This window comes from Leptospira meyeri, from assembly GCF_004368965.1.
Classification (GTDB): Bacteria; Spirochaetota; Leptospiria; order Leptospirales; family Leptospiraceae; genus Leptospira_A; species Leptospira_A meyeri.
This window is the reverse complement of sequence record NZ_SORO01000001.1, coordinates 288,358-346,028: the sequence shown is the minus strand read 5'-3', so window position 1 is coordinate 346,028 and position 57,671 is coordinate 288,358. Positions and strand designations below refer to the sequence as shown.

Sequence of the window (57,671 nt, the reverse complement as noted above, 5' to 3'; positions counted from 1 at the left end):
CCGAATATCCTCTGTTCCTGGTTTAAAGGATTTATACGTGGGCCTTCTGAAAGGTTATGTATTTGGTCTTTCGATCTCCACCATATCCTGTAGCCAAGGACTTAGAACCGAAGGTGGAGCCATCGGTGTAGGGCAAACCACAAGAAAGGCAGTGGTCACCTCCTTTCTTATGGTCATTTTTTCTGGTTATGTGCTCACCGCTTTATTTTATAAATGAAGGAAATTATGGAACCCTTTGCCATTGAAATGAAAAACGTCCATAAAGCTTTCGGTAAACGAAAGATCTTACAAGGAATGAACTTAACCGTCAAACAAGGCGAAACAATGGTAATCCTTGGACCTTCTGGAACAGGAAAATCAGTCAGTCTCAAACATATCACTGGACTTCTTGATCCAGACGAAGGAGATTGTCAGATTTTTGGTGAGTCCATCGTCAAAGCGAGCGAAAAGAAAAAAGAGGAACTTAGATCCAAACTGGGAGTGTTATTCCAATCAGGAGCACTCATTAATTGGCTCACTGTCTATGAAAATGTAGCCCTTCCCCTCAGGGAACATAAAATTGCATCAGGAGAAGAACTGGATCGTATTGTTATGGAAAAGTTAAAATGGCTCGATTTAGTACCTGCCAAAGATACCTTACCAAGTAATATTTCAGGGGGGATGAAAAAACGTGTGGGCCTTGCACGAGCTCTCACTTCCCAACCTAAAATCGTGTTATACGATGAACCTACATCTGGTCTTGACCCGGTGATGTCCAATGTCATCAATGATTTAGTCATTCGTTTGCAAAAGGAGTTAGGTCTAACGTCCATAGTGGTCACTCACGATATGAACTCAGCCTACCGAATTGCCGACCGCATCAGTTTTCTTTATGAAGGTAAGGTACAGTTTTGTGGAACTTCAGAGGAAATCCAAAAATCAACAAATCCTGTTATCCAACAGTTCATTCATGGTAATACCGTTGGTCCGATGATTCTTGATCATTCCGAATTAAAAAAAGGAAAATCCAATTGACTTTGACCATCACTTTAGGAGAAATTTAGGGAATGCCTACCATAGGTCGTGCTCTCATCGTCGGTCTTCTTTTTATCTTTTCACTTGTGGCTGTGGGTTATTTTACCATTGTCACTGAAGGTGGGCCCTTTCAAAAATCAGGTTACCAACTCCCAGTTTACTTTCCTGATGCGGAGGGAATTAAAATAGGAAACAAAGTCACTATTCACGGGGTTCCTTTTGGTTATGTATCCAAAATCCGATTGGTACAAATTGATGAATATGGAAACCTATTGCCCGAAGGAGAAACCGGGATTGGAACGAAGGTGGAACTCACCCTTCTCTTAAAAGGTAAGGTGCAACTTTTTTCTAATTATGAAATCACGATCAAAAACGAAAGTTTACTTTCGGGTCGGGTGGTCTCTCTTGACCCAGGTTCTAAGTTTCCGGTCGATCCCAAAACCAAAGAATACATGATGGCAGAGCCTGCCCTCACCAAAGTGGAAATCTCTCCTCGGTCGGGGAAAATGATACCCATCCAAGGAAAGGTCACCCAAGATCCCCTCGTTTCTCTTTCGGAACTTATTGCAGAAAACCGATCAGACATTCGAAAAACAGTACAAAACATAGCAGGGATCACAGGAAAGATCAACGAGGGCCAAGGAACTCTCGGAAAACTCATCAATGAAAGCGACGTGCACAAATCAGTCAATACCACCCTTGGAGATGCCCAGGTGGTTTTGAAAGAACTCAGAGAAGGTTTGGAAGACACGAGAGAACAAGCACCAGTGACCAGTTTCATCCGGTCTGCTCTCAGCGCTTTCTAAGCACTAACACGTAAAATACGATCCATTTTGTAGTAAAATTCTTTAGTTTAGCGCACAAAACGGGTGCGTCACATTCCCACCACACTGTTGTAAAAAGGAGACATTTTTTTGACTTCAGGTAGCGGTTTTGGAATTGTCCCTCCCCTCTTTCCTACAAATTTGTAAGTAGGAACTGAATATGGTAACGGTGATACACAGAAAAACGATCCAAAACTCCATCACTCTCAGGGGAATTGGCGTCCATTCCGGGAAAATGGTGACATTAAGGCTCCATCCAGCGGAAGCAAATACAGGACTTATTTTTTACCTCTACAAAGGGACCCAAAAAATTCGAATTCCCGTCTCTCTCGACCATGTTGTCGACACAAGTAACGCCACTACCATAGGAGACGGAAGTTCCAACCGAGTACAAACGATCGAGCACCTTCTTGCTGCAGTCCACACCCTTGGCATAACCGATTGTATCTTTGAAATTGATTCCGTTGAAGTTCCAATTATGGATGGATCTTCCCTGCCGTTTTGGGAAGGAATCCGCTCGGCTGGGATTCGGGTTTTGGAAGAAACCATCGAACCCATTACGATTTCCAACCCAATTTGGGTTGTAGACGGAGACAAATACCTTGTTATGTTGCCCTCCGATGAACTGAAAGTCACTTATAGCATCGATTTTAACCACCCACTTCTGCGAGGACAATCCTACACAACAACCCTTGACGAATCCATATTAGGAACAGACATCCTTCCAGCCAGAACCTTTGGATTTTTGAAAGATGTGGAAGCCTTGCAAGCCCGTGGCCTTGCGATGGGTGGCTCTCTTGACAATGCGGTTGTTCTCACAGATGACGGCTATCTAAACGATACTTTACGTTACGACAACGAATGTGTTCGCCATAAAATTTTGGACCTGATTGGGGATTTGGCAGTGATGGGAAGACCATTCCGTGGCCACCTCATTGCATCCAAAGCGGGACATGCTCTAGACATCTCTCTTGCCAAATGCATTATGAGCCAAGTCACGGGAAACGAACTCACCCAGTTCAAAAGCAAACGAATTCCGCTCTTTTCTAAAAAACAAGCGGTTCGTTAGAATCCCTCTTTTTTTACTTTCCAAACGAAGCCTTACCGAAAGTATTTTTGGCAAAGGGACGGATGGAAGAAAAAACCACATTCAAAGGCATTTCCGCCTATCCAGGCACCGTATATGGAAAGGTTTTCCGTTGGAAACAAACCAAAAGGAAACGGGAAGACCGAACCGATCTTTCTCCCGATGAAATCAAAGAAGAGGTTGAACTCTTAAAAAAAGGACTAACCAAAACAGAGGAAGATCTAGCGGACCTTGTCCAAAAGTCGAAGTCGAACCGAGAACTTTCCGAAATTTTAGAATCCCAAATCGTTTTTCTCAACGACCCACTCTTTCGAGCTCGCGTTTTCGAAAGGATAGCACAAAACAACGAATCGGCGGGTCTTGCTCTTGAAACAGCCGTTAGCTCCTTATATGATGAATTCCAATCGATTCCGGATGAATTTTTCCGGGAACGGGCCGATCATATTCTAGACATTGGAAAAAGAATCGAATCCAACCTCTATCCGGATAAAGCCAGTGACCAAACAAAAATTCCCGATGATGTCATCCTAATTGCTAAAGAAATCACTCCTTCGGAGATGATCCAACTGGGGAAATGTCGGCTTCGGGGAATCGCTACTGACTTCGGAGGAAAAACAGGTCACACGGCCATCATCGCAAGAAATTATGGAATCCCAACAATCGTTGGTTTAAAAAATATCACATCACACGTAGAAGACGATGATTATATTTTATTAGATGCTACCAAAGGAATTCTCAACAGATCTCCTGGCCTCGATGAAATCAAACTTGCTGGAATCAAAAGTGATATCCATAAAGTCCAACCTGTTCGTGAAGTGAGTGACGGCCCAAAGGAAATCAAAACGAGAGATGGAAAAAAGTTTTCCCTTCGTGCCAATATAGATTCCGAAGACGAAGTAGATTTAGCTTTTGAACAAGGAGCAGATGGGATTGGTCTTGTTCGAACGGAAATTTTATTCATTCGATACGTAGAATTCAAACCCACAGAGGATGAACAATTTGCAGTTTATAAACGAATTCTACTGAAAATGGTAGGTCGTCCCGTAACGTTTCGAGTTTGGGACATTGGTGCCGATAAAATGGAAAATGGATACGAAGAAGAAAATCCGTTTCTTGGAAATAGAGGCATTCGTTACCTCCTCCGCCACCCTCATTTTTTTAAAGAACAACTCAAGGCACTTCTTCGCGCCAGTGAATTCGGAACCATGCGAATCATGTTACCGATGATAACCACTCGATCCGAAATTTTACAAACCAAAGTTTTGTTTGCAGAATGTCTGGAAGAACTAAAACAAACAGGACTTGTGATCACAAAAAAAATTCCACTTGGGATTATGGTGGAAACACCTGCTTGTGCTTTAAACTTACCTTTTCTTGGGAATCATGTTGATTTTTATAGCGTGGGAACCAATGATCTTTTACAATATTTACTCGCAGTTGAACGTAACAATCATTTGGTGGGAGACTTATACAATCCTTGGCAGGTAGTCTTTTTGTTGTTATTAAAAAACATAGCAGACGTGGCCAATTCCCAAAAGAAACCCATAAGCATCTGTGGAGAAATTGGAAGTGATCCAATGTTTACTGCAGTCCTCATTGGCCTTGGGTTTCGGGATTTGAGTTCTGCTTTACCACTGATGAGAGAAGTGGGCGAAAAAGTACAAGAGATTTCTACTTGGAAAGCAAAACTTCTTGCGGAACAAGTGATCCAACTTGCAGGGGAAGAAAAATTCGAAGAAATAGAAGCCTTGGTTTTAGAAACCAAGGGTTAGATTTTTTGTTCATCCCTTTCTGAAATTTAAATCCGATTGAAGTCGGAAGAGGTGGATTCGTTTTTTGCACTACCTGCTAACAGGTGCAAGATTGACTTTTTTCTCCAGACATAGATTCCGTATAACAAAATAGCACCCGACCAAGAACATAGGACAAAAAAACCGTAAAAAATGGTCATACTACCCCATTGGTTTTGGTAACCTGATAAAATTCCTGCTGCATAATGCCCAAAGGCATTGGACAAAAACCAAATTCCCATAAGAACGGATGCATATTGAACCGGAGCCATTTGGCTGACAAAGGACAAACCCACAGGGGAAAGACAAAGTTCGCTCAACGTATTCCAAAAATACACAAATACCAAAAAAAGAATCGAAACAGAAATTCCCGTTTCCGCATTTTTTGCCGCCAAAACCATCACAAGAAATCCAATTCCAAGTAAAACCAAACTCAGTACAAATTTCAAAACAGGATTTGGGTTCCTGTTTTTTTTTGCAAGAGAAGTCCACAGGATCGAAACAAGAGGTCCAAAAAGTAGGATAAACAAAGGATTGATGGATTGTAAAACGGAGGCAGGAATCTCTACACCCAAAATAGACCGATCCGTATTACGAAGAGCAAATAAATTAAGAGAGGACCCCATTTGTTCAAAAGCCATCCAAAAGAATATGCTGAAAAAAGAAAGAAGAACTATCAGTAAAATTTTTGGTTTGGTTTGATGATCCGACAAACCCGCATTAGATGGCAATGAAAGATCGTTTCCTTTTTTCCAAATGGTATTCGGCAATCGTTTACTTCCAAAATAAAATACGATCATTCCAATACCCATACCAACACCTGCGGATAAAAAACCCAAATGCCAATCCACTTGTTCCCCTAAACTGCCACAAATGATAGGACCGATAAGACCACCTAAATTAATTCCCATATAAAAAATGGTAAACCCACTGTCTCGTAAACCAGACTTTTCATTGTACAACCTTCCAAAGATGGTAGACATATTGGGTTTAAAAAATCCATTTCCTAAAGCTAACAGAACAAGACCAAAATAAAAAAAAGACAAATCAGAAAAAGCCAAAGAAATATGACCACATAACATTAAAAAACTTCCTAAATAAATAGAAAATTGATAACTGAGGAACCTGTCTGTTAGATATCCACCAAGAACAGGCGTTAGATAAACAAAACTAGTATAAAATGCGTACACAGCCCCGGCGTCTGCATCAGAAAATCCAAGCGACTTTACTAAATACAAAACCAGGAGGGCCCTCATTCCGTAGTAACTGAGCCTTTCCCACATTTCAGTGAGAAAAAGTGGAGTGATTCCCTTGGGGTGTTTGTGTGATTCTATTTGGTCCTGCTTTTCCAAATGGTTTCCTCTTGTCCTAGTGCATGATTCACAAAACGTGCTGCTGCAAATAAATAATCAGAAAGACGATTAAGATAAATTCGTAAATCGGAATGGATTTCTCCTCCAGATTCAATAAAAACAAGTAAGTCTCTTTCTAAACGTCTACAAATCGTACGAGCGATATGGAGAGCACTTGCCATCGAAGATCCTCCTGGAAGAATAAAAAATTTAATCTCTGGAAGAACTTCCATCAAACGATCTATTTCTTTTTCCAAACTTTCAACATCAGATGCGTGAACCACTGTTCCCTCTTTTGAATCCCTTGGCACATATCCTGCAAGTTCCGATCCAATTTCAAAAAGAAAACTTTGAATGCTCTTTAAATACTCAAGAAAGTGCGACTCTAAACGAAGGTCTTTGGCAAAGGATAACGCAAGGCCAAGGGTACTATTCAATTCATCACAACTTCCATAAAGATCCACTCTTGGATCTGTTTTGGAAACTTTGATTCCGGAGGCAAGGTAGGTCTGACCACCATCGCCAAATTTGGTGTAGATTTTCAATTTCTGACTCCTCTTGTCCTTAAATCTTCTTTACAGACCTTAGTTTTTTGGTATAGAATCATCTGGAAAGGCAAAATTCACGGAAGAACCAAGGGCAGGCAACCCCTTCTCTTCCCGATGGAAACGGACTCCTGGGCAGTGGTTTTTACTTTTCTCCGCATGTAGGGAAACAGGCGGGTCATGGACACACAGGAGGGTGTGACAATGATTATCAATCACAACATCAGTGCGCTTGTTGCAAAACGAGCGCTCACGAATACCGGTCGTGACATGGACAAGTCCATGGAGCACCTAGCAACGGGTATGCGAATCAACAGACCAGGGGATGATTCTCTTGGATTCGCTGTGTCCGAAAAATTAAGATCACAAATTCGGGGACTTAGCCAAGCAGAACGAAATACCCAGGATGGTATGTCGTTTCTTCAAGTCACTGAAGGATCTTTAGACCAAGTAAACTCAATCTTACAGAGGTTACGTGAACTTTCCGTTCAGTCGTCAAACGGGATTTATTCGAACGAAGACAGGAAACTTGTCCAGTTAGAAGTATCTCAACTTGTCGAAGAAGTGGAACGAATCGGAACTTCTGCAGAGTTTAACAAAATCAAACCATTGGATGGAAGATTTTCTCGTTCTTCCAAAAATCCAATGACTTTACAAGTGGGTACAAATGGTTCAGAGAAAATTGAACTTTATATCAATACGATGACAAGTTCTTCTCTCAAACTGAAACAAGCTGGAAACAAGTTGACCCTTTCTACCCCAAACAAAGCTTCCGACTCACTCCAAGTTTTGGATGATGCCATCACCAAGGTGAATCGTCTAAGATCAGACCTCGGAGCCTATTACAACCGATTGGATTTAACATTGAAATCACTGAGTAACAACTACGTGAACATTGTTTCCTCTGAATCGCAAGTAAGGGATGCTGATATGGCCACGGAAATGGTTGAGTATTCGAAAAACCAAATCCTTACCAAATCAGGAGTGGCAATGCTTGCCCAAGCAAACCTACGACCGGAATCCGTAGTAAAACTCCTCACGGACAGATACTAATCCGATCGAAAAAGAAACGGAAATCCTCCTTGCAAACAAGGAGGATTTCTTCAAACTTTGTCCTTATACTTAGCGAGTGTAAGCGAGGACAATCACTTTGAAACAAATCATCTCAGGAATTCTTTCCCTATCATTACTTTCCACAATCTCTTGTGGATTATCTGACAATACAAAAAGACTCATCCTTAGTACTTCCATTGGTTGCGGTGTTGGTCTTGCGCTTGGTGCGGTTTATGATGAAGCACAACGTAAAAAAGATACCAAAAACAAAAAGAATGATTTCCAAAGACAAATCAAAGAATCATTGGCAATGGAAAAGAAAAAGCCACAAAACAAAGGTAAAATTGTTGGTTTAGGTGCGGGTTGTTTGGCTGGGCTTGGAACTGGTTTTTATCTCAATACTATGTACGAAAACATGGCAGAAGAGATGAAAAAACAAGGAATCACTCTTACTAAAAGTGAAAGAGGTGGAGAAACAGTTGCTCTTACTGCGACGATGGATGGAGGGATTGCTTTCGAAGATGGAAAAGCTGACCTCAAAGGAAAAGGAAAAGAAAATATTGATAAGTTGGCCGAAGCACTTGCGGCTTATCCAGAAACCAAAATCAATATCTCTGGCCATGCCAACAAAACCGGCTCAGAAGATCTCAACCTCAGTCTTTCGAAGGACCGAGCCGTGACTGCAAAAAATGCACTCACTAGCAACGGGGTGGAAAACAAACGAATTGGAACCATAGAAGGACTTGGTTCTTCGACACCGTTGAAAGGTGTTGATCCTAAAGATGGATCCAACCGACGTGTGGAAGTGGAAATCGTTCCCGCAAGCTAATCAAGTCTGGACATAAAAAAAAGGGACAGAATGTCCCTTTTTTTTTCATAAAAGCCTACATACGCAATGTAGGCTTTTTTTATACCGTTCCGAAATCGTTTACATTCCAAGTCCTGGAAATCCACCCATGGCCTGCATTTGTTTTGCGGCTCCAGCTTGGGCATCCAGCAAGGCCTTCGTATAAGCTTCTTGAATGGACTTTTCTAATAGATTCTTATCTTTTTTATCAAGCAGTTCATCTTCAATCTGAATGGATTTCATTTGGAACTTTCCGTCCAAAGTCACAGAGAGAAGTTTGTTTTTTGAAATTCCTACGAAATTTAGACCGGCAAGTTCCTTTTCCATGGTTTTCACCTGCGATCGCATTTTTTTCATCTGTTTGAGCATATCAAACTTGTTTCCGCCCGCTCCACCGAACATAATCACCTCTTTTCCTTTCAGGATTATTTTTCTTAAAAAGAAGGCAAATATAAAACTTATCCATGTCGATAATGAAACTATGATCCATCCAAATTCCCCATACAAACGAATCTGGGATCTATTTGTATTTGTCTGTATAACCTACTTTGCCATAGAAGTCCCCGTTCGTTTGGTTTTTCATTATAAACTATCCGCCGGTGTGAACTACTTTGAAAGGGCGATCCAAATTGTATTTGGAATTGATGTAATCTTAAATTTTAACACAGCAATTTTAAAAGACAGACTCCTCATTCATAATAGAAAGATAGTAACAAAAACGTATTTACGCTCTTGGTTTCTCATTGATTTTTTATCTGCCTTTCCGTTCGACCTTTTTGGAGGATTTTTTTTCCAGTATTTCGGAGTTACCGATAGTTTAAAAATTCTACGACTCCTCCGATCAGTTCGAGTATTTGAACTTTTTAAGTCACTTCGTCTTTTGGCATTAGGAGCTGATTCCGATGACCGTTTCAAACTGGTCGAAGTCATTAATCCCATGACCTTTCGGTTGATTTTTTTCGTTTATTGGACAAGTCTTTTTGCGCATTGGGTGGCTTGCGGGTGGATCCACCTAGGACCGGATTTTTTACCTGACAAAGACATCACCACTCGATACATCCGTGCTTTGTATTGGTCTGTGACGACACTCACAACCATTGGGTATGGGGACATCACGCCAGTGACAAACAGCCAAACCATTTATACAATGGGGGTGATGATTTTAGGTGTAGGTATTTATGGATATGTCATTGGTAATATTGCTACTTTACTTTCCAATTTAGATATTTCACGGGTCACTTTCCAAGAAAAGTTAAATACAATTGATAGTTTTATTAAATATAAAAAATTACCACCTAATCTTGCGAACCGCATTCGTTCCTACTATGTAAATCTTTGGGAAAACAAACATGGAATCGATGAAACCGAAATCTGGAACCAACTGCCATCGGGAATAAAAATTGATGTTTCCATGTTTTTGCATAATCATTTGATTTCTGTGGTCCCATTTTTCAAAAATGCACCAGAAGAACTAAAAAGAGAAGTAGTATTAGAACTAAAACCATCATTCTATATGAAAGGTGATGTCATCTTTAGAGAAGGTGATGTTCCGCACAATATGTACTTTTTATCAAAAGGGCATGTAGAAGTCATCAAAGAGAATTCTGGCGAATTACTCGCAACACTCAACTCCGGTTCTTTTTTTGGAGAGATGAGTTTGATTGATGATTCGTTACGAACGGCAACGATTCGAGCGGGATCTTATTGTGATGTGTATACTTTGGGAAAAGATCGGTTTAATGAAATTTTAAAACATCACCCAGATTTTGCAAAACACATCCAAGGGATTGCTGAAGAAAGAAAAAGAAACCAATCTTCTAAATCACATCCAAAAGAAACTAAATAACTTTAGTTGTGTCTCTGAAACCGTCCTCGTCTCCAATTAAGGTTTCATAGAAAGAATCGAATTCTCTGGATCAACAAGAGCAATGGATTCGTCAGCTAACACATCAAAGGCATGCCAAGCATTGCTATCTTTTTTTAGCGGTTCTTGTTTTTCTGTTTTCGTTTTGATGGTTTCTGATTTAGGAATTTCGCAAAGCGAAGGAATTTCTTCGATTTGCTTTAGTTTGTCCAGCAAGTCTCTGTGTTTTTTAGAAGGTCCAAACCAGGAAGGAACAAATGCAATTTTTTTCTTTTGGCTAAAGATAGTTTCTGTTTGCGAAATTTCATCAAGAAGCAAATTTACAGCTCGGATGGTCCACTTACTCGGAGTCACCGGAATCAAAATCAGTTCTGAATTATAAATGGCAGTGGTGAGTTCATGTTTGGCAGAACCCGGTGTATCGATGACCACAAATTTATATTTGTTTCGTACTTCTTCTAATGCTCGTTTGAATTGAAGGCAAAGGCTCGTTGCATCAGGATTGTATTTGGTGAGTTTTGCTAAACTAAGTGTGGATGGCAACACATCGAATGTTTTAGTTTCTCGAATACAATCGGTTATCCTCTTCATTCCAAGGAGAACACTCATCACATTGGATTCATCCAATTGGGCAAGGTCCAAGTCAGGCAGACAAAAGTCCGTCAAATCCCCCTGCATGTCCATGTCGATGACCAAAGTTTTGCCCCGTCTGGCAAGGGCACATGCTAAGTGAGCAGCTGTAGTAGACTTTCCACTCCCCCCTTTGATATTGGATATCGAAATGACCTTCATGGGGCATAGAATCCTTCGAATTCTCCCATTGACCATCGATTTTTTTTTGAATTTTCCTTGGAAAGGACTTCGGTTGCCTTAATTTGGGTTCAGTTATGGCATTTACGATTCGGTTCCGCGTTTGGGACAAACAAGAAAAAGAATTCACCCAGAAAGGCTTTAGTTTAACCCTCGACGGAAAACTTCTGAAGTTTGGACAACCAATTTCGAATGAAGATAATTATATTGTAAATAGTTTCACAGGCCTCAAAGATAAATACGACAAAGATCTTTTTGAAGAAGACATCATTGAACACACGGTTGCCAAAGGTGGAAACCTAACCCAACATACTGGGGTGATTCGTTATAACAATGAACATGGGGCCTTTTATTTGGAAAATGGACCTCCCCTTCTACAACTCTTCTCTATCCGCAAGGTGGGAAATCCATACGAAAATCCTGTTCTATATGATTTGTATTTAAAAAGTAAATCTTGAGATTTTTCTTTTTCCTTCTTACATCCCTTATTTCATTTTCAAGTCCTCTTCGAGCTGGTCTCTTAGAGGAATATTGGAAAGCCGTTCAAAACACAAAAGAGAAATTTGAAATTTCGGACCATAGCCCCAAACGTTTTAGTTTTCGATTTGGTACGGACCTTCCAATTGTTTTACACAAAGAATCATTAAATCATGAAATTTTTTGGTTCTGTCAAAAGTATTTAGACAAATACCATACAAATTACCCCTATCCAAGATTCAAACAGGACATCCGTTCCCACCTAACAGATCTTTATGGAGATCCAGCACAAAATTTTTTAAGTGGGAAACTATCTTTTTCCTGCTTTTCTGGCTGGAAGGAAGGAAGTTCCTTATTAAAACTATCTTTCTTTTTGAACGATGAAGAATTTTTTCCTTATCGTTGGGATTATTTCGATTCCAAAGGACAAATGTTTCTCACAGAAGAAGATGAAACCAAAAATGGGAAAAAAGATAGTTTTACCTATTATGCACAAAGTGGTTGTCCAAAAGAAATCACTAAAGATAAAAATGATTTTGGTGGAATGGACGAATGGTGGTACTTTAAAAATTGCCAATTGGTACGGGTTGAATATGATTCCAATGAAAATGGATTTCGCGAACGGATTTGTTATTATGAAGGGAACAAAGAATCCTATTGTGAAGGTGTAGGAGAAAAAGAAGAAAGAGAAGCAATCCAACTGGAAGCCAATCAAAAATACCAAGAAGCTCTAAGAGCATACCGAAAGTCGTTGAGAGAATACAAAAAAGAGGTATCCAACGGAACATCTCGCACTTGTGCCTTATTAAAAAAAATTGCTAACATCGAATACTCAGAAAGAGACTTTCCATCTTTTACTAAAACTCTTGATGAGTTTTTTTCATATCGTGCTTGCGAGTCCGATTCTCTAGACGTTTTAATTTATAAGTCCTATTATTATCTCTATGTCCTTGGTGATTACAAAACAGCAAAAGATAGTTATCTAAAAACATCTGAAATTTATAAAAAAACACATGGAGAAATTAGTCCTGAAATTTTACTTAATCTAGCCTATTCACAATTTATGGATAAAGATCCAAATTCTTGTTTAGTTAGTTTAGAAAAACTCAATAGCCGTCGGCTTACCGCATATCCTCGGTTTTTCCTCTTTTACTATCGTGGATCGTGTGAACTAAGCCTTGGCCGATGGGAAGATGCCTATACAAACTTAAAACGAGCACAAATATTGGGTGGAGAAAAAGAATTTTTGCCTGTTGTGTATTATAAATTGGGAAGAGCTTCCTTTGCTACAAACCGAGACCAAGAGGGAAATCTTTGGACCCACCAAGCATTGCTCTACGATTTTGAATTAATCGAAAAAATGAATATTGATCCTCTCTTTGATCGTTTTTTTGAATCCCCAAATGGGATTTCTCATAAAAGAAAATATTACTTGAATAAACAAAAAAAACAATGATATTCAGCTCCTACGGAGACTGATACGATCAATGAAAAATTTTACGACGCTGAATGATGTTTTTTATTATGCCAATAGAGCTTATGGCTCCAAAGAAATGTTCTTTGGAAAGGATGTGGGAAAAAACTTTATCAGTCGTACATTTTCGGATATCTTTCATAAGGCAGAAAACCTTGCCCTTTCGCTTTTACAGATGGGTATCCAACCGGGTGATCGGATTGGACTTATGGCTGACAACAGAACCGAATGGGCGATTGCAGATATCGCCACTCTGTTAAACGGAGCCATCAATGTTCCAAGAGGCTCAGATTCCACTCCACAAGAAATTGAATACATCCTTAGCCACTCTGAAAGTAAGTATTGTTTTGTTGAACATGAAAAGTTATACGATTCTTTAAAACCAATTCTTTCCAATACAAAAGTAGAAAAGGTAATTATTTTAGACCCTGGATTTCGTTCCAAGGACACACTTGCTGTTTCGATGGAAACGCTCATTAATGAAGGTGAAACTTTGAGGAAAAATTTACCCTCCTTGGAACTTCGTTCGAAACAAGTAAAACCAGACGATCTTTTTACCATCATCTATACCTCTGGAACAACCGGCATGCCCAAAGGGGTTATGCTCACTCACCAAAATATGGTGTACAATGTGGTCAAAGTTCCACCAAGAGTCGGGCTCAAAAGTTCCGATAGAACACTTTCCATTCTCCCCGTTTGGCATATCTTTGAACGAGCCATCGACTATGCAATCATTGCGGAAGGGGCATCCATCGCTTATACAAATATCCGTGACTTACGAGATGATTTTCAAAAGATAAAACCAAGTTTTATGGCTTCTGCTCCAAGGTTATGGGAAAATTTATATCAAGGCATCAAACAAAAGTTAGAAAAAGCACCAGAAAACAAACGTAAACTTTTTGATTTTGCTTATGATATTTGTAAAAAATTCAAAGATGGGCAAGACTACCTAGCTGGGAACAAACTACAAACGAAAGAAGAATCTCCTTTTGAGAGAGCGAAAAACACAGCTGTTTCCCTTGGTTATGTTTTAAATTTATTTTTACTTTCCAAAGTATTGGATGGACTTGTGTTTTCTAAAATACGAGACGTTTTAGGAGGCCACCTAACAGGAACAATTTCCGGTGGTGGAGCACTACCCGCTCATGTTGATGAATTTTTTAATGTCATCGGAATTCCAGTATATGAAGGATACGGAATGACCGAATGTGCTCCGATCATTTCGGTTCGGTCTGTGGGGAATGTTGTCCAAGGTTCTGTTGGAAAATGGCCTGAAGGAACGATTGTTAAAGTAGTGAATGACCAAGGAGAATCTGTCCCCAAAGGAAAAATGGGGATCATTCATATCAAAGGCCCACAAGTAATGAAAGGATATTATAAAAACGAGGAAGCCACATCCAAGGCCATCCAAGACGGGTGGATGAACACAGGAGATCTAGGTTTTATTTCTTTTAATGATACCTTGTCTGTCAGAGGTCGAGTGAAAGACACCATTGTTCTATTAGGTGGAGAAAACGTCGAGCCAGTTCCAATCGAAAATTTATTATTAGAAAATGCCCTCATCAACCAAGTGATTGTGGTTGGCCAGGACCAAAAATCACTTACAGCACTCATTTGGCCCGACAAAGAACGTATGAAAGAAGCTGGTCTAAACCCAAAAGAAGGTGAAGACTTAAACCAAAATAAAGAGATTCGTCTTTATTACCAAAATATCGTGAAAAAACAAATCTCTTCGGAAAATGGATTCAAATCTTTTGAAAAACTCACAGACTTCCGTTTTTTACCAAAGGCCATGGAAGTAGGTGATGAATTGACAAACCTTTTCAAAATGAAACGGAATGTCATCCATGATAAATACAAAGACCTGATCAAATCGATGTATGTTTAAAGAGATGTGAGTATGGTTCCGACTATCTCTCCCAATTCCTTAGAAAGATTGGGGAGAGATGATAGGGTCTCTAATTCCCTTTTGGCAATTTCAGGAAGTTCTCCCTTTTGTTTAGAAACTGGTGAATATAATTTGGTAAGGGCCGCAGCCATCTGAGGGTTAATTTCATTTAAAGTTTTGATTCGTTCCGCGATAAAAGAATACCCACTTCCATCTTCTTTATGAAAAGTCAAAGGATTCCTTGCTAAACTAAAATACAAAGAACGAACTTTATTCGGATTACGAATGTTAAACTGCGGATGATTTTCTAACTGTTTTGCTATTCCTAAACGATTTTCACCCGTTCCTACCTGGGCAGCAAACCAAACATCCAAAACCAAATTATCGTGTTTCCATTTTTCAAAGAACAATTGAACTGACTTATCTTTTTCAATTGAATCAACTTCTAAAAGAAATTTCATAGCCGAAACTTCTTCGCTCATATGTTTTGCTTCTCTTTGTTCCGCCACAGCTAAACGTTCAAATCTTTTAGAAGGATGGTAAAGAAGGTAATACAAACAAATATTCTTTAATCTCCTTTTACCAATTTCTTCCTTTGATTGGACAGGAATGGTTTTCCGATTTTCTTCAAAAATGGTCTGGAACTGATTTGAAAAAGTCGTTGATATGGTTTGAATTGCAAAAATTCTTAATTTTTGGATTTTTTGGAATTCGTAACAACCTATATTTTCACTAATCTGTGTTAGGCCAGGAAAAGATAGATAAAAACTATGATATGTTTTATCCCAATTCCTTTCAAAAGAATCCGCAATGGTTTCCAAAATAATGGAAAATTTTTCTTCCAAACCAGATTCTAAAGACTTTCGAAACCAATCAAAGATCAAATTTTGAAACGCAAAAAAACGAGAGACCCCATCGGTTTCAACCTTTGCCAAAATTTGTTTTTCTTCCTCTGTTTGATTGTAATCCAAACGAATTGGACTAGATAAAGATCGAAATAAAGAGATAATGGGCTTCGTTCCATTTTCATCTAAGGCAGAAAAACGGATTTGGTCATGTGCACCACTCATCAGCCTCTTTTCCTCTTTTAGGATCGTTCCTTTTCTATCAAAAACTGCAAGTGAATTTGAAAAAACTAACGGATATTCTCCGGAACCTGTATCGGTAATATCTAAGATCCATTCATTGGAATCCTTAGCATAATGTTCTTTAACAGAAAGTAAAGGAGTACCACTGCGGTGGTACCAATTTCGTAAATAAGGAATGGGCCCGCCTGTTACCTCTTCCATAGAGGAAATAAACTCTTCAAAGGTAACACCTTGTCCGTCATATTTTGACAGATAGTGTTGTAAACCTTTTTTGAATTTATCTCTCCCTATCAGTTCCGAAACCAACCGAATGACTTCCGCTCCTTTTTCATATACAGTAACAGTATAAAAATTATTCATTTCTTTATAAGATTTGGGAAGAATGGGGTGTGACATGGGACCCTGGTCTTCCGGAAACTGAAATTCTTTTAAAAACAGAACATCTTTAATCCGTTTCACTGCAGGGTCTGTCATATCTTCCGTAAACCATTGGTCTCGAAAAACAGTAAGTCCTTCCTTTAAGGTTAGATTAAACCAATTTCTGAGCGTTACACGGTTTCCCGTCCAGTTATGAAAGTATTCATGGGCAATCACAGCAAGAATGGCTTCAAAACTTTCATCAGTTGCCGATTTTTTATCAGCAAGCACGAGTTTGGCGTTAAATAAATTAAGACCTTTGTTTTCCATTGCCCCCATATTAAAATCTTCTACAGCGACAATCATAAACAAATCCAAGTCATACTCTAAACCGAAGGTGTCCTCATCCCATCGCATTGCTTTTTTTAATGAATCAAATGCAAAACTTACCTTTTCCTCATTTCCTTTTTCCACAAAGATCTTTAGAGTAATTTTTCGCCCTGAACGAGTGGTAAAAAAATCTTTGGTTTCCACTAGTTCCCCGGCAACGAGGGCAAATAAATAAGATGGTTTTGGAAAAGGATCTTCCCAGAGGACTTCTCGTTTTCCTCCCATGACTCTTTCGTCTAACAAATTCCCATTCGATAACATGACTGGAAAAAGCGAAACTTCGCCAGAAATGGTAACACGAAAACGCATCATATTATCTGGTCGATCGATGGAATAAACAATTTTACGAAAACCTTCAGGTTCATTTTGCGTGCACAACATAGATCCCGATTTGTACAATCCTTCTAAAGATGTATTCCCTGCAGGAGAAATCCGGTTCTCTATTGTCAGACGAAAGGATGGTTTAGGTGGGTTTGGAATTAAAATTCCAGACGATGAAACTTGATAATCACCCGGATCAACAATGGCTCCATCAATCCGGAGAGATAAAAATTCTATAGACTCACCATTTAAAAATATTGGCTGAATCGATTCCGATGCTAGGACTACCTGATAATCGGCTCTGACAACTGTCTGGTTCAGATCCAGTTCAAATCGAAGATCAACTTCGGGAGTGAGCCAAGGGCTTGGTTTATAATCTTCTAATTTATGGACGAGAGAGGAGGATGGAGTCATCCTCCTTCTTTACGGGATGGGCCATCCCGGAAAAGTGAATTTTAGTTCTGTTTTTCTTTTCTTTTATCCTCGGCAAAAGTCACTTTCAGGTTCCTTCCATCGACAGGCTGGCCGTTCATTTGGGTGACGGCTTCTTCTGCTTCTTCTGGATTGGCATAAGTGATGAAAGCAAACCCTCTAAAATTTCCAGTTTCCCTGTCATGAATCATTTTCAGATCTTGAATCACTCCGTAAACGGAGAATATCTGGCGTATATTTTCTTCCTTAAGGGTAAATTTTAAATTTCCCACATAAATTTTCTTAGAAATCATTCCTGTCCTCGTAAAACCAATTGCACGCACCCAAGCGACTTGGGAACCGGGATGATTAGATACAATTGAAAGAAAATGTCAACATCAAATATTTCTTGCATATTCTGAAAGATCACAATTATTTAAGACTCTTCTCCAGGTACCCCTTTGAACGAAAAACCCTATATCTTATGCATTGATGATGAATTCTTCATCCTTTGGAATCTAAAGGAACAATTGAAAAAAGTCTTTGGATCTAATTTCACCATTGAAACTGCGGAAAGTGCGGAAACGGCAAAGGAAATAATGAAAGAAATTGAGGGAAGTTCCGCAGACCTAGCTGTCGTCATCTGCGACCACGTGATGCCTGGCCAAAAAGGAGACGAATTTCTCATCGAGATGCAGGAAACTCATCCACGAACCAAAAAAATTATGCTCACAGGCCAAGCTCCTGCACAGGCCATTGGAAACGCACTCAACCACGGTTGTCTCTACCGGTACCTTTCCAAACCTTGGGATGCACATGACTTAGAACTCACCATCAAACAGGCCATTGATGCTTATTTCCAAGAAAAATCCCTTGAAGAAAAAAACAAAGAACTCGCCGATACCCTTTACTTTCATAGAGATTCAAAATATCCTAATTTCGAATCTTTAGTCCAACAGTTAAAAACAGAAAGGTCTCCGGCAAACGAACATTCGATGATACTGATAAAAATTGTCAGTTTTCCGAACATCATCAAAACCTTTGGAATTGAAGTTTACAGAAAATTATTTAGAAAATTGTTACAACTGCTTTCGGTTCACTTACAGAATGAAGAAAAGGTTTTTCATATCTATTCAGATGAAATCGCAGTACTCTCTAATTTATCCGAACAAGCGTTAGTAGAAAAGATTAGAAGTTTTCGCCTTTTATTGAAATCAGACGATTTGATTTTAGATGGCGTTGGGTTTCACTTAGACTGCCGGTATTCTTCTGCTTCAGGCAGGGAGGATTGTTATTACAAAGCAAAATTAGCATTGTTTCGTGCAGAAACACAAAGTTCGTCTGATTTTGTTTCATACACAGAAGATCTTTCCACAGACCATCATTTGCAAAACTTCCAACGCAGTCAAAAAATTCAAACAGCTATTACGAACAAACAGATCATACCCTACTTTCAAGGTATTATTGATAACCAAACAAAACAAATTCGAAAATTTGAATGTTTGGCTCGGATCAAAGATAGGGATGCCATTCTCACTCCCGATGTATTCTTAAAATTAGCAAAAGTGACCGGAAGCATTCGTATGATTGGCTTACAAATGATTGATGAATCAATGAACTACTTTTCTGACAAACCCTTCGATTTTTCCATCAACCTCACAGAATCAGAATTAGAATATAAAAGTTTTAGCAAATGGGTAGAAGCAAGACTTTCCCACTATCGAATTGATCCCAACCGAGTCACTTTTGAAATTTTGGAAGATGTAAGTTTTTCTGAAAATAGGAATAGTCTCTCTACCATCCGAGACTTAAAAACCATTGGTTGCCAAATTGCCATCGATGATTTCGGAGTCCAATATTCAAACTTGGCGCGTTTATTGGAATTTGACCCTGATTATTTAAAGATTGATGGTCAGTTCATTCGAAATTTACCAGAAAATAAAACTGCTTACTTACTTGTACAAGGGATCGTGGAACTGGCAAGAGGAATTGGTGCAAAAGTTGTGGCTGAGTTTGTAGATCGTCCCGCCATCCAAGATATGATTGAAACTTTAGGGATTGAGTATTCCCAAGGATATTTATTTATGAAACCATCCCCTACCATCCCTACCGAAGCCAACTTACAGTTATGAGTTGAAACCGAATTCGATCGACTTTTTTCTGCTGATTTATGTTTTCATTCAATATCAAAATAAAAGGAAATTCAAATCACTGAAGTTGCACTATATTGGAATAATTTAAAGTATTTATGGACTGCCTGGACAAAACTTTATTAAAAGAAATAAAAAAAAGCTCAGGGGAAATGAAGATTTAATTCATTTTGAATCAGTGGAAATCACCCTTCCATTCCAAACTCGGAGCAAGTTGGGTGATGAAATTTTGATCTGAGTGCTTACTGAGTAGGAACTCCAGGAATTTCTTTTTTCTTTTTTTCCTTAGAGAGCAAACCTTTCAGTTTTTCCTGTGTAGCCGGGTCTTGGAGTTTTTCCTTTCCCATTTGGATGGCTTTTTGGCCTTCTTCAGAATTTGCCTTTTCGATGATTTTGTCCATAAGGCCTGGTTCTTCAGATGCTCCTTCGTTTGCTTGCGAACTAGCGCAACTGAGGGAAAGGGAAAGGATGGTTGCTAAGATGAGTGTTTGTTTCATATCTGGTTTCCGTAACAGAAAGGATAATAGTTCCGAAAATTCAATCCGTCAATGGAAAAACAAAATCGTTTGTAGAAAACAGACCTCGTTATAAAACAAGGCCTGGAATCGAAACGATAATCAATTATAAGGATCTTTCATGGACCAAAAATCTCTGGATCAGGATTCAGCACAACTAGCAGCACTCGGACTCAAATCTGAATTTGAACGCAGTATGAGTTTTTGGGAAAACTTTTCTCTTGGTTTTACTTACCTTTCTCCCGTTGTGGGAGTGTATTCCGTATTTGCCCTAGCCATCCAAGCAGGGGGACCTCCCATGATTTGGAACTACCTCCTTGTTGGTTTTGGCCAATTTTTAGTTTGTTTGGTATTTGGTGAAATTGTCTCACAATACCCAATCTCTGGAGGGATCTATCCGTGGTCTCTTCGTTTGGTGGGAGAACGATGGGCTTGGATGTCAGCATGGGTCTATGCTTGGGCTCTCTTCACTACTGTCGCAGCTGTTGCCGTAGGAGGTGCTCCATTTCTAAGTCAACTCATCGGGATCGAGTTTGGTAATTCTGGTTTTATTTGGATTGCAATCGCAATGATCATCATCTCTACCGTTCTCAATTTAAGTGGGACCAGACTTCTTGCTCAGGTTGCTTTTTTTGGTTTTTTATGTGAACTAATCGGAGCTGTTGCTGTTGGTGGTTACCTTTTATTTTTTGCAAAAGTAAATTCAATATCCATTCTCTGGAATACTTTTTCCTTTGGGGAAGGAATGAATTATTTTCCTGCCTTTCTTGCATCTTCAGTAGCTGCGATGTTTTGTTATTATGGATTTGAAGCTTGCGGTGATGTTGCGGAAGAAACACCAAATGCCGGTTCTGCGATACCAAAATCAATGCGTATGACCATTTACATTGGCGGTGGGGCCGCCACTTTTGTTTGTTTGGCGCTCCTCCTTGCCCTCCCCAATGTAGAAAAAGCAATCTCAGGCGAAGACCCTGATCCTGTCACAACGACCCTTATGGGTGCGATGGGACAAACAGGATACCGAATGGTAATTGCAGTGGTCATGGTTTCCTTTTTATCTTGTCTTCTCAGTTTACAGGCAGCAGCCAGTAGACTTTTATTTTCCTTTGCACGCGATGGGATGATCTTTGGAAGCAAACACCTAAACCATCTTTCAAAATCTGGAAAAGTTCCAGTGAATGCTCTGATCGTTACGGGCCTCATTCCTATTGTTATCGCAAGTATAGGGCACTGGTTACAAGATGCTGTCACAACGATCATTAGTTTTGCATCTGCGGGAATCTATGTTGCCTTTCAGATGGTAGTTGTTGCAGCTTTGTATGCTAGATCCAAAGGATGGAAACCATCGGGATCGTTTCGTTTAGGGAAACTTGGATTTTTCATCAACTCCTTGGCATTATTCTACGGAATCACAGCAGTTGCGAATATGATTTGGCCGAGAACACCTGAAGAACCCTGGTACATCAATTATGGAATGATTTTTACATCCTTAGTTGTGATTTGTTCCGGAATTCTTTATCTCTTTATTGCCAAACCTCATTTACAAAGAAAAACTTCTTAAAACTATATGTTTTGTCAATTTCCAAGTTTGGGATTAGGTATTTTCCTTTTCCCAAACTTGGAACTCCCCACCAGAAATCTCTTCATTTAAAACCAATCGAAATCCTGGCAAAAAACTACCACCAAATCCATGAAAGGTGATAAGTTTTGATTTTGGTTTTAGTAAAAAAAGAATTTCTTTAAAAGTTTGTAGGTCTTTTAAGAATTGATTTGCCGATTTATTCTTTTTTAAATCAATCGAATGACTCCCTTTAATGGTTTCATATAAAGGATTAAAACAATAATAATGCGAATGTCCATAAGGAAAATGGGTTAAAAAATTTGCCTTTTGAAATTGAACCCTAGATACTCCCCAATGTTTTTTTAGACCTTCTGAAACCGAAAGAAGTTCTTCTCTATCTTCTAATCCGAATATATCAATGGAATCGGAAAATAGAAGCGAAAGATAAATGCAGAACTTTCCAACTCCCGAACCTAGATCCACAACCGATGTTACGCCGTCGGAGGAAAGATACTTCCACGTTCTTTCAATCACAGAAATAGGAGTCCACTGGAATGGAGAGAGAGACTGTAATGGTGAAGGAAGTAAAGAATCCCAGCACTCATCTGTCATTGTATCCCCTACGATGATTTTCCTCTCGTGATTGAAAAATTGGTTTCTCATTTCTTTATGCTGTGTTACAAGTTTTGGTTATGGACCAAAAGATTCAATATTTGAACCAAATGATCGAAATCATTGATAACAAAGTAACGATTTTTAAGAAAAACAAGTCCAAATTACCACAAGCCGCTTACGCTGCAGAAAAACAAGTTCTCACTCGCACCATAGAAGATACGATCAAACTAGCTGAAGAAATTAAACCCGTTCCCTTTTCTCTCATTAATGATTTAAAATCTTTGATCAAACAATTATAAAGAAATTTTTCTTTTTTTATTCTTTTGCAAGTAACTCTCGGAACTGATTCACTCTCCTTCGGTTGGCAAAAATATCCCAAAGACCCAAAATGGATTGTGAGCGAACTTGGGCTTCTTGTTTATCTTCTGGAAAATATATTTCCACTCGATCAGGAAATCGAAAAACCTTTGTAAAAAAAATTACACGAATGTATTCCCCTTCCTTCTCTTCTTTAATCCAAATATTTTCTGATTCATGGAAATACTTCGCAATTCTTTGATAGGCTACCTGACGGGATGTAGTATATGTAATTGGATCTACTTTATGAATAAAATTGTACTCCATACTTTGACTCGAAACGCAGTTAGGTGAAGGAGGACATCCTCGAAGTTCCCCTTCGTCAACACCGGAAAGTGGACTGAGAACACTCATACAACAAATAAAGAAAACAGTTAATGCAGATTCCATATTTTCCAAAAATCAGAACTGTCTTTTTTTTACTTGCAGAAATTGTATTTATCCTGTTTTTTATGTGCTCATGAAACGAACCATTAAATACACTATTTCGGGATTGATTTTCATAATCATTTTACTCTTTGCCATTTCGTATTATTTCTCAAGTTTAGTTCTATATCCTAAGGTCAATTGTAAGATAGACCATCATGTATATTGCCAAGGCCCGAAAGAATTAGGTTTGGAATATGAAGAAGTTCAATTTGAAACCTCAGACAAATTGAACCTTGTTAGTTACTGGATACCCGCCAAACAAAACAAACGTTCCATTATCATGGTCCATGGGCACGGGGGACAAAGGAACGAAGGACTTCGATTTGCAAAAAGTCTACATGAAACTGGTTATAATTTACTTTTACTTAGTTTACGTCGTAATCATGGTGGATTTGCGTCCATGGGATTTCACGAACAAAAGGATGTAGAAGCAGCACTAAACTTTTTAAAATCGAAGGGTTTCCAAAAAATAGGAATCTTTGGATTCTCTATGGGTTCAGCGACAAGTATCATTGCAATGGCAGAACATCCAGAAATCCAAGCCGGTATTTTTAGCAGTGGGTATGGAAGTGCGATCGATGTCCTTGTGGAATCGGCAAAACGTGATTTTGGAATTCCTTATTACCCACTCATTCCAGTTGTTAAACTTGCGTTAAATCTACGTGGTAATATGGATATAGATTCGGTAAGGCCCATAGATCACATTGCATCCATTAGTCCTAGGCCCATTGCTATCTTTCATTGCACAAAGGATGATTACGTCGATTACCATCATGCCAAAGATTTGTTTGCAAAGGCAGGAGAGCCTAAATCTCTTTGGTCTCCAGAATGCAATCGGCACGAACGTCTTTGGAATTTTTCGCCAAAGGAAGCAGAATCGAGAGCCCTCGGATTTTTTCAGAAGTATTTGAAATAGGTTTTCGATTTGGTTCGATTCAAAATATTCAATTCATAATCAGACTTTATGTCCGCACAAATTGAATATCTCTTAAAGAATTCCCATCTGCCCGGGCCACGGGGAAATTTGGAACTTCTTTATTCATTTTCAAAAACCGCATCTGCAAAGGATATATCTGAATGTTTATCTTATTGTTATGATGATTTGCAGAATTCTCCTGAAGAATTTGTAGTTATGTGTGGAATCGTTGGATTTTGTATAACAAACAATCAAAATATAAGAAAGACACTCTCTACCATTAAAAAATATGCATCTCATAGTAGCTGGAGAATTAGAGAATCTGTTGCAATCGGTATCCAGGAAATTACAGGATACAATAGTCAAGAAATACTGAAAAACTTAAAACTTTGGATGGATGGAAATGATTTAGAAAAAAGAGCTATTGTGGCAGCCTTATGTGAACCAAAACTCCTAATAGAAAAATCTTTTATCCTGGAGTTATTAGAAATTCTTAAACAGATTACTATGTCCTTTTCTAAGATCGAAGGAAAACTATCGGAAAGCCAAAAATCCTTACGAAAAACACTTGGGTATGGATGGAGTGTTGCGATTGTTTCTCTTCCAAAGGAAGGGAAATCCAGTTTTGAAAAAATTGCAAAAATTAAGAATAAACAGATCCAATGGATTGTGAAAGAAAACTTAAAGAAAAATAGATTAAAAGTGCTGGATAAAAAATGGGTGGAATCCCGACTAAATAAGACCATTTAATACGAATTATTCGTTAAAAAATTAAGACGCAGATATTTATTCCCAAAGATAGACTCAGATTTTTCTGAATACCCATAAAAGATTTGATCATCAATTCAAAAGTGTACTGATTCCTTAATTCGCTTACCTCTATCAACATATTGTAGCGATAAATCAAAGTAGTTACCAACTAGATTTTTAGAAATCCAACAAATCAATTTGGCAGGATACTCCAAGACAACCAATTCATTCTGAAGATGGAACATTGATGTAACATTATAATAAAAAGTTTTGCGCTTAGAAAACTTCTGATCTTTGCGGGAGTCGACTTGAAGGGATTGTATAACCACTGCTCGAAGGCCCACTAGGTCTTTAGCACACACTAACCCACTTAGAAGCTCCCTCAGACCCCGCAAAAATAAACCATTCAGAAATTACACAAACCCCCTCAAAGCTTCTCCAGAACTCGACAAAATCTATGCCACAAAAACCTTAACGATACTTTCCAAATTATTTCCTAAGTCCTGCAATTGTCCTAACCCCAATTTAGTTTTCCACAAATTCAAAAACAGACCTACAATGGCAAGATGTAGTAACTGTTACAAACAGGTTAGTATAACAGCTAACACCCCTTTAGATAGATTCAAATTACCCCTATCCTATTTTTCATATATCCTAGAAAATCAAATTCTAAGTTACCCTAAGTCTTACACTTCTAGCGAGATTTCCAGAAAGTTAAATTTACCGTATAAGGCTAGTTATAGACTCAAAAGACGAATTCAAATCTTTTGTTCGCTACTTAATGATAAACTAAGGGAACAAATGTATCGGGAACTAGATGAACATTATAAGAAAAATCCAATCACACTTCCAAAGGAAGGAAGTTATAAAGAAATAGCTAAGGAAAACCCTGTTTGCGTAGCAGATTCAGTGATTTTGTTCAGTTCAAGTTTGAGAGCAAACTCTTTCCGTTCTAGAAGATATAACACTGGAACAAGTTCAATATATCTTTCCAATTCTGTAAGAAACGGAGAGCAAATGGGAATTTTGTGCCATACTACTGGAGTTGTCGGCAAGTGGACATTCTATGAGTCCTTACCATTAGCTAACAGTTATTATCTTCAAAAAGATTTAGAATCCAAAATTCCTAAGAGTGCAATTCTTTGGACAGATCAAGGTTATGAATTTTTGTGGGATTATAAAAATCATAAATCTGTGAACCATTCGAAGCGAAGTAATGATCCTAGATACAATATGTCTAGGGAAAGGTGGATTACTAAGCAAGGTGTCACTAGTAATAGTGCTGAAGCAAAGAACGCACTTATTAAGGGAAGCTTTAAGGCTTATCAATATATAACCCCACGCCTCTCAAAATTGTATATGGATGAGTTCTCTTTTCTTTCTAACGTGAGGTTTGCAGAACACTTGAGAGAGCTTCTAATTGGGTCTAGTGTGTGTGAAGGAGATAAGTTTTATTCACCATACTTAATAACAAAAAAATTTCAAATTTCAGATTTTATCTACGTTCCTTTAACATTAGAAGAACGAACTAAACTTAAAAATAGAAAACTTATAAACCAATACAAAGAGGAAGACGTATCAAAATATAACAAAGATTATAGATCGGCAATACTCCAGAACGATTATTACTGGAAATTTTTCAATGAAAAAGATAGAATGAAAAATGAAATCGAATACAATCACAGAGCATTCAGGATATATAACACAATAGAAACTAGAAAATGGTGTGATGTGGATTCATTATCTCGGGAACTCGAATTAGATAAACGTGAGGTATCATTCATCATTAGAAAATGGAGTGAATATGGAATAGCTGAAATCATAGAACGAAAAGAAAGATATAGGAAAGTTATAAAATTCAAAGTTAAGAATGTAAAATTATATTATCTAATATATTCGAATATAAAGGAAGGAAACTAAAATGGAAAAATTTAAACTCAGAGCTGGACATATAAGAACCTTACTACATGAACAAAGCTTTAAATGTTATGTTTCAGGAATGGAACTCAATTATGATAACATTGAAATAGAACACATTATTCCCCTAACTATGGGAGGTGAACATTCCTTTGAAAACTTGTGTCTCGTGGATCGGTCTCTAAAAGAATTGAAACGATTTAAGACTAAGGAAGAAATCATAGAACTATGTAAGTTAATTTTAGCCAATGAACTACAATTATCAAATCATTAAATCTATTATAGTCAACTTAGAGAACAGAGTATTAACCCATGAGCTGGAGGAGGTTTACGTTTCCCCCAACTCTTGGAGGAAATCTGTTTATAGGTTATGTAGGAAAAATTTTGAAAAACAGGAAAGGAATAGAATGTCCTATCAAAGTTTCAAAATCAAAAACAATTCTTATTTCAGGGAAGCGGAAAAAGGGAAATGGAACAGGAAAATTAGCACATTGACAGCCTCGAATTTTTCCCTAGTAAATGATGATGAGGATATAATTCAAAAGATGATTTTGAAACTGGAAAGGAAAAGATTGGATACTTCTAGGCAGTTATCCGACCCATTGCCATTATCTAGGCTCATAGAAAATTTTAACCGTCGGAAAACCGATGTTACTAGTGATGAGTGGGACATTCCAATTCTACACCTTGTAAAAAAATGTAATTGGAGAAATTTTTAACCTAACTTCCCAGAATGTGTGGTATGTCGCCTTATGTCGCTCTGTTAATGGTTGACAGAGCCGTTAGGTGATATATAATCAGGCAAAATAAAAGAGGTATACTATGGGTGAAATAATACCAGATTACGTAACAACTCCAGATAAAAATAGTCAGCTAGGTGTTCTCCATATTTTTGATAATAAGGCTGAAAAAGAATCTGGTACATTACCAGTCAAGGCACTATGTGGAAGAGAAATAAGTGTAGATAAAACCAAGGACAAAATACATTTCTATAAATCTGATTTGATTGATTTTCTCAGAACGCAATTGAATTCGAACAGAAAAATTTGTATACAATGCGTTCATGAAATAGATAGAAAATTTATTGAGAATACAGAAGACTCCAAGCTTATATATCTAGGATCTGAATAAATTTTTCTGGAAATCCACTTACTTAAAATCGGCAAAGAGTCCCACCTCTTCAATCTAATTGAGGAGGGTCGGCTCCAGTCTTATTGCGGGCTACATTCCGTCCCCGACTACTCCAAAAAAAACCTTAAAAATATATTCTACAACAAAATAGAACTAGTTGCCTACACAGGCAACCTAACAGGTATTTTTTGCGACATTTGTAGAGCCAAGTTAAACCGACTTTCGTAAAAAAAATTTATTAACTACAATTTCGGGATTTCAGGAAACGAGTCATTTGTGGTGTGGTTTCTTGGGCATTAAAATTAATTTGAATTATAAAAAAAATTCTAGTTTTCCCTCAAATAAGAGCGGACTATGTCACCAAGGCCACAAAAGAGATGGTCTCAAATTTATTGTATAAGGGGGAGTAAAAAATGGATTCTCAATTCAGAACTGAGCTGAAACGACTTAAACCAGAAAAGCTAGTCGATTTCGCTACAAAATTCTTAACTTTGATAATCCTAATCCTAAATAATTGTTAAAACTATTTAGAACTAGGAAAAGTTTTAATCCTTCAGAATCAGCTACTTTCGACGGAAACTGGTTCTGGGGGGTTTACACCTTTGAATGTATCGCAATGTTAATTTCCGTCAACTGTTTTATGTAGAAATTTAATAGACAAATAATTACCTGAAAAGGGTCGGCTCTTGATCTAAATCCTGTTCTGTAGTGTCATCGGGCATGAATTGAGTTATCATATCGGTAACATCTTTCCTATTTGAGATTTTAGGATCTATCCAACTTCGTGCAAATTCATTCCGCATTAACACGGGTTGTCTATGTTTGTTATCTCCTGAATTATGAATAGTTTTCATCTTTTCATTTGCGGATTGAGTCAAAATAGTGATCCAACGTTTCCCGTCCTCTACTCCCCATATCCCAGCGAATAAAGAATCTGTATTTTTGAAAGTAATCTCATACTTATGTTTTTTTCCGTTTGGTTGCTCTTGCCATTCAAAAAAAGACTTAACGGGTATTAGTATTCTATTGTGAATATAATGTTTCCAAACGGTAGAATCAAATAGTTTCTCTGATTGCGTATTCATTATAGGTCTTTTTGACCATGATGGTTTGAATCCCCATGCGTCTTCTGTAGCGATAATTTGACCGTCCAGCATTGAGAAAGATTGTATTATGTCGGTCGGCTTCTTAACTACGGTCTTAAAATCAATCTCCAGGTTCTCCCACATTTTTCTTTTCCAAGCGAAATCCTCCTCGGAAAACTCTACAGTGATATACCGTTGAGTTCCATCGGGGTTTGTGATTAGTTTGTGGTTGAACTGGTTACACATGACTGTGAATTCTATCTGTAACCCGTCCGAACGTCAACCGTAATTAAATTTGAATCCATTACCTATAGATTTCGCTAGTTTGAATTCATCATAATTAGATTCGCATATATCAAAATATCTTAACTGATTCCGTTCACTAGGTGTTAGATCCTTCCACTCCTTATTCGAAACTAAAGAATTCGTCTTGATTTCGTCATAATACCCATCTACCAGTTCCATTAATCGTCCCATTACAGAACCTCCGAATACTTTGGAAATTCTTCTGCTAACCGTCTATAGATCTTAATTAGGTTGTCATGTTGTCCAGGGATAAGATGAGTTATCTCGCTAGGCGGGAACGTAGATAATATGTCATTCATATTGACAAATCCGTAGTAGTAATCTGTCAAGAGCTCTTCAATGTTCAAGAGGTTCCCGTCCTCCATATCAATTTGGAACTCTCTCCAATCCTTTTCTAGAAATTCAGTATCGAATTCCCCTCTACTGAATCGTAATGTGTGACTAAGCTCTCGCATATATCACCTCCATTTATTCGTCAGAGATGCTATGGGTTATTCACTTGTCAACAAAATAAACACTAACAGATGTTAGAATATTTTTACTTGACAAATTCATTTATTAAATATGTCACAAAGTCATTCTTAATTGATTTGAAGGAACTTCATGAAGAGTCTTACTTTTTTTTAAATCAATATAACATTTTTATTATTATTCCTATTTTACCAAGGAATTGAGAGCTAATTCACTGATGCTGATTTTGTATTTATCAAAGTCAGGTTTTAGTTAAAAATGTGGGTAGAAATTAGATATTTAGTAAACTTCATTTTTATTGCAAAAATTTACTTGAATTGCATCAAAAAATCAATTCTTTCACACAATGTCCTACTTTTCTTTTATCATGAAACTATTGCACAATTTAAATAAAAGTAAGACTCTGGCGATACAGTATGGCAATTAAAAAATCAGAATTATACTCATCTCTTTGGAAATCCTGCGACGAACTACGGGGAGGGATGGATGCATCACAATACAAGGATTATGTTCTTGTGATGCTCTTTATTAAATACATTTCGGATAAATATGCAGGAGAAGCCTTTTCTCCCATTACGGTTCCAGAGGGTAGCTCTTTTAAGGATATGGTAACCTTAAAAGGTAAAACAAGTATTGGGGATGATATCAATAAGAAGATCCTTGCACCTCTTGGAGAAGCCAATAAAATCTCGGACTTTCCTGATTTTAATGATGTCAATAAACTCGGCAGTGGAAAGGAGATGGTGCAACGCCTAACCAATCTCATTGCGATCTTTGAGAATCCTGCTCTCGACTTTTCGGGTAACAAGGCGGAAGGTGATGATATTTTAGGAGATGCGTATGAGTATCTCATGAGGCATTTTGCTACGGAAAGTGGCAAAAGTAAGGGGCAATTTTATACGCCTGCGGAAGTGAGTCGTATCATGGCAAAGATCATCCATGTTTCTTCAGCTGATAAATCTAGTAAAACGGCTTATGACCCCACATGTGGTTCAGGTTCCTTGCTTCTTAAGGTATCGGCTGAGGCAGGGAAGATCACTCTGTATGGACAAGAGATGGATGTGGCAACGTCTTCATTGGCACGGATGAATATGATCCTCCATGACAATCCAACAGCAGAAATCAAACAAGGGAACACACTTGCCAATCCTTTGTATCTGACGGATAAAGGTGACCTCAAACAGTTTGATTTTTTTGTCGCCAATCCTCCGTTTTCTTTTAAAGCCTGGAGTAATGGAATTGATCCTATGAATGATCCTTATACGAGATTTCAGGATTTTGGTATTCCTCCCCAAAAGAATGGGGATTTTGCTTTTTTACTACATGCTATTCGTAGTTTGAAAAGCAATGGAAAGGGAGCGATCATTCTCCCGCATGGTGTTCTCTTCCGTGGGAATGCGGAAGCAGAGATTCGAAAGAAACTGATCCAAAAGGGTTATATTGAAGGGATCATTGGACTTCCTACCAATTTGTTTTACGGAACGGGAATTCCTGCTTGTATCATTGTGATCAATAAGGAAGAAGCTGAAACACGAAAGGAACTTTTCATCGTCGATGCATCGAAAGGGTTTGAGAAGGACGGAAATAAAAACCGACTTCGGGAACAGGACATTCACAAAATTGTGGATGTGTTTACCAATAAAATTCAAATTCCAAAATACAGCCGTAAGGTGACATTCAAAGAGATTGAAGAGAAGGAATTCAATCTCAATATCCCTCGTTATATTGATAGCAGTGAACCAGAAGACATCCAAAACATCGAAGCTCATTTGCATGGCGGGATTCCTGAACTGGATGTGGATGCCCTATCTCCTTTTTGGGAGGTGTATAAGGGACTTAAAGAAACTCTTTTTACTGCCAACAAACGCAAGGGATTTTATGATTTAAAATGCTCCAAGGAAGAGATCAAAACTACAATCTACTCGCATCCTGAATTTTTCAAATTTGGAAAACAGATCGAAAACACGTTCGCCAAATGGAAAGAAAGCGGACTCGAAGAGTGCAAGTCGATTGGGAGTAAAACCAAACCTAAGGAGTTTATCCATAATTTTAGTGAAAGCCTTCTTACTGCCTTTTCTAAAACTCCTCTTGTTGATGCTTATGATATCTACCAACATCTGATGACCTATTGGTTAGAAGTGATGCAAGATGATGTGTATTTGGTGGTGGATGAAGGTTGGAAAGTAGGAAAGGAAATCGAACCCATTGGCAAATCCAAGGAATTTGAAGGAAGGCTCATTCCCAAAGCCTTTCTCATCCAAGCCTACTTTGCCAAAGAAAAAGAAACCATCGAAACCTTGGAATCCGAACGAGATAGTCTGGATCTAAAACTGGAAGAAATGGTCGAAGAACAAGGTGGAGACGAAGGACTTCTCTCGGATGCCAAAACAGATAAAGAAACCGTCACACCTAAGTCCGTACAAGCTCGCTTGAAACAAATCCAATCGGACAAGGATGCCAAGGAAGAAATCACCTTCCTCCAAGAATACCTAAATGTCGCAAACCAAGTCACGGATCTCAATTCCAAAATCAAACAGGCACAGACGGACTTACAAACCAAAGTGAGCGAACGATACAAAACCCTAAAGGATGAGGAAATCAAAACGCTAGTGGTAGAATCCAAATGGTTCGCCAAACTGGCAGAAGATGTGCAATCGGAACTGAATCGCATTAGCCAAACCCTGACCAAACGGATCAAGGAACTAGCCGAACGGTATGAAAGTCCGCTTGCGACATTGGAGAAAGAAACCGAAGCACTTGACAAAAAGGTCAAAGGACATTTTGCGAAGATGGGGTTTACTGTATGAAAGGGAAATTTAAAGAAACGGAAGTTGGATTGATCCCTGAAGATTGGGAAGTGAAGAAGTTGGGGGATGTTTTTAATATCTCCGCAGGTGGTGATTTAGATAAAAAATGCTTTTCGAACACTCAAGACGATAAATTCAATTATGCGATCTTTTCTAATGCTCTTTCTAACAAAGGACTATATGGATATACCTCAGAACCAAAGCATAAACCTAAATCAATAACTATTACAGCGAGAGGAGAAATTGGCAATGCAAACTTTAGAGATCAACCTTTTACTGCAATAGGTCGAGTTCTCGTATTGGAAGAAAATACTTCTATTTCAGGAATTTTTGTTTCAGAATACGTAAATAAGTTTGTCAATTTTGCAAACGAAAGCACTGGTGTTCCGCAACTGACAGCTCCTCAAGTTTCTAAATACAACATCCCCCTTCCCCCCACTCTCGCCGAACAGGAAGCCATTGCCGAAGTTCTTTCCGATACCGATGCTCTTATCACTTCCCTGGAAACCACCATCCAAAAGAAAAAACTCCTGAAACAAGGAGCCATGCAAGAGTTACTTACGGGGAAACGTCGTTTGCCTGGGTTTGGTTGGAAAGGTGGAATGAAGGATACAGAGGTTGGATCGATACCTGAGGATTGGGAGGTGAAGAAGTTGGGGGATGTGGGTAACACATTTATAGGTCTCACCTATAAACCTTCTGATGTTAAAGAGCATGGTATTCTCGTATTAAGGTCATCGAATATTCAAGAAAACAAATTAGCTTTTCATGACAATGTATTTGTAGAAATGGAATTACCAACAAGGGTAATTGTCAAAAAAAATGACATTTTAATATGCGTTAGAAATGGTAGCAAAAACTTAATCGGGAAATGTGCTCTCATTGATAAGAAAACGGAAGGAAGTGCTTTTGGTGCCTTCATGTCAATCTTCCGAAGTAAAATATCAAAATTTATCTTTCATCAATTTCAGTCAGAGATCATTCAACGGCAAATAGATGAATTAATGGGTGCAACAATCAACCAAATTACAAATCGTAATTTTTCTGAATTTAAAGTCCCCCTTCCCCCCACTCTCGCCGAACAAGAAGCCATTGCGATTATGCTTTCGGAAATGGATGAGGAGATTGAGGGTTTAGATAAGAAATTGGAGAAGACTAAGGGGATCAAACAGGGGTTAATGCAGGTGTTGCTGAAGGGGAAGATTAGGTTAGTGTGAGGTGGTGAATGGGTATAAGTTTTAAAACAAATGATTACAAAAGAATTTTGAAGCCTTTAATTTTCAATTATGAAAGAGTTGTATCTTTACTCAAATGTGCTTATTCGGGTTATGCACCAAGCGAATTAAAACAAATATTTTATTTTTCCTGCGAAACCTTAAAAATAAAGAATTTGTAAAATGAAATTATACTTTAAAAAAAAATATTATAAACAATGGCATGACAAAAGATCCCAAAAAATCGGACGCAAACCAAGACGAAATAAAAAATACAATCCCAATAGATTACCTATATACCAAAGACAACATAGGATTGAGTATTTAAGAGTTAATCCAATAAAAGCACCTTCTCAATTGGATCTCCTCAGAAATACTGAAGAATGTCTAAGATTCTTTACTGAATTACGCGACCTAGGAGCAATTAATAAAGTTAATAAAACCTGTTATGTTGAAATGGATATTTCCAAAGTCGAAAAAATAGATTACAGTTCAGTTTGTGTTCTTATTGCCATTAGTAGAGACTTAAAATTCAAAAAAATTATATTGCGCGGGAATTATCCCGAAAGCGAGCAATGCAAAAAACTTGTAATAGAATCTGGACTACTAACTTTTATGTTTGATGATAAGGGAAAACCCTTTGATAAATCAGAAAAATCTGATTTATTTTTTATCGAAAAGGGTTCTGAATTGTTAAGCCAAAAAGACAACATTTCAATTAGTAAATCCGTTCAGCACGTTGTAAAACATTTGAGTGGCAAGGAAAGCCACTTTCCTAAATTACGCACAATAATGCTTGAAATCTGCGGAAATTCTATAGAATGGGGTGAGACTCTTAATAATCAATGGCTATTTGGTGTGAAATATGAGGAAGAAAAAGTAATTTTTACAATTACTGATGTAGGAAAAGGAATTTTAAAAACACTGAAGAAAAAATTCACAAGATTTTTAAAGGATGTTCTATCTAATAAAACATCGGATGAAGTATTAAAAGGAGCTTTCATTAAAAAATATAATTCCAAAACTGAAGAAATCAATCGAAATAAAGGATTACCATCGATAAAAAAGGCATATGATAACGGAATTATTTCTAACCTTACTGTAATTACGAATAATGTTATGTTAAACTTTTCGGACGAAAAAAAATCTAAAGAAATGCAAGGCCATGAATTTGAAGGAACTTTATATCGTTGGGAAGTTACGAAGGATAATTTAAAAATGGGGTTAATATGAATAAAGTCATTAATGTTAAAGATTTTTCAGAATTTCCTGGCTTAAGACATTGCAAAATTAGTGCAAATTCTGGAGAGGAATTTTACCACAAAGTATTAAATTCTGAATTCAAAAAAGCTATAGATAATAATTTTAAATTAATAATCAACATTGACAATACAGCTGGATATGCACCATCATTTTTAGATGAAGCATTTGGTAATTTAATATTCGATTTTTCACTTGAAGAAGTAAAGAAACGTTTAGAAATCATATCACATCAAGAACCAGATCTAAAAATAATGATAGAAAAAGAAACCTTTGAACAGTGGGAAAAGAGGCGGATTAATAACCAAAAACCAAAGAAAACAATCAAGCACAAAAAATGGTTCAGAAAAAATTACGACTCGATAATAGAAGTTGAAAACTAATTAAAATGCTCTTATTGCTTTTTAATTGCTTAACGACTTCAGATTACATTGCTGTAGCTGATATCATTTTTAATCTTTTATTAGCAATTTTTGTAATTTTTTTCTTACAAAAGAAAATTGATGATAAAAAATATTTAAAAGAACATTTCATTAACGAAATAATTCAAATAAGAGAAAATTATAGAACATTCTTAATTAATCTAGAAACCAACTGTTTGAAACCAAAAGAAATTTTATCGCTACTGAAATCAATGAATATCACATTAAATGATCTCATGATTATTCTAAATGAAGTATACAATATAGAACCGACGTATTTAATAAATTATCAAACTGAACTTAGAAACATTGTTACCGAATTTAATGAATTCTCTAAAAATTTCAGCAAAAATAAAAAAGTTGTCCTAAAAGACGAGTCGGTTTTAGAAATAATGAATTTTCATCAACGAAATAACTGTAAATTTAACGAACTTATTAAAATAGTAAGCTACAAATAGAAATTTCTTTCTGAAATTCATATGACGCATATTAACAACTAACAGCTTCTAATCGGCTCCGCCAAATTCTTCTCCATCGGCATAGCACTTTCATCGAGATACGAAGAAATAACGATGGTATGATTGAACAGATGGATGGTATAACGCAGAAAATGAAGACATAGACTAATCGGAAGTCTTTTTAAAGCAATTACAGTAGATGGAAACTATTTAAATTCAAGTCTTGTCGCGAGATCTCTACAAATTAGTCTAACGACAGCGAAACGGCTCTCAGATGATTTTCTTTCTTTGAATATTCTAATGGAAACAACTGGATTTATGCGAAACCGAATTTTGCATTTGACGAAAATTTGAAATTATTCCGATCATAGTCTAACAGCCTATGAAAATTGGTGATATCGAGAGAGCAACGCAAAGCCGAGTCATAGAACTCTTCCAAAATGATTTGAGTTATGATTATCTGGGAAACTGGAAAGACCAGTCGAACAAAAATATTGTTCCAAACCTTCTTGTCAATTTTCTCTCCAAACAAGGTGTATCGGAATCAAAAATTGCCCGCACCTTAGATCTTTTCCAACAAACGAATAACCAATTCGGAAAATCTCTCTACGAGCGCAATAAGGAAGTCTATTCCCTACTTCGTTATGGTATTTCTGTGAAAGAGTCTGCGAGCGAGAATTCAGAGACGATTTCACTAATCGATTGGAATTCCCCAGACAAGAATCACTTCGGAATTGCCGAAGAATTAACTGTCTTTGGAAAATCGGAAAAACGTCCTGATTTGGTTTTATACGTGAATGGAATTGCCCTCGCAGTCGTTGAATTGAAAAAAGCAACCACATCGGTTTCGGAAGGCATCCGCCAAAACATTCGGAACCAAAGTAAGGAAGCAATCGAAGACTTCTTTACCACCATTCAATTTGTTTTTGCAGGAAATGATACGGAAGGTCTTCGCTATGGGACAGTTGGGACTGGAGAAAAATTCTTTCTGAACTGGAAAGAAGACATCGAAGACAACTCCCGAAATCTTTTAGACAAATACCTCTTAAAACTTTGCAACAAACAACGATTTCTCGAAATTATATACGACTTTGTTTTGTTTGATGGTGGAATCAAAAAACTACCTAGATACCACCAATTCTTTGGAATCAAATCTGCTCAGGATTTTGTTCGAAGAAAGGAAAGTGGTATCATTTGGCATACCCAAGGCAGTGGGAAATCTCTCGTAATGGTGATCCTAGCTCGTTGGATTTTAGAAAACAATCCGAATGCAAGAGTTGCCGTCATCACCGACCGTGATGAATTAGATACTCAAATCGAAAGGGTTTTCAAACAATCAGGCGAAACCATTTATCGAACTCGAAGTGGAAAAGATTTAATCTCCCAACTCACAAATTCAACTCCTAGGTTACTTTGCTCTCTCATTCATAAGTTTGGGAAAAATAATGCCGAAGACTTTGATGCTTACTTAGAAAGCATTATATCTAATCCTCCACAAACCCAAGGAGATATCTTTCTCTTCATCGATGAAGCTCACAGAACCCAATCAGGGAAACTCCATAGATTGATGAAAGCAATCCTAAAAGGAGCAACATTCATAGGATTTACAGGAACACCTCTTCTCAGAAAAGACAAACAAACATCCGAAGAAGTATTCGGAAGATATATCCACCAATACCGTTTCAATGAAGCAGTTAGAGATGAAGTAGTTTTGGATTTGATGTATGAAGCACGAGACATCGACCAACGACTTAGCAGTCCCGAAAAAGTGGATGAGTGGTTTAATGCCAAAACTAAAGGTCTGAATGATTACCAAAAGAAAGAGCTGAAGAAAAAATGGGGAACCATGCAAATGGTTCTCAGTTCCAAATCTAGAATGGAAAAAATCGTCTCGGACATATTACTCGATTTTTCTAATCGACCTGCCCTGAGCAGTCAATACGGCAATGCCATGTTAGTGGCAGGAAGTATCTATGAAGCTTGCAAATACTATAAACTTTTTCAAGATACGAATCTTCGAGGTAGATGTGCGGTCATCACATCTTATGCACCAAAGAAAGGAGACATTCGAACTGAGGATATTGGAGAAGGAACCGATACTGAAAAGGAATTCGTTTACAATACTTATCAAACAATGCTTGGAGACAAAGATACTGATCGATTCGAAGAGGATGTAAAGAAAGCATTTATTGAAACACCTGCGTTGATGAAGCTCATCATCGTTGTAGATAAACTTTTAACTGGCTTCGATGCACCAGCTTGCTCAGTTCTCTATATTGATAAAAATATGCAAGATCATGGTTTGTTCCAAGCCATCTGCCGAGTCAACCGTTTGAATGGGGAAACGAAACCCTTCGGATATATAGTCGATTATAAAGATTTGTTTAAAAGAGTAGAAAATGCAATTGAAGTCTATACATCGGAACTTTCAAACAATGAAACACAATCCAGTCATATAGATGGAAACATAACAGTTAAAGATCGACTTAAAACTGCCAGAGAAAAGCTAGAAGAGCACCTAGAAGCGATAGAAACTCTTTGTGAGGCAGTGGAACCTCCGAAGGATAGTTTAGCCTATAGACGTTACTTTTGTGGGAATACAGAAAAACCTGAGGATTTAGAGGAAACTGAATTTTTACGGATTAATCTTTATAAGCTCACGGCAACCTTCGTTCGTTCTTTTGCCAATATTGCAAATGAATTTAAAGAAGCTGGTTTCACCAAAAAAGAAGAAAACTATTACAAGTCTAAATTTGAGTTTTATGTGAAACTTCGCCAAGAAATCAAAATCGCCTCTGGTGATGTAATCGATTTAAAATCTTATGAAGCGGACATGAGACATTTGATAGACCATTACATACAAGCTGATGAATCTAAAATCATTTCATTATTTGAAAACCTTCCACTTTTAGAACTCGTTGAGAACCTGAGTAATTTAAAAGACGAAAGTGCCAACTCTCCGAGAAATCGGGAAGCTTCAGCCGAAACAATCGAAAACAACATCCGATCAAAAATCATCCGTGACCACCTACTCGACCCAGCCTTCTATAATAAAATGAGTGAACTTCTCCAAGAAATCATTATGGAACGAAAAAAAGGAGCCACTTCATATGAAAATTACCTTAAGAGAGTAATGGAACTTGCAAAAAAAGTAACCAAAGGCAATCAATCGGATGCCCCTTCCCAACTCAAAACACCTGGTCAATTTGCTCTCTATAACAATCTCAATCAAAACTTAGAACTTGCCCTAAAACTTCATGAAGCAATCAATTTTAATCGACCTGATGATTGGCATGGTAACCCAACCAAAGAAAATGTTTTAAAAAAGACGATTTATGATTTAATGGACAAGAACCTTGAAGAAGTAGAGAGAATCTTTAAAATCATTGCCGAACAACAAGAATACAGATAAATTTACCCTTCAAAACATTGAGATATCCGTTACTTTCAAGGATATCAAGAATATACACCTTTCCGTTTACCCACCTAACGGAGAGGTAGTGATTTCTGCCCCAATTCGGATGCGTAAGGATATCATTAGAGTTTATACAATTTCCAAACTAAGTTGGATTAAAAAGCAAAGGGAAAAACTAATTAAGCAAGATAGAGAACCGAAGCGTGAATACCTAGACAAGGAATCACATTACCTATTCGGAAAACGGTATTTACTCAAAGTTGTAGAATCCAAGGCAAAACCTTTTATCCATGTAAAGACTTCCACTATCGTTCTTTCTATACCGAAAAATACTTCTAAACCTAAAATCAAAAAGCTTATTGATGAATGGTATAAATTAGAACTACAACAAAAAACAGCTAAACTAATGATAAATGCCCAAAAGAAGATGGGATTAACAGAAATAGAACTTGGAATTCGTAAAATGAAAACGAGATGGGGTTCATATATACCTGGGAAGAAGAAAGTCTGGTTAAATACAGAACTAGCAAAAAAACCAATAGATTGCATAGAATATATCATCTACCATGAACTAACCCATGCGTTTGAAAAAACACATAGCACTAAATTTAAATCAATTTTATCCCATTATTTACCAAATTGGAAGGAAATTAGAAAAAGGCTGAATCAGTTACCGACTGCTCATGTGGATTGGGAATATTAAAAATTTGATTTTAGAAATTTCTAGCAATACTATAACTAACATTACTTGACATACTTATTCAAAATGTTATTTTACCTTTGACGTGATTTATGGGACTTAACCCCCTACTTGCAGACGTCGTTAAAAAAACTGCTAAAAAGGAGGCGTTAATGAATACTATTCGAAAACCCAATTTAAACTCCGACCCGACGTCTAATAAAGTAGAAGTTTTCTTTAAAGGAAATCGAATAATCGGTAAAATTTACATCCGAACTAAAAGAGACCTTGCAGTTCGAATCTTATTTCCATTTAAAAACTTCACAGCAGGCCTCCATAAACCATATTTTTCGAATCCAGATTTTTCTTATTTGGACAATGAGGGTATAGAATATGCCAAATCGCTACTAATCGAACTTTACAAAGACCTATACTTACTTGAAAACAAATCAAAGATTATTTCTGACGAATTTCCTAAACTACGGAGAGAAATTACTAGTATCAAAGAATTAATATATGAATGCGAAAATCAGCTCAATACGGAAAACGCAAAAATCAAATCGAAAAAATACACTCCTAATGATTATCAAAGGAGAATTAAATTAATAAAGTCAAATATGAAAGAATTTCAAGCTGAAATCTGGAAACTCGAAACGGATTTTTTTGAAAAAATAATTAATGTTAAAATAACATATACTCTGAGAGAAGAATACTTAATATATTTGGAAGAAAAACTATTCTAAATTTATTGAACTAGAATATAATTCATCGAAGGCTTCATCTATGAATTCAGTGAGCCTGGTAAGCAGAATAAAATAATTTCTCATATTTTTGTTTATTGTGTCAATGTCAGTCGAATGGATAAATTTTGAAAAATACGCACCTCCGTATTGTGTAGGCAACAATACATGCATAGAGGATGCAAAATAAACTTGATTTTGCAATGGGTTGATTTCGACATGAAGGATATCTTTGTAATTTATAAGTAACTGATCACTTAGGTAAGGATAAGTTACTTTGAAGTATATGGACGCATCGAGTTTTGGAAAAACTTCTTTAGGATTTCTTGATGACTTAGGCTCAATATACCTCACAAGCGCATCAATATGCTTAGATTTATATCTTAATTTATACATAAATACCGTCTTAGTTCGAACTTATTATTTCCAGAGATGGATATATAAGTGAAGATAATCTCCCACCATACCCCCATCCAGTATCAATAAACCAATGATTTCCAAAGCTAGTAACCTCAGTCATCTGTATATGTCCTTGAACGATTAATTTGTTGGTCATATGATTTAGATCTTCTCTAAAGGCAGACATCGTCAAATCATATAAGCTCTGATCTTCTATATTTTTAGAATCACTAATTCCCGAATGACTGAAGAAGGCAGAATCAGTATCAATTGAACTTACTAATTTAGTAGAAAACCAATTAAAAAGATCTATATCAAGACTGAAGTAACGAAAGAAAATCGCCTTTTTTATCGAATCATTTTTTATTATCGAATAAGAACGAAAGAACTCCAAATCATGATTACCGATTACCAATTCAAAATTGAATTCTATATTTTTTAGAAACTTGAGAAAGATTCCAAAATCAGGATTCGTATGAAAATAATCTCCTAAAAATATCAATTTATAACTACCCAGCCCTATTCTCTGAATTTTAACTAAGAGCTTGCTTAATTCATTGAGATTAGAATGGGTATCGCCAATCGCTATCCAGGCTTTGAGATTTTGAAAACTAATTCTTTTGTCTTCATACATGCCGCTACTATATCCTTAGTAAGGCATTGTCAATTAAATATTTATAATACTACTAAATTAATAAGGATTTAAATAGTAGAAAGGAAAACCAAAGGTAATTTGAAAAAACTAAACTGTGTATTGAAAAAATGTGAACTAATTTCTAAGTCCAACTTAAAACTGAACCAGCATTAAAGTATGGCCTAGTGTAATAATTAGAAGTCGTATTGGCTGAACTATGCCCAAGTATTTTTTGGGTAGCTATCGATCCAAATATATCAAAGGTCTTCTGAGCAACAGTATGCCTTAATGCATGTGGATGTATTTTCTTACCAGAAGCTGTATTTACACCCCAGTCGTTAATAATTAATTGGAGGCCCCTAGTACTAAGTTGAGATCGAGCTTTTCCATTCTTCAAAGGCATTGAAAGAATAAATAAATCAGTTTTTTCACCGATAAATGCATGATATTTTCTTACTTCTTCAAGAATATTTTGACTAAGGACAGAAAATCCAGTTTTACCTCCCTTCATTACATACTTTATTAGTAAATCTCCTTCAGGAGATTGAATTAGACCAGAATACCGAAGAGAAACAAGCTCTTTCGCTCGTAGACCCGTAGTTGAAGCTAAAAGAAAAATAACCTTATTTCTAAATTCCCTTTCAGACTTTGGATTTTCAAACTTATAGGCTAATTCACGCATTGAAACATCAGTTAACCCTTTACCTACCATTTGTCCTAAAAAAGCCTCAGAATCGATTCTGTGAGGTTTTAAAGAGGTTTTTTTAATCCGATTGGAAGGAAATTCAAGAATTTGAGCATATCCCAAGTTACCACCTCCTGGAGATCAGGTGATTATAATAATAATCACCAAACTTTATATCAATTCCTATTATTTTTTAAATCCAATTCATAGGAAAGTTTTAAGGCATCACATAGCGTTAAAAGAGAATCTAAAGAAACATTCGGATTATCATCTGCCAAAATTTTTTGAATTTGGGAATATGATAAATCTGACATTTCCGCCATTCTTCTAATGGATAGTTTCCTTTTCTTAACTTCCTCATTAATCACTTGAATCAGTTTTTTTCTTATCAAAACGAGAGACATATTAGCCTTAGTTTTTTCATTTAAATTAGAATTACAGAGAAAGATTAAAATTTTTAACTTCCGATTTCAATAATATTTCGGAAGCTAATTTAAAAATAAGAAAAACATCAAAGATATTTGTTTTATATATAGAGAGATTAAATGCTTTTAGAGTAAGTCTGCATGCCTGCTGAGGTGTATATATTTACTTTAATATATATTAGAAAATAAATACACCTAAAACAGCATTTCTCATAGGAAATATAGCAATGTTAAAAACGAATAAAATAAATGAAAATGAAGTAATACTAGTACCTGTTGCGAAGGATTTTAAAGGAAAAGAATTCTACCAGTGTGTGTCATATGATGACCATATTGATTTAGTAAATAACTCAAATAAAAAGAATACTGAATTAATTAAAAAAATACTATTAAAGAACTACAAATACTCTAAAATCGAAGATTTTAATTGGAGTATATATATTAACCCGAATTACTCAGATCTTATTGTAATAGATTTTGATGATCTAAAGGAAACAATCAAAAAAATTAATTACTTATGCTCTAACAACTCTGAGTTTAACTTAAAATGGAATATTTTCTGGAATGAAGTATTACAAAAAACTTTCAGTGTAAGTACACCATCGGGTGGATACCATTTCTATCTCAGAAGAAAATCGAAAGCTATTACGACCCGAATTATTGGATCAATTAGAATGTCTGAATTTCTTGACAGTGAAAAATCAAAAGAATGCTTCAGGATTTTTGGAAAAGATTTTAACAAGATTAAAATCGATTATATCTCATCGGGTGTAGTCAATGCTCCAAATATCGAATTGAAAAATATGCTTAAAAAAGGAGAATGCAAAAACCGATCATATAAAACTAAGAAAGATAATGATATAATAAGTATTGATGACACGTTTGAACCATTACTCACATATATTTTCAAACCTCAAGCCTCACTCAATGGAAAAAAAATAAAGCGACCAAACGGAAAGAATAAACCCATCTACGGAAATCACTTCTTATCATTTTTGGATTTAAAAACAAAGAAAATTTTATTTGAAACAATTTCTTTAGAAAAGGCATCACTATCAGGGGATGTTGAAGACTTCGACCTGGAAAGCACTCAATCACAATACAAAAAAATGAATGATCTATTAAATGAAACGAAAGCCAGTAACATTGGAGCCGAAGAAGAAATTAGAAAAACTCTAATAAAAATTGAAAATAGTTTCCAGATTTTGAAAGAACAAAAAATTAAAGAAACCCTATGCTCTTCTATAAAAACAGAATACATATACAACATTCTTAATAAACAAAACATTTCAAAATCATATACTGATAAAGAAATTTTGCCATTATTCCCCAATAAATTAATAGAGAATGTACAGAAAGCAAGAAAGGGCCAGAGATCGGAGAACGAAATGGCATTTATAACTCATTTGGTTCTACGGCACTTTGACCCTGCCTTCATTTGCTATTTAGTATTAAAATTATTTCCAGAAAAATCTAAAGCAAAAACTGAATCTGGATTTTTGGAACAAGCATTAGAAATAGCCCAAACACTAAAAAGACATCCAGAATATCTCAATAATCCAGATAAGATATGGATTAAAATATTACAGTGTATATGTAAATTACGGCAAATAAATTTCTATGCTCTTTCAAAAAGTAATTCCGAAAAATTAAGATTAGCGATAGATACATTTTATCAAATAGCTTCAATTACTAATAGTTTTGAAATTCGCACACCACTAAAATTCGTGTCATTAATCTCCAATGGTCGAATTTCAAAAAGTACAATAAAGAAATACCTCATAGAACTCGAATCATCATGTTTTTTTGAAAAAATTGTTTGGGAAATGGATTCTGAAGGGAAAAAAAGTTATCCAACTTTTATACTACTAAAGGATATATCAAATGTTAGCAACATACCCCTACTTGATTACCCAAGATTCGTGCCTCAGGATGCCTATCAAAATCTTGCATTCCTACCAAAAATCGGTGAACGAGGATTTCAAATAATAGAATTAATCCGCACCAACTTCAAGATAACCACATCAGAGATTTACCTTCATTTTTCTGAAATCAAAGATTTTCGACGAGTAATTTATAAACAATTAAACTGCCTCAAAAATTTTAATATAATAAAACAAGAACATGATAATTGGGAATTAACAGAAAAGATATTTAATAATATTTACAATGAAATTGCTGACCAAGATAAATATTACAAAAATTTAGCATCTAAGAAAAAAATAAAAAGAAATCCAATGATAAATAGAATAATTAATTTAAAAAAATCTGATAATTACCTAATGAAGCTAAAAAAAGCTTCTTAAGATTCTCTTTTATCTAAAAAATACGGATTGGTATAAATTTCTTATTTTTTGGATCACCTAAACTACTTAATTAATATTTAAAATAAAAATGAGAAGTTTAATAATTAAAATTACTTAAGAAATATATTTTTTGAATTTGAAAATATTATATCGATCTGATTATTCCCCTATTGCATAAATATATCGCCGAGACAATCTATTTCGAATATTGGATGATCTTGAATACCTAGCTCTTTTATTCTAATCCTTTCATCGGATATACTATCAATATGAATCCAAGAATAATTAATTTCTTCAGATTCACAATTTATTTCATAAGAAAAATCACCTAAGTATTTCACCATTAGGGTAAATTTGTCAGGTTTAAAATGAGCTATCCTTTCCCGCTTCTCACTATGGACATCATTCTTGGAATTTTGTTTATAGTAATTATTCAGAATTTTCAAAATACTTTGAAATCGATTTTTCTCTTCGATATTAAAAATCCTTACCTTAAAATCTTCCATATTTATAGCCTGAACTTTCAATGATCCGAAGCTTACTTTATATTTAATAATAAATTCTATTCTTAAAAAAATCTAAATCAGCAAATAGTTCTTTCAGATAAATATTACCGTTCAAATTAAGATAATCTGAATATTTTTTTATTTTTAATGAAATCACCTTATTAATTACCGCAACATCAACTGTCCCTATTTCCATTTTGCTGCCTGAAATTTTTTCATAAGAAAAACGTTTATCCAATAAAACCAAAAAACTTCGACTAACTGTTGTGTTAAATAATGTAATTTCTTTACTCTCGTCACTAAATTTCAAACATTCTTGAACTGATTGATTATAGTTTGTACAATTACGTGCTATGTATTTAAATTCTTTTGGGGAGCCTATTTCAACTTGAAAAAGCAAAATTGCATGACCACTTTCTTTCGCCTCTTTAGCAACCTCTGGCGTAATATATAATTCTACTTTATTGTTAAAAAACCCATCAATATTATATTTTTTCGCTTCTAGTGAATAATTATTTATTTCGAATTTCAATTCAATAAAAGCATATTTCTTTTTCTTATATAAAAAATCATCGTCTTCAATTTTTACTTCTGCTCTTTTAAATGGATCAATTTCTTTATATTGGCTTTTTCTCCGTTCCAATATTTTTTCAAATGATGAAAACGATTTTAATGAAATATCATTTTTAAAAAGATTTTTAAAACTAGGATAAAATGAATTCGAATCTTCAGACTTATAAAAATGATCGAAATTGTGAATAGTTTTAAATACCCCATCTTCAAAAGGTTTTAATTCCGCTTTTTCGCCACAACCATCACATTCTTTTGTTATATTTCCTACGATCGATGCAGTAAATTTTTCAATCGGGTTGACTAATAATATTGAATCATTTTTTTCGTTATTTATCATAAAATCGTCGAAAACTTTTGATTTTTCATTTATCAACAGAATTTTTTCACTCAAAGCTCTATTGTTTTTTTCCAACTCTGACTTTGAATTAGTTGAACTACAATTTAAGATTAAAAATTGAATTAATATCATTACGAATCCCAATTTTTTATAAATACTTTTCTTCATTCTTATCTCCCTATATTAAACTTTTTTAAATGCTTTGAGTATCTAAGTACATTCGTATCGTTGATTCTATGTTTTGAATCTGCTCTTTCTTAGATTTTTCTGAATTGAATTGTATTTCTGAAAAAAACTTTATTTTAATTTCGCTTCTATACCAAACTGATTGTTTCAAAGAATGCTCGGTTATAGCGAATGGTATAATTTTGATATCCCGATTGAATGGATTCAATGTAACAGATTTAAAAACTTTAGATTTATCATCTCTTTTTAGAAAATGAAATCCTCCAGGAAAATTCACTACCGAATAATCATCATCGAGAATTCTTTTTTTAATCTGATTTTGAAATCTAGAAAATTTTCTAGAAAAAGGGATAAAGTCTAAGAGAAAGAAAGCCCATCCGAAAATTGGGATAAAAAAATTGAACCAGCGTAAAATAAGGCATGTTGGTTCATCGATAGCGAATATTAACGCTGGCAGTGATTCAATACCTATGAAATTTCCGAGATAGTAAGCATTAGAATTATTATCTGCTTTTTCTTCTTTTGTTGATGTAACCTTTTGACCGCCTATAAAGAGAATTAACCTAGCTGAATACTGAGCTAGTTTGTATTTATTTTTCCTTTGTTTTGTGAGAGAAAAATATACGATTCCCAGAAATATCACTAAATTAATGGGAATTGAAATACTAATCGCCACAAATGGCCTAATGATATCTATTAATTGTTTCAATTAATATTTGTTACTAGTAACGGTCTTTTTTCTACAGCCATAGCAAATATAACCCAAGCCCCAAGTACAACAAATGATCAACAGATGATCGAAAAAACTTCTCGATTCATAAGAAACTGATTTTTTAGGCCCGTTTTGTTTTTCATTTTCGGACATAGTATAACCTCACTTCCGTTAAATTTAATCTTCGTTTGGATGTTATACTGATTATGATGAAATTTGTCAACAAAAAGCGACGTTTTCGCCGTGACCATAGGATCGTGGCGAATTATTCAGTTTCATTCTAAAATATAGCTGTGAGCCTAGATTGGAAGTTAGTATTAGCTGAATTTTCTACAAATTTGTTAAAAGTTCGACAGGAATTGAATTTAAGCCAGGAAAAGACCGCTGGTGTTGACTTAAGTGTTAGAAATTATCAAAGAATTGAAAAGGGAGAGACCTTTCCTTCATTTAAGAGTTTGATAATAATAGCCCAAAATTTAAATGTCCCCCCTAAAACCTTGTTGGATTTACCTTCTTTAAAAAGCTTCGGAGAGGACAATTAAACATCGTAATTTTAGATTAGGTAATCATTTTGAATTTGTTTCTACAAATATCACATATTAAAGTTGTAGTGTTAGTTAAGTAATGTCTTAATTCTTCTTTCGAATAGAATATATTTTTTAGATTTTTAAATTGATAATCAGGCATTGAATGGAGACCGCAAAAAGATTGTAGGTGGCCTTCTTCTTTTATTAAGAATAAATGACTTTCGTTGCCTTTTTTTTTAATATGAGTTTCTTTCAATTACTAACCTATTGATTTATGAAACATCCTTAAAATCACAAATCATTGAATATCGATGCATGAATTAGTAAATTCATTCATCCATTCTTATCTGATTTTGATCTGCAATAATACGGTATTCTGCTGAATTGTCAAATCCTTAGATTGTGACATAAAGAAACCAATATTATGGCTAATCGAGGATACCAAATAGCGACAAATTTCAGCTTTTTTCCTGCATTTTTTAATTTACTATCTATTTGTTAAGCATATAAATGTTTGCTTTTTTTAGAAAGCCTGAAAATTTAACATTATGGTTCCCGAACTAATTCCTGCCAATTTTATGAACACGGTTGTAATGGGTCGGTCTGCCAATTCGGTAGCTCATACGATTATTGAACGTCTATTGGCAAACCATCAAAAAGTACATATTATCGACTGTGCTATTCGCTTACGGGCAATGCAACTAGCCGAAGCAACGAAGGGTTTGGACTTTTTCGCACTACATAATGTCACTCTTCAGCGGGCCTTTACCCCCTATCAGCTCCTAGACCTTTTTAACTCAATTGCAACTGATTACCGAGTAAACGAATGTGAGCCTGCTATTAATATTTTTTTGGCACCATCAAAGCAATTCTTCGATGGAGATGTAAAAAAAGATGAGCGAATTCATTTATTGAATATTCTTACACAGAAATTGGAACGCTTCGTTCAATTGAAAATTCCGTTTATCTTCTCTGAGTCAACACCCAAGGATGATGTAACCTATTTTCAATACCTACATAATTTAAAGAAATGCGGAAAAATTATTCAACTCCCTGAAACATTACCAAGTAAAAGAGGAAAAAATAATGGGCAGAACAATCAATCCCTACTCACGACAAATTCAATCTCTTTCTGACGATAGATTCAAAGATTTCAAGAGAGGTTTAGCAAAAAAACATAAAGAAGCATTTGATGAAATCATGCGTATCGGTAAACGTCAATTAGTTGCTGGTGTCATGGCTTCGAATCCGTATTCCATCGAAACAGTTTTGCTGTCCGCCTATGTAGAAATGAAAACCGATTTGGAAGATATGAAAAAGGTGTTAAAAAACCTTCAAGCACAGATTGAGCGGTTGAATAATAGTAATGAAAGCAAAATTTGAAGGTTACTTATTTGATATTTATAACGTTGAAGATCAAATCGTCCTTTGGATAAAAAACGGCGATTCAATTAAATGTTTCATTGATTCTTTTTATCCAACGATTTATATTAAAGGCAACCCAAGCTATGAAGAAAGGTTCGTCCGTCGATTACGTGACTTAAATGCATTGCATCGAGAACCCGAAACGATAACGAAAAAAGCGTTTTACACAGGAGAATGGATTTCGGTAAGTAAAATACAAATTACGAAACCAACAGTCCTCAAAAAGATTTATCAAAAGCTTTATGCATTTTATGAAAAATTAGAAATCTTCCATTCTGACATCGATATTACCACATCTTACCTAGCTGAAAAAAACATATACCCATTCGGGATCGTAAAGGTTGAATATGAAGGTGAGAAGATTCTAAATATCCAAACGATCTCAAATTTAAAAGATTATGACTATCAATACCCGAAGCTAACTTACTTAGAAATTGCCTTCAAGGAAAACCATCGTATAGCATATTCACAAGAAAACCCTTTAGTTTTCCGAATTGGTGAAACGTTTTATGAAGAGCTATTTTATGAAAATGCATTGGTTTTATTAAAAAGAATCAATGAAATTTTACAGCTTTATGATCCAGATATAATTTTGAGTTCATTTGGAGATCAGGCGATATTTCCATTTTTATTTAGCTTGGCTCAAAAGCTAAAATTCCCTTTGTTATTCGATAGGGATAAAAATCCAACCATAAGGAAGATCACCAATAAAGGTACATCATTCGAAACCTATGGTCAGGTCATCTATAGAGCGTCCAGTTATCCGCTATTTGGTCGGCTTCATATCGATAGCAACAATTCATTCATTTTCAAAGAATCATTTCTATACGGTATCATTGAACTCGCACGATTGAGTCGAATTCCTATACAAAAAATGGCAAGGTCTAGCACGGGCACTGCCTTAACCAATATTGAAACGGCAATTGCATTTCAGCATGATTACTTAGTGCCCTGGCAAAAATCATCAATAGAAAATAAAAGGACTCTATATGATTTAATCAGAGTAGATAAAGGCGGTCTCGTCAGTATACCAGATATGTCGTTAGGCGTGATTCTAGAGAATATCATTCAACTTGACTTTGCCCAAATGTATCCATCTATCATGTCGACCTATAACCTCAGCCCAGAGACGGTGAACTGTCTATGTTGCATAAATGAAACAGAAAAGTGGTTCATACCTGGTACGGATTACTATATTTGTGGTAAGCGAAGGGGGGTGGTATCAGAAGCGTTGGAAAATATCTTAGACCGTCGAAAATTTTATAAACAGAAATTAGAATCGGAAGAATCGGATATCTATGAAGCTAGGCAAAATGCATTAAAATGGATGCTTGTCACTTCTTTTGGCTACTTAGGGTATCGAAATGCAAAATTTGGAAGACTAGAGAGCCACGAGTCTGTAACAGCGATAGGTAGAGAAGTTTTGTTAACTGCTAAAGATATCATCGAAGATAGTAATTTACTTGTTTTGCATATGATGACCGATTCCCTATTTGTTGCGACTGATGATGGAAGTATTATTGAACACGATAGGATACAAACTCTCTGTCGAACAATTGGAGAATCAACAAAGATAGATCTAAAAATTGAGGGTGAATATGCATGGTTGGTATTCCCTTCGTCCAAGCAAGACCCTCAAATAGGTGTGGTCAATAGATACTTTGGTAAATTTAAATCTGGAAAATTAAAAGTCAGAGGTATATTCATCAGGCGAAAAGATACACCTGAATTTATCAAAGTATTCCAGAATGAATTAATTAAATTATTTCAGGAATCTGATACTATCGAGGGACTAAAAAGTAAAAAAAAAGATTATATTCAACTTTTTTACAAGTTTGAAAAATTAATCACGGAAGACCAAGTTTCCTGGCAATCATTACTCTTAAAACGAACCATTACAAAAGGTTTAGATGAATATAAAGTAAATAGCCAATCCACGCAGAGTATAAGGCAACTAATAGAATTGAATATTGATATTAATCCAGGCGAAAAGATTAAGTATTTAGTAGTTCGAAATAAGTTTGGTGCAAAGGAATATGCCTCTGAAGAAGCCATACTAAAATCGAAAATTAAACCCAATGTTTTTAAACCGTTCTATCGAGAGTTTTTAATTAAGGCTTTCGAGGAAGTGGCAGAGCACCTGTTTGACGAACTTTTTTTCCAAAGTCTACGACAAAACCAATTGATTTTTGCATTCTAGAAGGTAGAGTCTGACTATGTGCGGTCGTTATGCATTAAATGCATCCTCTTCTCAAGTCATCGAACAGTTCGAGTTATCATATGAAGAAGTCTTAAGGAATAAGGAAGAGAGAATAGAAAAAGAAGTTTTCCCATCAAAAATAGAAGAAGTTATTGTTAGACCAAACACACAAAACGTTCTAGAAAGTAAACCTTGGGGTGCTAAAAAACTCGTTATTAATGGGAAACCATTAAAAGATCAGGTAAATGTAGCAACCATAGAAAAGTTAGATTCTTCTCCCCTTTGGTCAAAGGCTTTAAAGAGGAATCGTCTCCTGGTACCAGCCACTTCATATTTCGAATGGAAGGAAATAGACAAATATACAACGGAAAAATATGAAATTTTTAGTTCATCGAATCTACTATTTGCTTTCGCAGGTCTCAATTTACTTTATGTCGATGCTGATGGAAATAATCGGGACTGCTTTGTTATTATTACTACCGAAGCGAATGACAAAATAAAAACAGTTCATCATCGACAACCTGTGGTCGTGCCAATGTCAAATTACACAAAATGGCTCAATAACGATACTGAAAATCCATCTAGCCTACTTAACCAATTTGATGTATCAGAAATGGACTATAAATTAATCTGGTCAAAGTCAAAGAAGAACAAAGATAAAGACCAACCTTCCCTTTTTAACGAAATACTCTAAAATCATGTTTATTGTGTTAATAAATTCCCAAGGAAGAAAAACTCAGTCCTTTGCAAAAAAAATATAAAGTAAGTATTTCAATCTCATGCCGTAAAACATTCTTAAATCCCTATTAAATATAGATAATTTAGATAATTGATCATCACAATGAAATATATTATCATTATCGGATGCTGTTCACCTACGGAAGTAAATAGAGATTCGATTGCTTAATTAATTCCCAAAAGTAATTTCAACTCTATTGATTGACCGATGATGGAGAAAGACATTGTTTCACCGTTCGTTCCTTCTCAATTAACCACAAGAAGAAATTATAACCTAGAATCATTCCCGATAAATTATATTAAATTAAATTCCCTGGATCAATCAGGAAAGGTAGAAAAACAAAACCTAATACAGAATCAAAATAACCTACATAATAATCACTATCTTCCTCTTTTTCTTTCAATTCAAATAAATACCCAGATTCAGGTTTAAAATAAATATGATATGTTGAATCATCTTTTATTTCATTTTTTTGTTTATACTTATCAAATCATTCACTAATGATGTCATGAAGAATTTCCTGCGAAGGTTTCCTTACAACAAACATATTCGACCCCAAGACATCAATATTAACACCTACAAAATGATTATTTCTATTATATGTAGTCAATGCATCAGATTCAAATGTTTGAGAAACCAAATCGTTTCTTTTAAATTTTATTGAAGATTTTATTATTCGAAGTCCTTTAAATCCAAGTCTTTCTTCGTAAGCTTCTAACAGTCGTTCTCCAAGAGCATCCAACTCTGCTGTTAAATTTTGTATTTCCACATTTTTACCGAAAATATGAAGGTTCAAAGATTTAATACGAGCTTTATACTCTTTCCTGTCATTTCTTTGTTTTATATTATCCATTAAACTTCCGAACCAAGTAGATGAAAAGGCAAGAATTGTCTCACCTAAATAATTCAATAATGACGGAAAAAGAATAGTAGGAATTAACGGAATGAATACTGTATGTGAATTTTCCTTGAAATTATTATAGATATCAAAATTTTTTGTAAACGTATCTATTGTTAATTCATAATCAGTATACTTATCATTCAAACCAACAATCAATTTCAAAATTGAATTGAAATTAAAAATAACAAAAGAAATAAAGTATGTTCCCAAATAAGGATGTTCCAATCTACTCGTAAACACTCGAAAAAAACTTATCTTCGCTTCTTCTTGGCTCGAATCTTCTGTTCCCAAATCCTCTTTTTGCTTTGGCATATTAAAACCTCTATAGTATTTTAAAAAAGAGGGTGTTTATTCCTCGCCACCTCCAACCTAACTAAGCGTTAGATTTGTCTAGTTTATTATTGTAATATAATTAAAATTGAGGTTACAATTGCTCGGCCTAGGATTTACGAACTTTCTTTGCGAATCATATAACCCTACAATTTATATGTACTTCCATTTAGGCTTATGAATTTTTGGGTGACTATACATCAAATCTTCAATACTGTCAACAACTAACAGAGAGACATAAGGAGACAGATTACACGTTATCGAAAGGCGGAAAAGAGAATCACGGTGAAAATAGTTAGAAATTCAAAGAATTGAAAAACTAAATACAAATATGCTTTTTTTTGAATGGGTTTCATTTTAAAATCGAAAACAGATCATTAATAAAAGAATACGCAATATATCAAAAATAATTAAAAACTCCTCTTCGCGACCTAGAAATCGAAAATCGAACTTTTAATTTGAAAACTTTCAAAGACCGAGCCTAACTCCATACTCCCGATTCGATCTAATCTTCAATCAAGAAGGGTGCCCTGTCACATTCATTTAATATCTCTTTTTTAAAACTAGTATCTTGGTTCAGTTGAATATATATATTATACAATGGATACCAGCCGAGTGGAAAAGTAATTGGAGATACGATAAATCCAGTTAAGAGGCTAGCATAAGAAATTTCTTTCTTATAGACATCACTCGCATGAAAAACAAATCCGTCCCTAGCATTTTTAAGATCTATTTTTACTTCTTTATTAATATATCCTAAACTATCATTAGAATCTCCAAGAACGTAAGACCCATTGAATCTTTTCTTCTTAATTAATGCAAACTTTAGATTTTTGGGAACTAAGGATTGATCAAATAGAAAACAGACTTTATCCTTTAATTGCTCTCTATTAATATAAGTTATACTCTTCCCATTTTCAAAGTATAAATTAACCTGCGTTTCATAAGGAAAACCCAAGTTTATTTTGCTGATATCAATTAAAAATGTTTTTGTTAATTGCCTGGTATCAAAATCCTTTTCTCTTTCTTTTGAAGCACAATTAACCGTAATAAATAAAATACCTAAAAAATATACAATTTTCAATCTATACTCTCCGTGACGCCTGATCCAGAACATTGATAAGCTTGTAAGTTCTTTAATTTTTCATACCTATCTTGCTCAATCTTCTTTATAGGATCATATTCAATGCCAACTGATGTAGTATTATTATAGGTCATAGTCGGAAAGTAATATGAAAGGACCTGAGTGGCTTGTATACACCCAGCGTTTACATTAGCTGCTCTTTGGTCTTGTTGATAATTAGGATTTAAAGAGACTGCTACCGCTGTCAAAATTACTCCAACTCCGAATATAATTAAACCAGCCTTATATGTTATTGGAAAGTTCATTAGGATGCCGCCTACAACGATCAATGCCATACCAAATTTAACGACACCTAAATAAATCGAGTTAGCTCGCCGAATTCTTTCTCTTTCTTTCATTAAATTTTTTCCAACATTCCAACCATCCAAAAACGCTTGTACTTTTTTATCTTCAGGTGCAAAAAAATAGCTAACTAATGCATATGCTAAAGGTGGTGATATTCCATTTCCAGTAAAATCTCTACCTTTTATCGGATTACCATTAACATACATCATTCGATTCATTCCTTGTTCCGCATTAGAATAAACAATGCTATCGTTACTTAGAAATCTTCCAAGTGAAGAATCATAATACCTAGACTTATAGTAATATAACCCACTTTCTCTATCCTCTTCCTGTCCTGTATATTTAAATTTTGTAATATCTGGACCATAGGAATCTGTTCTAAGAATTTCACCATATGGTTTGTAAGTAATATGACTTTTACCCCCTCTTTCCCCGCCCACAAGTACGTTGCCATTACCATCTGTAATCATCGTTATACTACCCAAATGATCAGGATGAAAAAAATACATGCCTGTAACCCTTGTATTCCCGCCCGAAGAGCCACTTCCACTATTTCCACCTATACTTGCGTCATCGCCAACTGAAGGAGTATTTATCGGAATACCATTGCCTAAGCCAATTAGCCATATGGGTGTACCACTCGCACTTTCAGCTCCCCCAAAGATTGGAAAACATCCAACTGTCGATGTAAATGAAAAAATTATAACAAAAAACGCAGTTCCAAATCGAGGTAACTTGCCTATTAAGTTACCTTTCAAAGCTGGCAAGAACGAAACACTTACTATTTCTAATGTATTATTTAAATATTCGGGTTCTATAACTTGATCTTTAGTTTTATATACCAGTACAAGTAAAAACGCTAAAAGCAAAAACCATGGAAGGGCTCGATGTCCATTTTGCAACTTTCCATCTACATAAAGATTAGTGTCTTCAAGAAATGCAAATAGCGAAAATCTTAAACGATTATTCCAATAATCACTGCAAACTACATTTACATCCTTACAGAAAGGATTCACCAGCCAATCAGTCGATGCCATTTGATTAATTAAAATGGCATCACCACGACTATATTGCGCAACTATATCTCCCTCTATGCCCATTATATATAAAGTGTGCTGTTCTTGCTGTCCAGGACTACGATGGATTTCGTAAAAATTGCCAAAGCTATATGTTGTTGTGTCCGAATTTTGAATATATTTTTTTATTCTCATACCTGAGTAGTCGTAAGTATAATCAAACCTGTCTCCTCCGTTTGTTTCGATCTGCTTCAGTTTATTCTGAGCATTATATCGTAGAGTGTCTCCATTCCGATTAATCATATTTCCCATAGAGTCATAAGTATAATCTATTATACCCATATTTGGACTATTCACCTTACTAACCGCATGGATATGATTTCCATTTTCATATGAGTATGTTGCGGAACCTTTATTCAGTAAATTACCATTTCTGTGGTAACTATAATTTTCTTCCCCGAATTTCCCCATTGCTTTTGTTATTCGATTTAGATGATCATATTCATACCTTTGATTTCTAGATTCATTTAACAAATCATTGATTGAAGAAATATTTCCTTTTTTATCATATTCATACTTGATACTTTGCTCCACCGAGTTATCTTTCAAGTAAGTCACGAATGTTTGAGGTCTTAACCGAAGAGGGTCATACCCAATCCTTGTCAAAACTCCATTTCCAGTTTTTCGTTCTATGTAATATTTTTCATCAGCTACTTTAGGGCCCTCGTAACTAACAACAGTATGGTTCAAACTAGTCCCATCGTGAGAGTCCATTGTTAAGAAGGCTAACTTTCCATTACCTGTATAATGATTACGAATCAAAGTTCCTTCAGGGTATGTAATAGTTTTCAACCTCCCAAAAGGATCATATGTTCTTTGAAACAAAACTTGCAAATCATCAATTATTCGTTTTTCCCCAATTACATTTCCTTTTCTGTCATATGCATATTCAGTAATTCCTGAGCTATCCGTTACTTTTGATAATTTTCCAATCTCATTTGAATTGGAAATGCTATTTCCTGTATCATATTCATATACAATAGGAGTTTCATTCCCTGGAATGACTTTCGTGATCCGTCCCATTCCATCCACATTGTAACGAAAAACTATCCCTCGAGAATCTGATTGAGTAAGCAAATCTCCAGCAGCATTGTAAGTATAATTTGTGGTTCCAGAGTTTGAATCAGAATATTGAACTTTTCTCCCACCAATATCATAAGCAATATTCGTAATATCGTTAGCTGGATCTTTTATTTTCACAACTCTGTCTGCGTTATCATAAGAATATTGTAAAGATTCACCTTGGATAGTTTTCGAAATCAATCTGCCCCATAAATCCAATGATTGAATCTCTGTACTGATTATTTCAGACTGATTAATAATAACCATAGTGTTAGATCTTAAACCATAGGTAAAATTCGTAATCTCACCAGTAGGTGCAATAATCTCTTTGGGTCGTTCTAAAGTATCTTCAAATTGACTATAATATATTTTATTCGTCCAGAGAGGGGTCTCGCCTGTCAAATATGCATTGGATTCTTGTGTCTCTCT

Annotated in this window: 53 protein-coding genes (2 of these 53 only partly in view); 34 read left to right on the top strand and 19 right to left on the bottom strand. The window is 35.7% G+C overall.

Going from position 1 to position 57,671, the window contains the following annotated elements; all coding sequences use genetic code 11:
* The 5 genes from CLV96_RS01675 to ptsP form a co-directional block, all read left to right on the top strand.
* Nucleotides 1-217 carry the 3' portion of an MlaE family ABC transporter permease gene (locus CLV96_RS01675; RefSeq protein WP_004788601.1) on the top strand. The gene continues 560 nt to the left of window position 1, outside the view, so only the last 217 of its 777 coding nucleotides appear in the window; its start codon lies off the left edge, out of view; the stop codon is at nucleotides 215-217.
* Nucleotides 218-225: 8 nt separating this feature from the next.
* A complete protein-coding gene (locus tag CLV96_RS01670; protein WP_004788506.1) occupies nucleotides 226-1,014 on the top strand; it encodes an ABC transporter ATP-binding protein in 789 nt (262 codons plus the stop codon).
* Between the two features lie 32 nt (nucleotides 1,015-1,046).
* On the top strand, nucleotides 1,047-1,820 hold the full coding sequence (gene mce / locus CLV96_RS01665; protein ID WP_134151829.1) for a mammalian cell entry protein Mce: 774 nt from the start codon (nucleotides 1,047-1,049) through the stop codon (nucleotides 1,818-1,820).
* 178 nt (nucleotides 1,821-1,998) lie between these two features.
* Nucleotides 1,999-2,907 carry a UDP-3-O-acyl-N-acetylglucosamine deacetylase gene (gene lpxC, locus CLV96_RS01660; protein ID WP_004788626.1) on the top strand — a complete coding sequence of 303 codons (909 nt, stop codon included), beginning with the start codon at nucleotides 1,999-2,001 and terminating at the stop codon, nucleotides 2,905-2,907.
* Nucleotides 2,908-2,969: 62 nt separating this feature from the next.
* On the top strand, nucleotides 2,970-4,697 hold the full coding sequence (gene ptsP, locus CLV96_RS01655; protein WP_040917671.1) for a phosphoenolpyruvate--protein phosphotransferase: 1,728 nt from the start codon (nucleotides 2,970-2,972) through the stop codon (nucleotides 4,695-4,697).
* Between the two features lie 26 nt (nucleotides 4,698-4,723).
* On the opposite strand, the gene CLV96_RS01650 is transcribed toward ptsP, so the two are convergent.
* Together CLV96_RS01650 and CLV96_RS01645 are read right to left on the bottom strand one after the other, a co-directional pair.
* Complete coding sequence (locus tag CLV96_RS01650) at nucleotides 4,724-6,067, bottom strand: peptide MFS transporter (RefSeq protein WP_004788483.1); 1,344 nt, start codon at nucleotides 6,065-6,067, stop codon at nucleotides 4,724-4,726.
* The gene (locus CLV96_RS01645) at nucleotides 6,046-6,612 is read right to left on the bottom strand and encodes a cob(I)yrinic acid a,c-diamide adenosyltransferase (protein ID WP_004788784.1); all 567 of its coding nucleotides are present in this window, start codon (nucleotides 6,610-6,612) and stop codon (nucleotides 6,046-6,048) included. The genes CLV96_RS01650 and CLV96_RS01645 overlap by 22 nt, the downstream gene beginning before the upstream one ends.
* A gap of 204 nt (nucleotides 6,613-6,816) precedes the next feature.
* On the opposite strand from CLV96_RS01645, the gene CLV96_RS01640 reads away from it, so the two are divergent.
* Nucleotides 6,817-7,665, top strand: coding sequence for a flagellin N-terminal helical domain-containing protein (locus tag CLV96_RS01640; RefSeq protein ID WP_004789111.1), 849 nt, complete (start codon nucleotides 6,817-6,819; stop codon nucleotides 7,663-7,665).
* A gap of 97 nt (nucleotides 7,666-7,762) precedes the next feature.
* Nucleotides 7,763-8,494, top strand: a complete 732-nt coding sequence (locus tag CLV96_RS01635) for an OmpA family protein (RefSeq protein ID WP_004788720.1) — start codon at nucleotides 7,763-7,765, stop codon at nucleotides 8,492-8,494.
* 99 nt (nucleotides 8,495-8,593) lie between these two features.
* Here the strand turns inward: CLV96_RS01635 and CLV96_RS01630 are convergent, their stop codons facing one another.
* The gene (locus CLV96_RS01630; RefSeq protein ID WP_004788807.1) at nucleotides 8,594-8,914 is read right to left on the bottom strand and encodes a YbaB/EbfC family nucleoid-associated protein; all 321 of its coding nucleotides are present in this window, start codon (nucleotides 8,912-8,914) and stop codon (nucleotides 8,594-8,596) included.
* Nucleotides 8,915-8,993: 79 nt separating this feature from the next.
* On the opposite strand from CLV96_RS01630, the gene CLV96_RS01625 reads away from it, so the two are divergent.
* Nucleotides 8,994-10,358, top strand: coding sequence for a cyclic nucleotide-binding domain-containing protein (locus tag CLV96_RS01625; RefSeq protein WP_004788620.1), 1,365 nt, complete (start codon nucleotides 8,994-8,996; stop codon nucleotides 10,356-10,358).
* A gap of 36 nt (nucleotides 10,359-10,394) precedes the next feature.
* On the opposite strand, the gene CLV96_RS01620 is transcribed toward CLV96_RS01625, so the two are convergent.
* Nucleotides 10,395-11,168, bottom strand: a complete 774-nt coding sequence (locus CLV96_RS01620) for a ParA family protein (protein WP_004789248.1) — start codon at nucleotides 11,166-11,168, stop codon at nucleotides 10,395-10,397.
* Between the two features lie 95 nt (nucleotides 11,169-11,263).
* Here CLV96_RS01620 and CLV96_RS01615 point away from each other — a divergent pair, with 95 nt between their 5' ends.
* From CLV96_RS01615 to CLV96_RS01605, 3 genes are read left to right on the top strand one after another with little or no spacing between them, the layout of a single operon-like run.
* The gene (locus tag CLV96_RS01615; RefSeq protein WP_004788929.1) at nucleotides 11,264-11,644 is read left to right on the top strand and encodes a YopX family protein; all 381 of its coding nucleotides are present in this window, start codon (nucleotides 11,264-11,266) and stop codon (nucleotides 11,642-11,644) included.
* Nucleotides 11,641-13,119, top strand: a complete 1,479-nt coding sequence (locus CLV96_RS01610) for a hypothetical protein (protein WP_004788428.1) — start codon at nucleotides 11,641-11,643, stop codon at nucleotides 13,117-13,119. The genes CLV96_RS01615 and CLV96_RS01610 overlap by 4 nt, the downstream gene beginning before the upstream one ends.
* 31 nt (nucleotides 13,120-13,150) lie before the next feature.
* Nucleotides 13,151-15,025 carry an AMP-dependent synthetase/ligase gene (locus CLV96_RS01605; RefSeq protein WP_004789033.1) on the top strand — a complete coding sequence of 625 codons (1,875 nt, stop codon included), beginning with the start codon at nucleotides 13,151-13,153 and terminating at the stop codon, nucleotides 15,023-15,025.
* On the opposite strand, the gene pepN is transcribed toward CLV96_RS01605, so the two are convergent.
* Both pepN and CLV96_RS01595 read right to left on the bottom strand, forming a co-directional pair.
* Complete coding sequence (gene pepN, locus CLV96_RS01600; RefSeq protein WP_004788916.1) at nucleotides 15,022-17,595, bottom strand: aminopeptidase N; 2,574 nt, start codon at nucleotides 17,593-17,595, stop codon at nucleotides 15,022-15,024. The genes CLV96_RS01605 and pepN overlap by 4 nt on opposite strands.
* A 41-nt stretch (nucleotides 17,596-17,636) precedes the next feature.
* Nucleotides 17,637-17,906, bottom strand: a complete 270-nt coding sequence (locus tag CLV96_RS01595; RefSeq protein ID WP_004788998.1) for an RNA recognition motif domain-containing protein — start codon at nucleotides 17,904-17,906, stop codon at nucleotides 17,637-17,639.
* 147 nt (nucleotides 17,907-18,053) lie between these two features.
* Here CLV96_RS01595 and CLV96_RS01590 point away from each other — a divergent pair, with 147 nt between their 5' ends.
* Nucleotides 18,054-19,724, top strand: a complete 1,671-nt coding sequence (locus CLV96_RS01590; RefSeq protein WP_004788432.1) for an EAL domain-containing response regulator — start codon at nucleotides 18,054-18,056, stop codon at nucleotides 19,722-19,724.
* Between the two features lie 260 nt (nucleotides 19,725-19,984).
* Here CLV96_RS01590 and CLV96_RS01585 read toward each other — a convergent pair whose 3' ends face one another.
* Nucleotides 19,985-20,239 carry a hypothetical protein gene (locus CLV96_RS01585; protein WP_004788631.1) on the bottom strand — a complete coding sequence of 85 codons (255 nt, stop codon included), beginning with the start codon at nucleotides 20,237-20,239 and terminating at the stop codon, nucleotides 19,985-19,987.
* Between the two features lie 139 nt (nucleotides 20,240-20,378).
* Between CLV96_RS01585 and CLV96_RS01580 the strand changes: the two genes are divergently transcribed.
* The gene (locus CLV96_RS01580) at nucleotides 20,379-21,818 is read left to right on the top strand and encodes an APC family permease (RefSeq protein ID WP_004788487.1); all 1,440 of its coding nucleotides are present in this window, start codon (nucleotides 20,379-20,381) and stop codon (nucleotides 21,816-21,818) included.
* Nucleotides 21,819-21,851: 33 nt separating this feature from the next.
* Here the strand turns inward: CLV96_RS01580 and CLV96_RS01575 are convergent, their stop codons facing one another.
* The gene (locus CLV96_RS01575) at nucleotides 21,852-22,481 is read right to left on the bottom strand and encodes a methyltransferase domain-containing protein (protein ID WP_004788567.1); all 630 of its coding nucleotides are present in this window, start codon (nucleotides 22,479-22,481) and stop codon (nucleotides 21,852-21,854) included.
* 29 nt (nucleotides 22,482-22,510) lie between these two features.
* On the opposite strand from CLV96_RS01575, the gene CLV96_RS01570 reads away from it, so the two are divergent.
* Complete coding sequence (locus CLV96_RS01570) at nucleotides 22,511-22,732, top strand: hypothetical protein (protein WP_004788665.1); 222 nt, start codon at nucleotides 22,511-22,513, stop codon at nucleotides 22,730-22,732.
* Between the two features lie 16 nt (nucleotides 22,733-22,748).
* Here the strand turns inward: CLV96_RS01570 and CLV96_RS01565 are convergent, their stop codons facing one another.
* On the bottom strand, nucleotides 22,749-23,180 hold the full coding sequence (locus CLV96_RS01565; RefSeq protein ID WP_004788810.1) for a DUF1499 domain-containing protein: 432 nt from the start codon (nucleotides 23,178-23,180) through the stop codon (nucleotides 22,749-22,751).
* Nucleotides 23,181-23,250: 70 nt separating this feature from the next.
* On the opposite strand from CLV96_RS01565, the gene CLV96_RS01560 reads away from it, so the two are divergent.
* From CLV96_RS01560 to CLV96_RS01540, 6 genes are all read left to right on the top strand, one after another.
* Nucleotides 23,251-24,135: an alpha/beta hydrolase gene (locus CLV96_RS01560; protein WP_004788880.1), complete on the top strand. Its 885-nt coding sequence runs from the start codon at nucleotides 23,251-23,253 to the stop codon at nucleotides 24,133-24,135.
* 48 nt (nucleotides 24,136-24,183) lie between these two features.
* Nucleotides 24,184-24,885, top strand: a complete 702-nt coding sequence (locus CLV96_RS01555; protein ID WP_004788708.1) for a hypothetical protein — start codon at nucleotides 24,184-24,186, stop codon at nucleotides 24,883-24,885.
* Nucleotides 24,886-25,686: 801 nt separating this feature from the next.
* Nucleotides 25,687-26,805 carry a hypothetical protein gene (locus CLV96_RS01550; protein ID WP_134151827.1) on the top strand — a complete coding sequence of 373 codons (1,119 nt, stop codon included), beginning with the start codon at nucleotides 25,687-25,689 and terminating at the stop codon, nucleotides 26,803-26,805.
* 1 nt (nucleotide 26,806) lies between these two features.
* On the top strand, nucleotides 26,807-27,076 hold the full coding sequence (locus tag CLV96_RS01545; protein ID WP_004788430.1) for an HNH endonuclease: 270 nt from the start codon (nucleotides 26,807-26,809) through the stop codon (nucleotides 27,074-27,076).
* Nucleotides 27,051-27,521 (top strand): hypothetical protein, encoded by a 471-nt coding sequence (locus tag CLV96_RS19780; RefSeq protein WP_040917676.1) that lies wholly within the window; start codon nucleotides 27,051-27,053, stop codon nucleotides 27,519-27,521. The genes CLV96_RS01545 and CLV96_RS19780 overlap by 26 nt, the downstream gene beginning before the upstream one ends.
* Before the next feature lie 103 nt (nucleotides 27,522-27,624).
* Nucleotides 27,625-27,933 (top strand): hypothetical protein, encoded by a 309-nt coding sequence (locus tag CLV96_RS01540; protein WP_040917678.1) that lies wholly within the window; start codon nucleotides 27,625-27,627, stop codon nucleotides 27,931-27,933.
* Nucleotides 27,934-28,598: 665 nt separating this feature from the next.
* On the opposite strand, the gene CLV96_RS01535 is transcribed toward CLV96_RS01540, so the two are convergent.
* Entirely contained in the window at nucleotides 28,599-29,162 is a 564-nt protein-coding gene (locus tag CLV96_RS01535) for an SOS response-associated peptidase family protein (RefSeq protein ID WP_134151825.1), read from the bottom strand.
* A gap of 1,049 nt (nucleotides 29,163-30,211) precedes the next feature.
* On the opposite strand from CLV96_RS01535, the gene CLV96_RS01530 reads away from it, so the two are divergent.
* The 8 genes from CLV96_RS01530 (at nucleotide 30,212) to CLV96_RS01495 (ending at nucleotide 40,793) form a co-directional block, all read left to right on the top strand.
* The gene (locus CLV96_RS01530) at nucleotides 30,212-32,602 is read left to right on the top strand and encodes a type I restriction-modification system subunit M (protein WP_004788781.1); all 2,391 of its coding nucleotides are present in this window, start codon (nucleotides 30,212-30,214) and stop codon (nucleotides 32,600-32,602) included.
* The gene (locus CLV96_RS01525; protein WP_004789098.1) at nucleotides 32,599-33,819 is read left to right on the top strand and encodes a restriction endonuclease subunit S; all 1,221 of its coding nucleotides are present in this window, start codon (nucleotides 32,599-32,601) and stop codon (nucleotides 33,817-33,819) included. Before CLV96_RS01530 ends, CLV96_RS01525 begins: the two co-directional genes overlap by 4 nt.
* 180 nt (nucleotides 33,820-33,999) lie before the next feature.
* Complete coding sequence (locus CLV96_RS01520; protein ID WP_004788419.1) at nucleotides 34,000-35,049, top strand: hypothetical protein; 1,050 nt, start codon at nucleotides 34,000-34,002, stop codon at nucleotides 35,047-35,049.
* Nucleotides 35,046-35,459, top strand: a complete 414-nt coding sequence (locus CLV96_RS01515) for an STAS-like domain-containing protein (protein WP_004788993.1) — start codon at nucleotides 35,046-35,048, stop codon at nucleotides 35,457-35,459. Before CLV96_RS01520 ends, CLV96_RS01515 begins: the two co-directional genes overlap by 4 nt.
* Before the next feature lie 5 nt (nucleotides 35,460-35,464).
* Entirely contained in the window at nucleotides 35,465-35,956 is a 492-nt protein-coding gene (locus CLV96_RS01510) for a hypothetical protein (protein ID WP_004788387.1), read from the top strand.
* A gap of 382 nt (nucleotides 35,957-36,338) precedes the next feature.
* A complete protein-coding gene (locus CLV96_RS01505) occupies nucleotides 36,339-39,368 on the top strand; it encodes a type I restriction endonuclease subunit R (protein WP_004788509.1) in 3,030 nt (1,009 codons plus the stop codon).
* The gene (locus tag CLV96_RS01500) at nucleotides 39,343-40,074 is read left to right on the top strand and encodes a M48 family metallopeptidase (protein ID WP_051012817.1); all 732 of its coding nucleotides are present in this window, start codon (nucleotides 39,343-39,345) and stop codon (nucleotides 40,072-40,074) included. Before CLV96_RS01505 ends, CLV96_RS01500 begins: the two co-directional genes overlap by 26 nt.
* 149 nt (nucleotides 40,075-40,223) lie before the next feature.
* Complete coding sequence (locus CLV96_RS01495) at nucleotides 40,224-40,793, top strand: hypothetical protein (protein WP_004788775.1); 570 nt, start codon at nucleotides 40,224-40,226, stop codon at nucleotides 40,791-40,793.
* Between the two features lie 403 nt (nucleotides 40,794-41,196).
* On the opposite strand, the gene CLV96_RS01490 is transcribed toward CLV96_RS01495, so the two are convergent.
* The 3 genes from CLV96_RS01490 to CLV96_RS01480 form a co-directional block, all read right to left on the bottom strand.
* Complete coding sequence (locus CLV96_RS01490) at nucleotides 41,197-41,823, bottom strand: metallophosphoesterase (RefSeq protein ID WP_004789046.1); 627 nt, start codon at nucleotides 41,821-41,823, stop codon at nucleotides 41,197-41,199.
* Between the two features lie 142 nt (nucleotides 41,824-41,965).
* Entirely contained in the window at nucleotides 41,966-42,631 is a 666-nt protein-coding gene (locus tag CLV96_RS01485; RefSeq protein WP_004789251.1) for a tyrosine-type recombinase/integrase, read from the bottom strand.
* Nucleotides 42,632-42,684: 53 nt separating this feature from the next.
* A complete protein-coding gene (locus CLV96_RS01480) occupies nucleotides 42,685-42,900 on the bottom strand; it encodes a helix-turn-helix domain-containing protein (protein WP_208325381.1) in 216 nt (71 codons plus the stop codon).
* A gap of 260 nt (nucleotides 42,901-43,160) precedes the next feature.
* Between CLV96_RS01480 and CLV96_RS01475 the strand changes: the two genes are divergently transcribed.
* Entirely contained in the window at nucleotides 43,161-45,239 is a 2,079-nt protein-coding gene (locus CLV96_RS01475; protein WP_004788826.1) for a bifunctional DNA primase/polymerase, read from the top strand.
* A gap of 167 nt (nucleotides 45,240-45,406) precedes the next feature.
* On the opposite strand, the gene CLV96_RS01470 is transcribed toward CLV96_RS01475, so the two are convergent.
* The 3 genes from CLV96_RS01470 to CLV96_RS01460 are packed head-to-tail and all read right to left on the bottom strand — an operon-like array spanning nucleotide 45,407 to nucleotide 47,550.
* Nucleotides 45,407-45,745, bottom strand: a complete 339-nt coding sequence (locus tag CLV96_RS01470) for an LIC_13246 family protein (protein ID WP_040917691.1) — start codon at nucleotides 45,743-45,745, stop codon at nucleotides 45,407-45,409.
* 43 nt (nucleotides 45,746-45,788) lie between these two features.
* Nucleotides 45,789-46,823 (bottom strand): hypothetical protein, encoded by a 1,035-nt coding sequence (locus CLV96_RS01465; protein WP_004788592.1) that lies wholly within the window; start codon nucleotides 46,821-46,823, stop codon nucleotides 45,789-45,791.
* A gap of 25 nt (nucleotides 46,824-46,848) precedes the next feature.
* Nucleotides 46,849-47,550, bottom strand: a complete 702-nt coding sequence (locus CLV96_RS01460; protein WP_004788363.1) for a hypothetical protein — start codon at nucleotides 47,548-47,550, stop codon at nucleotides 46,849-46,851.
* Nucleotides 47,551-47,846: 296 nt separating this feature from the next.
* Between CLV96_RS01460 and CLV96_RS01455 the strand changes: the two genes are divergently transcribed.
* The 5 genes from CLV96_RS01455 (at nucleotide 47,847) to CLV96_RS01435 (ending at nucleotide 52,399) form a co-directional block, all read left to right on the top strand.
* Complete coding sequence (locus tag CLV96_RS01455) at nucleotides 47,847-48,095, top strand: helix-turn-helix domain-containing protein (protein ID WP_243836381.1); 249 nt, start codon at nucleotides 47,847-47,849, stop codon at nucleotides 48,093-48,095.
* A 533-nt stretch (nucleotides 48,096-48,628) separates the two neighbouring features.
* The gene (locus tag CLV96_RS01450; protein ID WP_004788675.1) at nucleotides 48,629-49,216 is read left to right on the top strand and encodes a hypothetical protein; all 588 of its coding nucleotides are present in this window, start codon (nucleotides 48,629-48,631) and stop codon (nucleotides 49,214-49,216) included.
* Nucleotides 49,167-49,463, top strand: coding sequence for a DUF8156 family protein (locus CLV96_RS01445; protein ID WP_004788892.1), 297 nt, complete (start codon nucleotides 49,167-49,169; stop codon nucleotides 49,461-49,463). The genes CLV96_RS01450 and CLV96_RS01445 overlap by 50 nt, the downstream gene beginning before the upstream one ends.
* Nucleotides 49,447-51,705, top strand: a complete 2,259-nt coding sequence (locus tag CLV96_RS01440) for a DNA polymerase domain-containing protein (protein ID WP_004788829.1) — start codon at nucleotides 49,447-49,449, stop codon at nucleotides 51,703-51,705. The genes CLV96_RS01445 and CLV96_RS01440 overlap by 17 nt, the downstream gene beginning before the upstream one ends.
* Before the next feature lie 16 nt (nucleotides 51,706-51,721).
* Nucleotides 51,722-52,399 carry an SOS response-associated peptidase family protein gene (locus tag CLV96_RS01435; protein WP_004789165.1) on the top strand — a complete coding sequence of 226 codons (678 nt, stop codon included), beginning with the start codon at nucleotides 51,722-51,724 and terminating at the stop codon, nucleotides 52,397-52,399.
* A gap of 535 nt (nucleotides 52,400-52,934) precedes the next feature.
* Here CLV96_RS01435 and CLV96_RS01430 read toward each other — a convergent pair.
* The 3 genes from CLV96_RS01430 to CLV96_RS01420 form a co-directional block, all read right to left on the bottom strand.
* The gene (locus tag CLV96_RS01430; protein WP_004788809.1) at nucleotides 52,935-53,657 is read right to left on the bottom strand and encodes a hypothetical protein; all 723 of its coding nucleotides are present in this window, start codon (nucleotides 53,655-53,657) and stop codon (nucleotides 52,935-52,937) included.
* A gap of 523 nt (nucleotides 53,658-54,180) precedes the next feature.
* Entirely contained in the window at nucleotides 54,181-54,759 is a 579-nt protein-coding gene (locus tag CLV96_RS01425) for a hypothetical protein (RefSeq protein WP_004788903.1), read from the bottom strand.
* On the bottom strand, nucleotides 54,756-57,671 hold the end of the coding sequence (locus tag CLV96_RS01420) for an RHS repeat-associated core domain-containing protein (protein WP_166669658.1). Its footprint extends 4,074 nt past the window's final position; only the last 2,916 of its 6,990 coding nucleotides appear in the window; the start codon falls outside the window, past its right edge; it ends in the stop codon at nucleotides 54,756-54,758. Before CLV96_RS01420 ends, CLV96_RS01425 begins: the two co-directional genes overlap by 4 nt.

Bases quoted from the DNA above. Each gene is read 5' to 3' on its own strand.
- CLV96_RS01670 (WP_004788506.1), top strand. From the start codon at position 226: ATGGAACCCTTTGCCATTGAAATGAAAAACGTCCATAAAGCTTTCGGT.
- mce (WP_134151829.1), top strand. From the start codon at position 1,047: ATGCCTACCATAGGTCGTGCTCTCATCGTCGGTCTTCTTTTTATCTTT.
- lpxC (WP_004788626.1), top strand. From the start codon at position 1,999: ATGGTAACGGTGATACACAGAAAAACGATCCAAAACTCCATCACTCTC.
- ptsP (WP_040917671.1), top strand. From the start codon at position 2,970: ATGGAAGAAAAAACCACATTCAAAGGCATTTCCGCCTATCCAGGCACC.
- CLV96_RS01640 (WP_004789111.1), top strand. From the start codon at position 6,817: ATGATTATCAATCACAACATCAGTGCGCTTGTTGCAAAACGAGCGCTC.
- CLV96_RS01630 (WP_004788807.1), bottom strand. From the start codon at position 8,914: ATGTTCGGTGGAGCGGGCGGAAACAAGTTTGATATGCTCAAACAGATG.
- CLV96_RS01625 (WP_004788620.1), top strand. From the start codon at position 8,994: ATGATCCATCCAAATTCCCCATACAAACGAATCTGGGATCTATTTGTA.
- CLV96_RS01620 (WP_004789248.1), bottom strand. From the start codon at position 11,168: ATGAAGGTCATTTCGATATCCAATATCAAAGGGGGGAGTGGAAAGTCT.
- CLV96_RS01615 (WP_004788929.1), top strand. From the start codon at position 11,264: ATGGCATTTACGATTCGGTTCCGCGTTTGGGACAAACAAGAAAAAGAA.
- CLV96_RS01605 (WP_004789033.1), top strand. From the start codon at position 13,151: ATGAAAAATTTTACGACGCTGAATGATGTTTTTTATTATGCCAATAGA.
- pepN (WP_004788916.1), bottom strand. From the start codon at position 17,595: ATGACTCCATCCTCCTCTCTCGTCCATAAATTAGAAGATTATAAACCA.
- CLV96_RS01595 (WP_004788998.1), bottom strand. From the start codon at position 17,906: ATGATTTCTAAGAAAATTTATGTGGGAAATTTAAAATTTACCCTTAAG.
- CLV96_RS01585 (WP_004788631.1), bottom strand. From the start codon at position 20,239: ATGAAACAAACACTCATCTTAGCAACCATCCTTTCCCTTTCCCTCAGT.
- CLV96_RS01580 (WP_004788487.1), top strand. From the start codon at position 20,379: ATGGACCAAAAATCTCTGGATCAGGATTCAGCACAACTAGCAGCACTC.
- CLV96_RS01575 (WP_004788567.1), bottom strand. From the start codon at position 22,481: ATGAGAAACCAATTTTTCAATCACGAGAGGAAAATCATCGTAGGGGAT.
- CLV96_RS01570 (WP_004788665.1), top strand. From the start codon at position 22,511: ATGGACCAAAAGATTCAATATTTGAACCAAATGATCGAAATCATTGAT.
- CLV96_RS01565 (WP_004788810.1), bottom strand. From the start codon at position 23,180: ATGGAATCTGCATTAACTGTTTTCTTTATTTGTTGTATGAGTGTTCTC.
- CLV96_RS01560 (WP_004788880.1), top strand. From the start codon at position 23,251: ATGAAACGAACCATTAAATACACTATTTCGGGATTGATTTTCATAATC.
- CLV96_RS01555 (WP_004788708.1), top strand. From the start codon at position 24,184: ATGTCCGCACAAATTGAATATCTCTTAAAGAATTCCCATCTGCCCGGG.
- CLV96_RS01550 (WP_134151827.1), top strand. From the start codon at position 25,687: ATGTATCGGGAACTAGATGAACATTATAAGAAAAATCCAATCACACTT.
- CLV96_RS01545 (WP_004788430.1), top strand. From the start codon at position 26,807: ATGGAAAAATTTAAACTCAGAGCTGGACATATAAGAACCTTACTACAT.
- CLV96_RS19780 (WP_040917676.1), top strand. From the start codon at position 27,051: ATGAACTACAATTATCAAATCATTAAATCTATTATAGTCAACTTAGAG.
- CLV96_RS01540 (WP_040917678.1), top strand. From the start codon at position 27,625: ATGGGTGAAATAATACCAGATTACGTAACAACTCCAGATAAAAATAGT.
- CLV96_RS01535 (WP_134151825.1), bottom strand. From the start codon at position 29,162: ATGTGGGAGAACCTGGAGATTGATTTTAAGACCGTAGTTAAGAAGCCG.
- CLV96_RS01530 (WP_004788781.1), top strand. From the start codon at position 30,212: ATGGCAATTAAAAAATCAGAATTATACTCATCTCTTTGGAAATCCTGC.
- CLV96_RS01525 (WP_004789098.1), top strand. From the start codon at position 32,599: ATGAAAGGGAAATTTAAAGAAACGGAAGTTGGATTGATCCCTGAAGAT.
- CLV96_RS01520 (WP_004788419.1), top strand. From the start codon at position 34,000: ATGAAATTATACTTTAAAAAAAAATATTATAAACAATGGCATGACAAA.
- CLV96_RS01515 (WP_004788993.1), top strand. From the start codon at position 35,046: ATGAATAAAGTCATTAATGTTAAAGATTTTTCAGAATTTCCTGGCTTA.
- CLV96_RS01510 (WP_004788387.1), top strand. From the start codon at position 35,465: ATGCTCTTATTGCTTTTTAATTGCTTAACGACTTCAGATTACATTGCT.
- CLV96_RS01505 (WP_004788509.1), top strand. From the start codon at position 36,339: ATGAAAATTGGTGATATCGAGAGAGCAACGCAAAGCCGAGTCATAGAA.
- CLV96_RS01495 (WP_004788775.1), top strand. From the start codon at position 40,224: ATGAATACTATTCGAAAACCCAATTTAAACTCCGACCCGACGTCTAAT.
- CLV96_RS01490 (WP_004789046.1), bottom strand. From the start codon at position 41,823: ATGTATGAAGACAAAAGAATTAGTTTTCAAAATCTCAAAGCCTGGATA.
- CLV96_RS01475 (WP_004788826.1), top strand. From the start codon at position 43,161: ATGTTAAAAACGAATAAAATAAATGAAAATGAAGTAATACTAGTACCT.
- CLV96_RS01470 (WP_040917691.1), bottom strand. From the start codon at position 45,745: ATGGAAGATTTTAAGGTAAGGATTTTTAATATCGAAGAGAAAAATCGA.
- CLV96_RS01465 (WP_004788592.1), bottom strand. From the start codon at position 46,823: ATGAAGAAAAGTATTTATAAAAAATTGGGATTCGTAATGATATTAATT.
- CLV96_RS01450 (WP_004788675.1), top strand. From the start codon at position 48,629: ATGGTTCCCGAACTAATTCCTGCCAATTTTATGAACACGGTTGTAATG.
- CLV96_RS01445 (WP_004788892.1), top strand. From the start codon at position 49,167: ATGGGCAGAACAATCAATCCCTACTCACGACAAATTCAATCTCTTTCT.
- CLV96_RS01440 (WP_004788829.1), top strand. From the start codon at position 49,447: ATGAAAGCAAAATTTGAAGGTTACTTATTTGATATTTATAACGTTGAA.
- CLV96_RS01435 (WP_004789165.1), top strand. From the start codon at position 51,722: ATGTGCGGTCGTTATGCATTAAATGCATCCTCTTCTCAAGTCATCGAA.
- CLV96_RS01430 (WP_004788809.1), bottom strand. From the start codon at position 53,657: ATGCCAAAGCAAAAAGAGGATTTGGGAACAGAAGATTCGAGCCAAGAA.